The sequence below is a fragment of the Variovorax sp. 278MFTsu5.1 genome (genome assembly GCF_048305045.1).
Taxonomy (GTDB): Bacteria; Pseudomonadota; Gammaproteobacteria; order Burkholderiales; family Burkholderiaceae_C; genus Variovorax; species Variovorax guangxiensis.
Genome location: NZ_CP157622.1, coordinates 4702718 through 4757828, shown reverse-complemented (window position 1 = coordinate 4757828; position 55111 = coordinate 4702718). Strand labels below are relative to the sequence as shown.

54 protein-coding genes (2 of these 54 cut by a window edge) are annotated in these 55111 nt (G+C 68.1%); 29 read left to right on the top strand and 25 right to left on the bottom strand.

Going from position 1 to position 55111, the window contains the following annotated elements:
* On the top strand, positions 1-233 hold the final stretch of the coding sequence (locus tag ABL844_RS22165) for an amino acid adenylation domain-containing protein (RefSeq protein WP_418128932.1). The gene continues 9322 nt to the left of window position 1, outside the view; 233 of the gene's 9555 nt are visible here — the last part of the coding sequence; the start codon falls outside the window, past its left edge; the stop codon is at positions 231-233.
* A 99-nt stretch (positions 234-332) separates the two neighbouring features.
* Here the strand turns inward: ABL844_RS22165 and ABL844_RS22160 are convergent, their stop codons facing one another.
* From ABL844_RS22160 to fhuF, 3 genes are all read right to left on the bottom strand, one after another.
* Positions 333-2471, bottom strand: a complete 2139-nt coding sequence (locus ABL844_RS22160) for a TonB-dependent siderophore receptor (RefSeq protein ID WP_418128931.1) — start codon at positions 2469-2471, stop codon at positions 333-335.
* A gap of 115 nt (positions 2472-2586) precedes the next feature.
* Positions 2587-3414, bottom strand: a complete 828-nt coding sequence (locus tag ABL844_RS22155; protein WP_418128930.1) for a N(5)-hydroxyornithine transformylase PvdF — start codon at positions 3412-3414, stop codon at positions 2587-2589.
* Positions 3415-3486: 72 nt separating this feature from the next.
* Positions 3487-4311 carry a siderophore-iron reductase FhuF gene (gene fhuF, locus ABL844_RS22150; RefSeq protein ID WP_418128929.1) on the bottom strand — a complete coding sequence of 275 codons (825 nt, stop codon included), beginning with the start codon at positions 4309-4311 and terminating at the stop codon, positions 3487-3489.
* Positions 4312-4514: 203 nt separating this feature from the next.
* Between fhuF and ABL844_RS22145 the strand changes: the two genes are divergently transcribed.
* Genes ABL844_RS22145 through ABL844_RS22130 form a run of 4 tightly spaced genes read left to right on the top strand, consistent with a single transcriptional unit; the run spans position 4515 to position 10316 of the window.
* Positions 4515-6206 carry a cyclic peptide export ABC transporter gene (locus ABL844_RS22145; protein WP_418128928.1) on the top strand — a complete coding sequence of 564 codons (1692 nt, stop codon included), beginning with the start codon at positions 4515-4517 and terminating at the stop codon, positions 6204-6206.
* Positions 6207-6259: 53 nt separating this feature from the next.
* The gene (locus tag ABL844_RS22140; RefSeq protein ID WP_418128927.1) at positions 6260-7561 is read left to right on the top strand and encodes a lysine N(6)-hydroxylase/L-ornithine N(5)-oxygenase family protein; all 1302 of its coding nucleotides are present in this window, start codon (positions 6260-6262) and stop codon (positions 7559-7561) included.
* A gap of 31 nt (positions 7562-7592) precedes the next feature.
* Positions 7593-7832: a DUF4880 domain-containing protein gene (locus tag ABL844_RS22135; RefSeq protein WP_418128926.1), complete on the top strand. Its 240-nt coding sequence runs from the start codon at positions 7593-7595 to the stop codon at positions 7830-7832.
* A gap of 33 nt (positions 7833-7865) precedes the next feature.
* Positions 7866-10316 carry a penicillin acylase family protein gene (locus ABL844_RS22130; RefSeq protein WP_418128925.1) on the top strand — a complete coding sequence of 817 codons (2451 nt, stop codon included), beginning with the start codon at positions 7866-7868 and terminating at the stop codon, positions 10314-10316.
* Between the two features lie 28 nt (positions 10317-10344).
* Here the strand turns inward: ABL844_RS22130 and ABL844_RS22125 are convergent, their stop codons facing one another.
* Both ABL844_RS22125 and ABL844_RS22120 read right to left on the bottom strand, forming a co-directional pair.
* Complete coding sequence (locus ABL844_RS22125; RefSeq protein ID WP_418128924.1) at positions 10345-11772, bottom strand: FAD-binding oxidoreductase; 1428 nt, start codon at positions 11770-11772, stop codon at positions 10345-10347.
* Entirely contained in the window at positions 11769-12176 is a 408-nt protein-coding gene (locus ABL844_RS22120) for a DUF2069 domain-containing protein (protein ID WP_418128923.1), read from the bottom strand. The genes ABL844_RS22125 and ABL844_RS22120 overlap by 4 nt, the downstream gene beginning before the upstream one ends.
* Before the next feature lie 35 nt (positions 12177-12211).
* Here ABL844_RS22120 and ABL844_RS22115 point away from each other — a divergent pair, with 35 nt between their 5' ends.
* Positions 12212-13423 carry a YihY family inner membrane protein gene (locus ABL844_RS22115; protein WP_369661487.1) on the top strand — a complete coding sequence of 404 codons (1212 nt, stop codon included), beginning with the start codon at positions 12212-12214 and terminating at the stop codon, positions 13421-13423.
* Here ABL844_RS22115 and ABL844_RS22110 read toward each other — a convergent pair.
* Positions 13420-13758 carry an Mpo1-like protein gene (locus tag ABL844_RS22110; protein ID WP_126024817.1) on the bottom strand — a complete coding sequence of 113 codons (339 nt, stop codon included), beginning with the start codon at positions 13756-13758 and terminating at the stop codon, positions 13420-13422. The two genes, ABL844_RS22115 and ABL844_RS22110, sit on opposite strands and share 4 nt — an antisense overlap.
* 102 nt (positions 13759-13860) lie before the next feature.
* Here ABL844_RS22110 and ABL844_RS22105 point away from each other — a divergent pair, with 102 nt between their 5' ends.
* Both ABL844_RS22105 and ABL844_RS22100 read left to right on the top strand, forming a co-directional pair.
* Positions 13861-14256, top strand: coding sequence for a thioredoxin family protein (locus ABL844_RS22105; RefSeq protein WP_418128922.1), 396 nt, complete (start codon positions 13861-13863; stop codon positions 14254-14256).
* 17 nt (positions 14257-14273) lie between these two features.
* The gene (locus ABL844_RS22100) at positions 14274-14936 is read left to right on the top strand and encodes an NmrA family NAD(P)-binding protein (protein WP_418117193.1); all 663 of its coding nucleotides are present in this window, start codon (positions 14274-14276) and stop codon (positions 14934-14936) included.
* On the opposite strand, the gene ABL844_RS22095 is transcribed toward ABL844_RS22100, so the two are convergent.
* Positions 14920-15888, bottom strand: coding sequence for a LysR family transcriptional regulator (locus tag ABL844_RS22095; protein ID WP_418128921.1), 969 nt, complete (start codon positions 15886-15888; stop codon positions 14920-14922). The two genes, ABL844_RS22100 and ABL844_RS22095, sit on opposite strands and share 17 nt — an antisense overlap.
* 129 nt (positions 15889-16017) lie before the next feature.
* On the opposite strand from ABL844_RS22095, the gene ABL844_RS22090 reads away from it, so the two are divergent.
* Both ABL844_RS22090 and ABL844_RS22085 read left to right on the top strand, forming a co-directional pair.
* Positions 16018-17445 carry a M20 family metallopeptidase gene (locus tag ABL844_RS22090; RefSeq protein WP_418128919.1) on the top strand — a complete coding sequence of 476 codons (1428 nt, stop codon included), beginning with the start codon at positions 16018-16020 and terminating at the stop codon, positions 17443-17445.
* An 11-nt stretch (positions 17446-17456) separates the two neighbouring features.
* Entirely contained in the window at positions 17457-18446 is a 990-nt protein-coding gene (locus ABL844_RS22085; protein ID WP_418128917.1) for a Bug family tripartite tricarboxylate transporter substrate binding protein, read from the top strand.
* A 4-nt stretch (positions 18447-18450) separates the two neighbouring features.
* On the opposite strand, the gene ABL844_RS22080 is transcribed toward ABL844_RS22085, so the two are convergent.
* Positions 18451-19257 carry an alpha/beta fold hydrolase gene (locus ABL844_RS22080; protein ID WP_418128916.1) on the bottom strand — a complete coding sequence of 269 codons (807 nt, stop codon included), beginning with the start codon at positions 19255-19257 and terminating at the stop codon, positions 18451-18453.
* A gap of 1 nt (position 19258) precedes the next feature.
* Positions 19259-20569: an O-acetylhomoserine aminocarboxypropyltransferase gene (locus ABL844_RS22075; RefSeq protein WP_093209576.1), complete on the bottom strand. Its 1311-nt coding sequence runs from the start codon at positions 20567-20569 to the stop codon at positions 19259-19261.
* A 167-nt stretch (positions 20570-20736) separates the two neighbouring features.
* Here ABL844_RS22075 and ABL844_RS22070 point away from each other — a divergent pair, with 167 nt between their 5' ends.
* Positions 20737-21192, top strand: coding sequence for a CBS domain-containing protein (locus ABL844_RS22070; RefSeq protein ID WP_184641444.1), 456 nt, complete (start codon positions 20737-20739; stop codon positions 21190-21192).
* A gap of 136 nt (positions 21193-21328) precedes the next feature.
* Here ABL844_RS22070 and ABL844_RS22065 read toward each other — a convergent pair whose 3' ends face one another.
* Entirely contained in the window at positions 21329-22309 is a 981-nt protein-coding gene (locus ABL844_RS22065) for a Bug family tripartite tricarboxylate transporter substrate binding protein (protein WP_418128915.1), read from the bottom strand.
* Positions 22310-22317: 8 nt separating this feature from the next.
* Positions 22318-23427: an adenosine deaminase gene (add, locus tag ABL844_RS22060; protein ID WP_418128913.1), complete on the bottom strand. Its 1110-nt coding sequence runs from the start codon at positions 23425-23427 to the stop codon at positions 22318-22320.
* 85 nt (positions 23428-23512) lie between these two features.
* Here add and ABL844_RS22055 point away from each other — a divergent pair, with 85 nt between their 5' ends.
* Positions 23513-24472, top strand: a complete 960-nt coding sequence (locus tag ABL844_RS22055) for a LysR family transcriptional regulator (protein ID WP_418128912.1) — start codon at positions 23513-23515, stop codon at positions 24470-24472.
* Here ABL844_RS22055 and ABL844_RS22050 read toward each other — a convergent pair.
* From ABL844_RS22050 to ABL844_RS22040, 3 genes are all read right to left on the bottom strand, one after another.
* A complete protein-coding gene (locus tag ABL844_RS22050) occupies positions 24469-25095 on the bottom strand; it encodes an N-acetyltransferase (RefSeq protein WP_418128911.1) in 627 nt (208 codons plus the stop codon). The two genes, ABL844_RS22055 and ABL844_RS22050, sit on opposite strands and share 4 nt — an antisense overlap.
* Positions 25092-25979, bottom strand: a complete 888-nt coding sequence (locus tag ABL844_RS22045) for a universal stress protein (RefSeq protein ID WP_418128910.1) — start codon at positions 25977-25979, stop codon at positions 25092-25094. Before ABL844_RS22045 ends, ABL844_RS22050 begins: the two co-directional genes overlap by 4 nt.
* 357 nt (positions 25980-26336) lie before the next feature.
* On the bottom strand, positions 26337-27557 hold the full coding sequence (locus ABL844_RS22040) for a polyhydroxyalkanoate depolymerase (protein ID WP_418131935.1): 1221 nt from the start codon (positions 27555-27557) through the stop codon (positions 26337-26339).
* Between the two features lie 92 nt (positions 27558-27649).
* Here ABL844_RS22040 and ABL844_RS22035 point away from each other — a divergent pair, with 92 nt between their 5' ends.
* Positions 27650-28306 (top strand): glutathione S-transferase, encoded by a 657-nt coding sequence (locus ABL844_RS22035; protein WP_418128909.1) that lies wholly within the window; start codon positions 27650-27652, stop codon positions 28304-28306.
* Positions 28307-28327: 21 nt separating this feature from the next.
* Here the strand turns inward: ABL844_RS22035 and ABL844_RS22030 are convergent, their stop codons facing one another.
* The gene (locus ABL844_RS22030; RefSeq protein WP_418128908.1) at positions 28328-29158 is read right to left on the bottom strand and encodes a helix-turn-helix domain-containing protein; all 831 of its coding nucleotides are present in this window, start codon (positions 29156-29158) and stop codon (positions 28328-28330) included.
* 111 nt (positions 29159-29269) lie between these two features.
* On the opposite strand from ABL844_RS22030, the gene ABL844_RS22025 reads away from it, so the two are divergent.
* Positions 29270-30256, top strand: coding sequence for a Bug family tripartite tricarboxylate transporter substrate binding protein (locus tag ABL844_RS22025; RefSeq protein WP_418128907.1), 987 nt, complete (start codon positions 29270-29272; stop codon positions 30254-30256).
* Positions 30257-30281: 25 nt separating this feature from the next.
* Positions 30282-31610, top strand: a complete 1329-nt coding sequence (locus ABL844_RS22020; protein WP_418128905.1) for a Rieske 2Fe-2S domain-containing protein — start codon at positions 30282-30284, stop codon at positions 31608-31610.
* On the opposite strand, the gene ABL844_RS22015 is transcribed toward ABL844_RS22020, so the two are convergent.
* The 6 genes from ABL844_RS22015 to ABL844_RS21990 form a co-directional block, all read right to left on the bottom strand.
* Positions 31607-31954, bottom strand: coding sequence for a DOPA 4,5-dioxygenase family protein (locus ABL844_RS22015; protein WP_418128904.1), 348 nt, complete (start codon positions 31952-31954; stop codon positions 31607-31609). The two genes, ABL844_RS22020 and ABL844_RS22015, sit on opposite strands and share 4 nt — an antisense overlap.
* Positions 31955-31961: 7 nt before the next feature.
* Positions 31962-32510 (bottom strand): DUF4166 domain-containing protein, encoded by a 549-nt coding sequence (locus ABL844_RS22010; protein ID WP_418128902.1) that lies wholly within the window; start codon positions 32508-32510, stop codon positions 31962-31964.
* Positions 32511-32590: 80 nt separating this feature from the next.
* Positions 32591-33640: an SRPBCC family protein gene (locus ABL844_RS22005; RefSeq protein WP_418128900.1), complete on the bottom strand. Its 1050-nt coding sequence runs from the start codon at positions 33638-33640 to the stop codon at positions 32591-32593.
* A 42-nt stretch (positions 33641-33682) separates the two neighbouring features.
* A complete protein-coding gene (locus ABL844_RS22000) occupies positions 33683-34609 on the bottom strand; it encodes an SAM-dependent methyltransferase (protein ID WP_418128899.1) in 927 nt (308 codons plus the stop codon).
* 29 nt (positions 34610-34638) lie between these two features.
* Positions 34639-35061, bottom strand: a complete 423-nt coding sequence (locus tag ABL844_RS21995) for a thiol-disulfide oxidoreductase DCC family protein (RefSeq protein ID WP_126024838.1) — start codon at positions 35059-35061, stop codon at positions 34639-34641.
* A 59-nt stretch (positions 35062-35120) separates the two neighbouring features.
* A complete protein-coding gene (locus ABL844_RS21990; protein ID WP_369661506.1) occupies positions 35121-35714 on the bottom strand; it encodes a GbsR/MarR family transcriptional regulator in 594 nt (197 codons plus the stop codon).
* Between the two features lie 124 nt (positions 35715-35838).
* On the opposite strand from ABL844_RS21990, the gene ABL844_RS21985 reads away from it, so the two are divergent.
* The gene (locus tag ABL844_RS21985) at positions 35839-36927 is read left to right on the top strand and encodes a PA0069 family radical SAM protein (protein WP_418128898.1); all 1089 of its coding nucleotides are present in this window, start codon (positions 35839-35841) and stop codon (positions 36925-36927) included.
* 174 nt (positions 36928-37101) lie between these two features.
* On the opposite strand, the gene ABL844_RS21980 is transcribed toward ABL844_RS21985, so the two are convergent.
* A complete protein-coding gene (locus ABL844_RS21980; protein ID WP_418128897.1) occupies positions 37102-38001 on the bottom strand; it encodes a LysR family transcriptional regulator in 900 nt (299 codons plus the stop codon).
* 111 nt (positions 38002-38112) lie between these two features.
* Between ABL844_RS21980 and ABL844_RS21975 the strand changes: the two genes are divergently transcribed.
* The 4 genes from ABL844_RS21975 (at position 38113) to ABL844_RS21960 (ending at position 43169) form a co-directional block, all read left to right on the top strand.
* Positions 38113-39522 (top strand): amidase, encoded by a 1410-nt coding sequence (locus ABL844_RS21975; protein WP_418128895.1) that lies wholly within the window; start codon positions 38113-38115, stop codon positions 39520-39522.
* Between the two features lie 42 nt (positions 39523-39564).
* Positions 39565-40536: a tripartite tricarboxylate transporter substrate-binding protein gene (locus tag ABL844_RS21970; protein WP_126024843.1), complete on the top strand. Its 972-nt coding sequence runs from the start codon at positions 39565-39567 to the stop codon at positions 40534-40536.
* Positions 40537-40542: 6 nt separating this feature from the next.
* The gene (locus tag ABL844_RS21965; protein WP_418128894.1) at positions 40543-42006 is read left to right on the top strand and encodes an MFS transporter; all 1464 of its coding nucleotides are present in this window, start codon (positions 40543-40545) and stop codon (positions 42004-42006) included.
* A 113-nt stretch (positions 42007-42119) separates the two neighbouring features.
* A complete protein-coding gene (locus ABL844_RS21960; protein WP_418128893.1) occupies positions 42120-43169 on the top strand; it encodes an RNA methyltransferase in 1050 nt (349 codons plus the stop codon).
* Here ABL844_RS21960 and ABL844_RS21955 read toward each other — a convergent pair.
* The 3 genes from ABL844_RS21955 to ABL844_RS21945 all read right to left on the bottom strand — a co-directional run bounded on the left by ABL844_RS21955 (position 43162) and on the right by ABL844_RS21945 (position 45288).
* A complete protein-coding gene (locus tag ABL844_RS21955; RefSeq protein ID WP_418128892.1) occupies positions 43162-43914 on the bottom strand; it encodes an alpha/beta fold hydrolase in 753 nt (250 codons plus the stop codon). The genes ABL844_RS21960 and ABL844_RS21955 overlap by 8 nt on opposite strands.
* A 166-nt stretch (positions 43915-44080) precedes the next feature.
* Positions 44081-44668, bottom strand: coding sequence for a DUF1569 domain-containing protein (locus tag ABL844_RS21950; RefSeq protein ID WP_418128891.1), 588 nt, complete (start codon positions 44666-44668; stop codon positions 44081-44083).
* Between the two features lie 74 nt (positions 44669-44742).
* The gene (locus tag ABL844_RS21945; RefSeq protein ID WP_418128889.1) at positions 44743-45288 is read right to left on the bottom strand and encodes a MarR family winged helix-turn-helix transcriptional regulator; all 546 of its coding nucleotides are present in this window, start codon (positions 45286-45288) and stop codon (positions 44743-44745) included.
* 340 nt (positions 45289-45628) lie between these two features.
* Here ABL844_RS21945 and ABL844_RS21940 point away from each other — a divergent pair, with 340 nt between their 5' ends.
* The 9 genes from ABL844_RS21940 to ABL844_RS21900 all read left to right on the top strand — a co-directional run.
* Positions 45629-46555: a LysR substrate-binding domain-containing protein gene (locus tag ABL844_RS21940; protein ID WP_418128887.1), complete on the top strand. Its 927-nt coding sequence runs from the start codon at positions 45629-45631 to the stop codon at positions 46553-46555.
* Positions 46556-46967: 412 nt separating this feature from the next.
* Positions 46968-47402, top strand: a complete 435-nt coding sequence (locus ABL844_RS21935) for a type IV pilin protein (RefSeq protein WP_418128886.1) — start codon at positions 46968-46970, stop codon at positions 47400-47402.
* A complete protein-coding gene (locus tag ABL844_RS21930; protein ID WP_418128885.1) occupies positions 47399-47992 on the top strand; it encodes a pilus assembly FimT family protein in 594 nt (197 codons plus the stop codon). The genes ABL844_RS21935 and ABL844_RS21930 overlap by 4 nt, the downstream gene beginning before the upstream one ends.
* Positions 47989-48417, top strand: coding sequence for a type IV pilus modification protein PilV (gene pilV, locus ABL844_RS21925; RefSeq protein WP_418128883.1), 429 nt, complete (start codon positions 47989-47991; stop codon positions 48415-48417). Before ABL844_RS21930 ends, pilV begins: the two co-directional genes overlap by 4 nt.
* Positions 48414-49565 (top strand): PilW family protein, encoded by a 1152-nt coding sequence (locus ABL844_RS21920; RefSeq protein WP_418128882.1) that lies wholly within the window; start codon positions 48414-48416, stop codon positions 49563-49565. The genes pilV and ABL844_RS21920 overlap by 4 nt, the downstream gene beginning before the upstream one ends.
* Complete coding sequence (locus ABL844_RS21915; protein WP_418128881.1) at positions 49562-50161, top strand: pilus assembly PilX family protein; 600 nt, start codon at positions 49562-49564, stop codon at positions 50159-50161. The genes ABL844_RS21920 and ABL844_RS21915 overlap by 4 nt, the downstream gene beginning before the upstream one ends.
* Positions 50162-50181: 20 nt before the next feature.
* Positions 50182-53943, top strand: coding sequence for a pilus assembly protein (locus tag ABL844_RS21910; RefSeq protein WP_418128880.1), 3762 nt, complete (start codon positions 50182-50184; stop codon positions 53941-53943).
* Between the two features lie 27 nt (positions 53944-53970).
* A complete protein-coding gene (locus ABL844_RS21905) occupies positions 53971-54648 on the top strand; it encodes a hypothetical protein (protein ID WP_418121679.1) in 678 nt (225 codons plus the stop codon).
* Positions 54645-55111: the 5' portion of a GTP-binding protein gene (locus tag ABL844_RS21900; protein ID WP_418128879.1), read on the top strand. 76 nt of this gene lie beyond the right edge of the window; 467 of the gene's 543 nt are visible here — the first part of the coding sequence; the start codon lies at positions 54645-54647; its stop codon lies off the right edge, out of view. Before ABL844_RS21905 ends, ABL844_RS21900 begins: the two co-directional genes overlap by 4 nt.

The window sequence follows — 55111 nt, the reverse complement described above, 5'->3', positions numbered from 1 at the left end:
GTGAGCTTTGGCAAGGCCTGCTCGCGGCGGCTGGCCAAGGGGGTATCGCCGCGTCGTTGCCGCGCGAAGTGAACTTCTTCGAACTGGGTGGCGATTCACTGCTCGCTGCGCGGCTCGTGCTGCAATGGAACGAGCATGCGGCGCGGACGGCGCTTCCTGTGCGGAAGATGCGGCTGGCCGACGTGTTCGAGCATCCCGCGATGGGAGAGCTGGTAGCGGCGCTTCACGCCTGAACGCCGGGGCGCGGATGAAAAAGCGCCCGTTGTCGAGATGGCAACGGGCGCTTTTCCTTTACTCCGACGCCGGAGAAGCTGAAGTCGGATCCGGCGAGATCAGAACTGGTACTTGGCGGTGGCGACCAGCGTCCGCTCGTTGCCGGCGTAGTAGTTGTTGTACGCGCGCGAAGCGGTGTACTTGCGGTTGGCCAGGTTGGTCGCGGTCAGCGCAAAGCGCCATGGGCCGGTCTTGTAGTGCACCGTGGCGTCGAGCAGCGCAACGCCGCCTTCCGACGACGTGTTGGTCACGTCGTTCCAGCGCTTGCCGATATAGCGCACGCCGCCGCCGAAGCCGAAGCCGTTGTTCATGGTGTAGTCGAGCCACACCGAGGCCGAGTGCTTCGGCACCTGGATCGGCATATTGCCGATTTCGCTCGTGTTGGCGCTGGCCAGCACCTTCATGTCGAGAAAGGTGTAGGCGGCCGTGAGATTCAGGTTGCGCGCCAACTCGGCCTTGGCTTCGAGCTCGAGGCCGCGTGAACGGATGCGACCGATCTGGCGGGCCTCGAACGTGCTCTGGTCGTAGGTGACGACGTTCGATTTGCGCAGATCGAACACAGCCGCCGTGAGCATGGTGCGCGAGCCTTCGGGCTGGTACTTGAGGCCGGCTTCGACCTGCTTGCCGCGGCTCGGCTGGAAGGGCTGGCTGTTGGCATCGACGCCGCTGTTCGGCACGAACGACTCCGCATAGCTGATGTACGGCGCCAGGCCGTTGCCGATCAGGTAGCTCAGGCCCGCGCGGCCGCTGAACTTGTCGTCGGTCTGCGCTGTGCGGCTGCTGTCCAGGCGGTTGAAGCTGCGCGACTTGACATGGTCCTGGCGGCCGCTCAGCGTGATGACCCAGCGGTTGTCGATCTTGATCTGGTCTTGCGCATAGACGCCGATCTGCTCGCTGGTCTGCGTGGAGTTGGAGTCGGGGTTGTAGGGCTCAGCCACCGGCAGGCCGTTGACGGGGAAGCGCAGGTCGAGGCTCGGCGCAGGGCCTGAGAACTGCTTGGCCGTGTAGCGCGAACGGGTCCAGTCGACGCCGAACAGCAGTGTCTGCTCGACGATGCCCGAGCGCACGCGGCCCTGCAGCTGTGCGTCGGAGGTCCATTGGTTGACGCGCTCCGGTGCAAAGCGGGCCGTGCGCGAAAGCGTGTAGTTGTCCGGCTGGAGCGTCGTGACCATGTGGTGCTTGTCGGTGTCGAAACCGAAATAGCGCATGTTCTGGCGCACAGTCCAGTCGTCGTTGATGTGGTGTTCGAAGAGGTAGCCGACTGAGGCCTGCCGCTGCTTGATGCGGCTGTACTTCGGCTCGCCCTGCAGGATGCCGGTGTTGCGGCCTTGCAGGTCGGTCACGTAGAAGATGTCGTCGCCTGCCTTGCTGTCGAGGAATTCTCCGAGCAGCGTGAACGACGTGGAGGCCGAGGGTTGCCAGCGAAGGGAGGGCGCCAGGTAGTGGCGTTTCGCTTCCACCGGTGCGCCATTCGCGTAGCGCTGCTGCGAGTTGCTGTCGAGTTCGACGCCCACCAGGCGGTAGCTCAGCGTGTCGCTGATGGCGCCGCCCAGGTCGACCGCCACCTGCTTGCGCTGGAAGCTGCCGTACTGGACTTCGATTTCGCGGACCGGCGTATTGCTCGGCATCTTGCTCACCCGGTTGACGATGCCGCCGGCGTCGCCCTGGCCGAAGGTCACGGATGAGGGGCCGCGCAGTACTTCGACGCGCTCGACGCCGTAGGGCTCGGTCAGCGAATAGGCTGGCAGTACGAGCCCGTCGCGGTACATGGCGTTGCCCGCCGTCGCGTCGAAGCCGCGGATCAGCAGCCAGTCGACGCCGCGCGGGTCATAGCCCCAGTTGCTGACGGTCACGCCCGGCGTGTAGCGCACCGCTTCCATGATGTTCTGCGCACCGCGCGCCTCGAGTTCCTCGCGCCCGATCACGGAGATGGACTGGGGCGTTTCGACCAGCGGCGTGTCTGTCTTCGTTGCCGTGGCGCTGCGCCGCGCCACATAGCCCTGGACCGGGCCGGTGGCGGTTTCGGGCTGTTCGCCGCTCACCGTGACCACCGGCAGCGTGTTGGCTGCGGCCGCAGCTTCCGGCGTGCGGGCGGTCTGGGCTGGTGCCGCAAGGCTCCAGAAGGCGGCGGCGGTGCCGAAGGCTGTCGCGAGCGATGAACTGAGCAGGCGTTGCCGCGGCAAAGAAAGAGGACGCATGAAGGAATATCTCCCAAGGATTGGTTGCTGATCCGCTTTCATTTTAATGAGAATGGTTCTTATTCGCTGAATAAATGAAGCATTTTGTTGCAGGGCGGCAACGGGACCGTTGTGCTCAGAGGTGAGGGGCCAGCAGGGCCAGGCCCTGGTGCATGGCGGGGAAGAGGCTGCGGTTGAAGTTGTTCCAGCGCAGTTCAAGAATCGAATCGTCCGGCCCGATGTCGGTGCCGAGCACGTCGAAGATGACTTCGCCCGAGTCGATGCCGTTGTCGACGTAGTGCAGCGACGCGCCGGTTTTGACGACTGGTTTCGTGGCCACTTTGACCATGTTCCGCCAGTCGACCACCTTCTCGCCCCGCGCGCCGTGCAGGGCATCGAGCGTGGCGTAGGCGCCGCGGCGCTGGAACGGCGACTCGAGGCGCGTGATGCCCGGGTGGATGTTGACGATCCTGCGGTGGAAGCGGGCACCGGGCCGCACCAATTCGTTGAGGATGACCAGCAGTCCGTCGAGCAGCACCGCGTCGGCGCGCAACGTGAGCAGCTTGTCGAGCAGCGCGCGTTCGAACGCGCTCTTGCCCGCCGCGCGCCCGGCCGAATCCATCGGCAGGCGCCGGTACGACGAGGGCACCGAGTGCAGCATGTCCTTCAGCAGCCGGCCTTGCGCGCGCAGTTCGCCGGGAAAGATCCACTTGCGCTCGGGGTGCCATGCAAAGCCGTAGTCGGCCAGCGCCGCCTGGTCGCGTGGCGATTGAGGGTCGTCGTCGTAGACGATGCCTTCGAGCGAGTACGCGTCGCCCAGCGGCGTGGTGTCGAGTGCCTCGGCGAGGTACTCGAGCGGCGACTTCATGTAGCGCGGTTCTCCCTTGTAGTCGATGTTCTGGCCCGCCTTGTCGGCGGCGGCATTTCTCAGCGAGAGGACGTAGACAAGCTTGGCTTTGGGCATGGAAGTGCGGTGGTGTTGGCGTGGGTTGGATGGTTCGGGTCTCAGAGGGAGACGAACTACCCGGCAATCTGTTCACCCGCCGCTGGCCTTGCCGACATCGGCGGCGTCCTCGTCTTCACCGTTGCCGTCGTCACCTCGGCTGTTGCCTTGGCGATGCAGTGGCGCCAGCGGGCAGGCGCCGCAATAGTCCTCGCCCGGCAGCAGGTGGTACAGGCAGCATTGCCGATGCAGCTTCATCGCGACGGTGCGCCCCTCGTGTTGCCGAGGTACTTCGCGCCGGCGCCCGTGCAGCGGGTTGATGCCGCCGGGCGCATCCGGCCAGGCGGTGGCATGCAGCAGGTGGGCCTGGTCTTGCGCGACGGTGGCCGAGCCGCCGGTCAGCAGCAGGCCGTGTTCGAGGATGGGTTCGAGGCGGCGCGCCAGATTGCCCCAGAGGATCTTTGGGGCCAGGCGCGTGAGCCGTGTTAGTTCGGCAAAAAGCGGTGCGAGGTGATGCCACAGCAATGGCGCATAGCGCTGCGATGTTGTTGCGCCGTGCCGTGGCTCACCGATCTCGATGAGGTGGAAGCCGACCGCGTCGCCGTTGCCGTCGAACCGCACCCAGACCTGTTCGGCCGACACTGGAAACACATGCTGCAGCACGCTTGCCCCCGCCACCACGGGCGGCAGCAGCACGTCGAGGTACCGGAGGCTCCATACGGAAGCGACGGCCCGCGGGTCGGCATCGGCGTCGCCCCGGAACCGCGCGTGCCGGTGCAGCATCTCGCCGAGGCGCGAGCCGGGCTGCAGCAGGTCTGCCAGGCGCACGGCGCTGGCGGGAGGGGTGTGCGCGCACTGGAGCCCTTCGCCGAGCGGTGCCAGTTCGCCCCGGAAAATCGGCGCCAGCAGCGGGATCATGGGCCGGCTCGCAAGAGCGCAGCCAGGCGTCGCTCGGGGTGCATGCCATCGAGACGCGCGAGCGGTCCGCATGTTCACCGGGCACGCATCGGAGCGCCTGCTCGGGCCTCGCCATGAACATCGGCAGGGCCCCGTCGTCTATGCAGGGAGCGGTGTCGCACCGCGTGAACGCAATCGCCCGGACGGGCGGAAAGATTCCTTGCATGACATCTCCAAGTGGCAGCGGTAGCGGCAATGGCGCGGAAGTCGCGCGCCTGCTGAAACCCTTTCTTCCCTGGATCGTGCTGTCCATGGTCACGGGCGTCGGTGCGGGCGTGGCGACCGTCGCGCTGTTGCGCACCATCAACCAGGTACTCAACCAGCAGGGCAGCATGGCCGGCGGACTGCTGCTGACCTTCGTTGCGCTGTGCCTGATCGCGCTGTTCGGGCGCATGGCTTCCGACGTGTCGACCAACTTCGTAGGCCAGAAGCTGGTGGCCCAGGTGCGCAAGAGCCTGGCGCAGAAGATTCTTTCGGCCCCCATCGATGCCCTGGAGCGCTACCGCACGCATCGGCTCATGCCGGTGCTGTCGCAAGACGTGGACATGATCAGCGACGCTGCATTCGCGTTGTCGACCACGCTCATCGCGGTGGCTGTCGCGCTAGGCTGCTTGGCCTACCTGGCCTGGCTTTCGCTGCCGCTGTTCTGCCTGTTGCTGGTGGCGCTCATCATCGGTGCCTCCTTCCAGATGGTGGCGCAGAACCGCGCCAACATCGGCTTCTGGAAGGCACGCGAGCATGAAGACCAGCTGCACAAGGCCTACCGGGCCATCAGCGAGGGCGCAAAGGAGTTGCGCATGCACCGCGAGCGCCGGGTCGGCATGTTCGACGGGCAGATCGAACGCATCGTCGACACCATCCGTACCGTGAACAGCCGCGCCATCAACACCTTCGTGATGGCCACGTCTTTCGGTTCGGCACTGTTCTTCCTGTTGATCGCGCTGATCCTTGGTTGGGCCGCATTCCGCACCACCGAGCCCGCGGTGCTGAGCGGCTTCGTGCTGGTGCTGCTGTTCCTGCGCGGTCCCATCGACCAGATTGCCGGGACTCTGCCTCACATGGCGCGTGCCAAGGTGGCTTTCCTGCGCATTGCCGACCTCTCGGCGCGTTTTGCCAGCCCCGAGCCCCACCTGCACCTGGAGCGCGCGGGCGGCCCGCAGACGCTGTCCGATGGCATCGGCATGCAGGGCGTGCGCTACGCCTTCGAGGCGCCCGACGGTGGCGAGCCCTTCGTGCTCGGGCCCATCGACCTGCAACTGCGCCGCGGCGAGATGGTGTTCGTGGTGGGCGACAACGGCTCTGGCAAGACGACGCTCATCAAGCTACTGTTGGGCCTGTACGCGCCGCAGCATGGCGAGATGCTGCGCGACGGCGTCATCGTCACGCCCGAACTTCGCGATGACTACCGGCAGCTGTTCACCACGGTGTTCTCCGACTTCTACCTGTTCGAGAACCTCGTCGCGAACAAGAAAGGCGAGGAGGGCACGCACGCATTGCCGCAAGCCGCGATGCCTTACCTGCAGCGCCTGGAGATCGCCCACAAGGTGAGCATCAGGGACGGCTCGTTCAGCACGGTCGACCTGTCGACAGGTCAGCGCAAGCGCCTGGCGCTGGTGCATGCCTACCTCGAGGGCCGACCGGTGCTGGTGTTCGACGAATGGGCCGCAGACCAGGATCCGACCTTCCGCCATCTCTTCTACACCGAACTGCTTCCCGAGTTGCGTGCCCGAGGTCACCTGCTGGTGGTGATCTCGCATGACGACCGCTACTTCCACCTGGCCGACCGCGTGATCACCATGAAGGCCGGACGCATCGAGGAAGACCGGGCACGCACATCGCACGGCCTGGCCGCCTGAGGGGCGCCTGCCCGCCCGCATCCAACACACAGAGCACAGAGGACTTGACATCCATGCAGCACATCCATGACCTGATCGGGATCGGATTCGGCCCGTCGAACGTCGCGCTGGCCATCGCACTCGACGAGAAGCGCCACGGCACCAAGCCGCTGGACGCCCTGTTTATCGAGCGGCAGGCCGGCTTTGCCTGGCATCCGCACATGCTGCTGGACCAGGCTCACATGCAGATATCGTTCCTGAAGGACCTGGCGACGCTGCGCAACCCGACCAGCCGCTTCACCTTCGTGAACTACCTGTACGAGAAGGGGCGGCTGACGGACTTCATCAATCTCAAGAGCTTCTTCCCGAGCCGCCACGAGTTCAACGACTATCTGGGCTGGGCAGCGGGCCAGTTCGAGGACGCCTGCCGCTACGGCGAGGAGGTGTTCGAGGTGCTGCCCGAGAAGCAGGGCGGCGAGGTGTCGCTGCTGCGCGTGCGCTCGCGCGACGGAAGCGGCCGGGTGCAGGAGCGTCTCGCGCGCAACCTGGTGGTCGGCATCGGTGGCGTGCCCAACATTCCAGAGTGCTTCCGCGCGCTTCGCGACGACCCGCGCGTCTTCCATTCGAGCAGCTACCTGAAGGACATGGCGGAGCACCCGCAGATCCGCAGGGTGGCCGTCGTGGGCGCAGGCCAGAGCGCGGCGGAGATCTTCATGGACCTGCAGGGCCGCCCGGGTGCGCCGCAGGTCGACCTGATCATGCGCGCGCGTTCCATCCGGCCTTCGGACGACAGCCCGTTCGTGAACGAGGTGTTCAACGCCGACTACACCGACTACATGTTCAGCCGCGACAGCGACGAACGCGCCGCGTTGCTCGACGAGTTCTCGCAGACCAACTACGCGGTGGCGGACCTCGACCTGATCCAGCAGATCTACAAGGTCTTCTACGACCAGAAGGTGGCGCGCGGAACCCGCCTGCGCATGCTGCGCCAGCACGAGGTGCGCTCGGTGCGCGCCGCTACCGATGGGGTTCACCTGACGCTGTTCGACCGCGACGTGCAGCGAGAAAGCTCGGTGCGCTACGACGCCGTGGTGCTGGCCACCGGCTATGCACGCGACCAGCACAGAGACCTGTTGTTACCGCTCGCGCCGTACCTTGGCGACTACGACGTCGACCGCTACTACCGCCTGAAGGCATCGCCCGACTTCCATCCGGGCATTTACCTGCAGGGCGCGTGCGAAGACAGCCACGGCCTGAGCGACACACTGCTTTCGGTCACTTCCGTGCGTACCGGGGAAATCGGCAACGCGCTGCTTGCTGCCCAATCGCGCACGCGCAATACCGCGCGGGACGACGCCCAGGCGGTCCGGGTCTAGCCGGCCGCGGGCGAGGCGGCCGACGATGGCGATGGTCGAGAGGACCCCGGCTTGCACGAAGACGGCCGTCGACACCGCATGGGCGCTTTTTTGCCGGCTGCACGACACGCCCTCGCGCGACCACGCCGACCAGCTCATCCACTGGCTGGGCGAAGACCCCCGCCATGTGCGTGCCTTCGACGAGGCGCTCACGCTGTGGGCGCTGGCGGGCGCTGCCCTGGTCAAGCCCGTGCTCGAAGAGGGGCAGCGCTGCGGCCCTGACCTGCAATAGACGGCCGTCGAGCCATTGGAGCCACTGAACGACATGAACGACTTTTTCTTGTTTCGCGCCCTCACGTGGAATCGCCTTGTGGCCGCCGTCGCGCTCGCATGTGCAGTCTTCGGGGCCGCTCCTGCGTGGGCACGGCGCGACACGCCAGCCGCCGCGATCGAGATCCGCCGCACCGCCGACGGCATTCCCCATGTGCGCGCCAGCAGCTGGCGCGGGCTGGGCATCGGCTATGGCCAGGCGCAGGCCGAAGACGCGCTGTGCACGCTGGCCGATGCCTTCGTCACCTACAGCGGGCAGCGCTCCCTGTATTTCGGTGCCGAAGGGAAGCCGCAGACGCGCTCCACCTTCGGCGAGCCCGCCAATCTCGATCTGGATTTCTTCTTCAGGGCATTTGCGGGCGCCGAAGCAGTCGAGGCCCTGAGGCGCGAGCAGCCGGCCGAACTCAACGAATTCATTGCCGGCTATGCGGAAGGCTACAACCGCCAGGTGCGGGCACTGCAGGCGCAGCACGACAAGCCTGGCCATGGCGCGGCGCACGCGTGTGCCGGCGCGCCGTGGTTGCGAACCATCGGGCCTGAAGACATCTACCGGCGGATGATCGCCGCCGGGCTGGCGGGCGGGTACACGCGCTTCGTCTCCGAGATCGTGAACGCAAAGCCCGCGGCGGCTGCGCCGCCCGCACCGGCGGACAAGCTCTCGCTGTCGTCGCGGCTCGAGATCCCGGTGGGCGACGCAAGGGGCATCGGCAGCAACGTGCTGGCGTTCGGCCAGGCGGCCACCGGCGAGCGCGGCACCAGCGTGCTGTTCGGCAACCCGCACTGGTACTGGGGCGGCCCCGACCGCTTCTACCAGGCGCATCTCACACTGCCGGGAAAGCTCGACGTAGCGGGCGTGTCCTTCCTGGGCATCCCGGTCATCATGATCGGCTTCAACAACGACGTGGCCTGGAGCCACACGGTGTCCACCGCGCGGCGTTTCGGGCTGTTCGACCTGACGCTAGATCCGGCCGACGCCACGCGCTACCTGGTCGACGGCCGTTCCGAGCCCATGCAGGCTCAGGTGATGGCCGTGGCGGTGCGCCGGCCCGATGGCACGGTGGACCTGGCACGCCGCACGCTCTACCGCACGCGCTTCGGGCCGGTGGTCGACCTCGGCGCGCGAAACCCTGCGCTGGGGTGGAGCGCTCACAAGGCGCTGGCGATGCGCGACATCAACGCCGACAACCTGCGCATCTTCCGCAACTTCTTTCGCTGGGACCAGGCACGTTCGCTCGACGAGTTCATCGGCATCCAGCGGGAGGAGACGGCGATGCCGTGGGTCAACACCGTGGCCATCGGGCGCGGCGACGGTCGGGCCTGGTATGCGGACATCGGCGCGGTGCCCGGCGTGCCCGACGACCTGCGTTCGGCCTGCGCAACGCCGTTGTCGAAGGCCTTTGCCGCATTCGATGCGGACACGCCCGTGCTCGACGGCAGTCGTTCGGCCTGCGAATGGCAGTCCGCGAAGAACGCGGTGCAGTCCGGTGCGCTGGCCGCGCAGCGCATGCCCAGCCTGCTGCGCGAGGACTATGTCGCCAACATGAACGACAGCCACTGGCTGGCAAACCCGGCGCAGCCCTTGACGGGCTTCGCGTCGGTCCTCGGCAGCGAGGGCAAGGCACTGTCGATGCGCGGACGCGAGGGGCATCGCATCGCGGGCGAACTCGCCGCGGCGGGCTCGACTTCCGCCGGGGAACTGGCCAGCCGGGTGATGCGGAAGACGCTGGAAGCACGCTCCTACACCGCCGACAGGTTCAAGCCCGCGTTGCTCGATGGCGCCTGCGCGGCAGGCCAGGTCGAACTGGCCGCCGAAAACGCCGCGGCAAGGATGCGAACGGTCGACATCCGCCAGGCCTGCGAAGTGCTGCGGCGCTGGCCGAACCGCGCCAGCGCCGGCGCCGGCGATCGGGGCGCGCTGCTCTGGGACGCCTTCTGGACCCGGGTGCTGGAGATCCCCGCCAAGGAGCTCTACGCGCAACCGTTCTCGGCAGCGCAGCCCTTGCAGACACCCTCGGGCATCAATGCCGCGGACCCGCGCGTGGCGCGGGCGCTGGCGGGGGCTGTGGAAGACATGGCGCGCAAGGGATGGCCACTGGACACGCCGCTGGGCGAACGCCGCTTCGTCCGCAGCGAGGGCCGCGAGGTGCCGCTCTTCGGCGGCTGCGATGCTGAAGGCTATTTCACGGTGGCCTGTGCCAACGGAGGCGACTACACCATGGGCAATCGCTCGCACGGCAATACCTATCTGCAGGTCGTGTACTTCGATCGGCGCGGGGTGCAGGCGCACACGCTGCTTGCCCACGGCGAGCGCGAAACCGCGGTGACCGGCGGCGAAGGCCTTGCCTCCGTGGCGCGCTACGCGAAAAAGGACTGGCTGCGCTTTCCGTTCCGGGAGGAGGACATCGCACGCGATCCGCAATTGCGGCGCGTGATCGTTCGTCCCTGAGCCCGTCGTTTGGCGGCGGGCCTACACCCTAAACCCGGATCACCCGCCCCGGATTCAGTATGTTCTTCGGATCAAGCCCCCGCTTGATCGCCCGCATCATCTCCAGCGCCACCGGCGACTTGTGCTTCTCGAGCTTGTCGACCTTGAGCGAGCCGACGCCGTGCTCGGCCGAGAACGAGCCGCCGAACTTCTCGACCGCGTCGTACACCAGCGTGTTGATGCGCTCTTCCTCGTTCTTCAGGAACGCCTTGGCGTCGATGTTCTCCGGCGCCTGCACGTTGTAGTGCAGGTTGCCGTCGCCCAGGTGGCCGAAGTTGACCAACCGCACGCCGGCGATCTCGCGGGCCAGCAGCGCGTCGGTCTCCTGCACGAAGGCCGGGATGCGCGACACCGGAATGGAGATGTCGTGCTTGATGTTCAGCCCTTCTTCGGCCTGCGCGAGCGGAATGCTCTCGCGGATGTGCCAGAGCTGGTGCGCCTGCGTGAGGTTCTCGGCCACCACCGCGTCGCTCACGCAGCCGTCCTCGAAGGCGGTTTCGAGCAGCGCCTCGAAGCGCGCGCGGGCGTGGTCTTCGGATTCGCTGTCGGAGTTCTCCAGCAGCACGCAATAAGGGACGGCCTCTTCGGAGATGAAGGGCACGCGCAGCTGGGGCATGTGCTTGTCGACCAGGCTCAGCGCGAACTTGCCCATCACCTCGAAGCCGGTGAGGCCCGAGCCCAGGTGCTTGTGGGCAAGGCCCAGCAGGGTCACCGCGTGGTCCAGTGACGGCACCGCGGCCCAGGCCGTGAGCTGCGCCGCCGGCAGCGGATAGAGCTTCATGGTGGCGGCGGTGATGATGCCCAGCGTGCCCTCGCTGCCGACGAAGAGGTCGCGCAGGTCGTAGCCGGTGTTGTCCTTGCGCAGGCCGCTGGTGCCTTCCCAGATCTCGCCCTGCGGCGTGACGACCTCCAGGCCCAGGCACAGCTCGCGCGTGTTGCCGTAGCGCACGACCTGCGTGCCGCCCGCGTTGGTGGCGAGGTTGCCGCCGATGGTGCAGCTGCCCTCGGCCGCGAGGCTCAGCGGGAACAGGTAGCCGGCCTTCTCGGCGGTTTCCTGCAGCGTCTGCAGGATGCAGCCGGCCTCCACTGTCATGGTGAGATTGGCGGCATCGACCGTGCGGATCGCGTTCATGCGCTGCAGGCTCAGCACCACCTGCGTACCGCTGTCGTCGGGAATGGAGCCGACCGCGAGGCCGGTGTTGCCGCCCTGCGGAATCACCGCCGTGCCGGCCGCGGCGCAGGCCTTGATCACGTCGGCCACCTGCTGGGTGTTGGCCGGGCGCACCACGGCCAGCGACTTGCCGCGCGAGCGCTTGCGCCAGTCCTGCTCGTAGGCGGTGAGGTCGCCCTCGTTGAGCACATGCGATGCGCCAACGATGGCGCGCAGTTGTTCGATCAGGTCGGTGGAAGAAGTCATTGGGCGGAAGCCTCCAGTTGGCGGGCAGCGTTCTTGGCGTGGCGCAGGCGAAGCCGCACATGCCAGGCACAGGCGACGAAGAGCACGAGGCACAGCAGTACCTCGACGAGCGCGAGCACCTGGCTCACGCCGCTGGTGTCGCTCCAGGCGCGCACCACGCCCTCGGTGAAATAGAGCCAGATCATCAGGCTGACCCAGCGGTAGGTGTACATGCGGTTCTTCCAGAGCCCCGCGAGCGGAATGACCAGCGGCAGCACCTTCAGTGCCATCAGCGAGCCGCCGGGCCGCAAGGGCGCGAGCCACAGTTCCCAGGCCAGGCCGAGCACGATGAGGCCGACGACGCTGCCCACGGCGGTCCAGCGGGTGGCGCGAACGGAAGATGGAGGAAGCGGGGTGTCGGACACGGGTGGCGGGGGGCGCTGCGAAAAGAGCGGATGGCATGATACCGGCCATGAATCGTCGGCAACTCTGGAGGGATCTTTCGCGCTTTCCGTGGCGCAACACCGCGGCGGTGCTGGGCGAGCGCTTCCGCGAAGACCGGCTCGGCCTCACGGCCAGCAGCCTGACCTTCACCACCACCATCGCGATGGTGCCCTTCTTCACGGTGGCGCTGGCCCTGTTCACCGTGTTCCCGATGTTCGCGAAGATGCAGGGCCGGCTGCAGCGCTGGCTCATCGAAAGCCTGATTCCAGACAACATCGCGCGGCAGGTGCTGGGCTACCTGAACCAGTTCGCGAGCAAGGCCAGCGGGCTGGGCATCGCGGGCCTGATCGTGCTGCTGATCACCGCCATCGCACTGATCCTCACCATCGACAAGACGCTCAACAACATCTGGCGTGTGCGCACGCCGCGGCCGTTCGCGCAGCGGGTGCTCATCTATTGGGCGGCCATCACGCTGGGGCCGATCATCCTCGCGGTGAGCCTCTCCACCACTTCCTACGTGGTCGCGGCCACCAGCGACGTGGTGGGGCGCGGCATCGTGAAGCTGTTCTTCGACACCTTCGAGTTCATGCTGCTCGCGGTCGGCATGGCGTCGCTCTACCACTACGTGCCTAACACCAACGTGCGCTGGTCGCATGCGTGGGCCGGAGGCATCTTCGTGGCGGCGGCCATCGAGATCGCCAAGCGCGTGCTGGGTTATTACCTGAGCCTGGTGCCGACGTACTCGGTGCTGTACGGCGCCTTCGCGACGGTGCCGATCCTGCTGGTGTGGATCTACGTGGCCTGGGTGATCGTGCTTCTGGGCGCGGTCATCGCCGCCTACCTGCCCAGCCTGCTGACGGGCGTCGCGCGGCGCGGCGGCACCGCCGGCTGGCCCATGCAGCTGGCCATGGAAACGCTGCAGCACCTGGCCCGAGCGCAGGCCACGCCTGCCAAGGGCATGGGCGCGACCGAACTGGTGACGCGCATGCGCGTGGATGCGCTGCAGCTGGCGCCGGTGCTCGAGACGCTGGTGGCGCTCGACTGGATCGCGCCGCTGGCGGAAGAGCCCGCCAACGAGGACCCGCGCTACGTGCTGCTGGCCGACCCGTCGACGCCCATCGAGCCGCTGCTGAAGGAACTGCTGATGCCCCGGGCCGAGCCGCTCGAAGACCTCTGGCAGAAAGGTCCGCTGCGCTCCCTGAGGCTGGGCGACGTGCTCCTGATCTAGATCTTCACGCGTCCCAGCCAGATGTCCCGGTACATCGCCCAGTCGCCCATGAAGGAATAGAGCGGCCGCTTGAACGAGGCCGGCTTGTTCTTCTCGAAGCCGAAGTGCCCGACCCACGCGAAGCCGTAGCCCGCCACGAGGCCCGCCAGCAGCCACAACGGATTGAGCGTGACTATCAGCGCCACCAGGCACAGCAGCGAGATGGTCGAACCGGCGAAATGCAGCCGCCGGCAGGTGATGTTGGCGTGCTCGGTCAGGTAGAAGGGGTAGAACTCCGCGAAGCTCTTGAACTGGCGCGGATCGACGGCAGATGCGGGGGCAGTCGTGGTGTTCATCGTGCGAGTCTCCTGTACCCTGCGGGAGGGCTTTGTCCATAATAGCCACGACCTCCCGGCCGTACCACCCGGTCTTCCGATCACACCACCGACGCATCAGCCTTGAGCGCTCTTCCAAGCCTTCCAAGCCCCCCTGAATCCGCCGGCTCGGCAGGCAGCGATGCGCCCTGGGTCGTCTGCCTCTGCGCCGAGTGGTGCGGCACCTGCCGCGACTACCGGCCGCTGCTCGAGGAAGTGGCGCGCGCGCATCCGCAGTTCCGCTTCGCCTGGGTCGACATCGAAGACCACGCCGACATCGCCGATGCTTTCGACGTCGAGACCTTCCCGACCCTGCTGGTCGCCGGCTCCGACGGCACGCGCTTCCTGGGCCCGCTCCTGCCGCATGCCGAGACGCTCTCGCGCATGCTCTCGGCGCTTCAGCCGCCGCAGCCTTCCAGCCTCGACGTCGACCTGCTGCTGGCGGTGCTGAACAAGAAGCCCGCCGTCTTCACGGTCTAACTGACCGGAGCCTTCCGATGAAAGTCCTGATCTTCGGCGCCACCGGCATGGTGGGGCAGGGCGTGCTGCGCGAGTGCCTGCTGGCGCCCGACGTGGAAAGCGTCGTCGCGGTCGGCCGCAACCCAACAGGGCAGCAGAACCCGAAGCTGCGCGACCTGGTCCACAAGGACATGTACGACTACGGCGACATCGAATCGCAGCTGCAGGGCTTAGACGCCTGCTTCTTCTGCCTCGGCGTGTCGTCGGTAGGCATGAAGGAGCCTGAGTACAAGCGCATCACCTACGACCTCACGCTGGCGGCAGCCACCGTGCTCGCGCGGCTCAACCCGGGCATGACCTTCACCTACGTGACGGGCGCGGGCACCGACAGCAGCGAGCGCGGCAGCAGCATGTGGGCGCGCGTGAAGGGCGCGACCGAGAATGCCCTGCTGCGCCTGCCGTTCAAGGCGGCCTACATGTTCCGTCCCGGCATGATCCAGCCGCTGCACGGCATCCGCTCCAAAACGCCGGTCTACGACGCGGCCATCGTCGTGCTCAAGCCCGTGCTCGGGCTGGCCTTCCGCCTCTGGCCGAACCGGGTGACCACCACCGAGAAGCTGGGCCGCGCGATGCTGGCCGTGGCGCGCAAGGGCGCGGCCAAGCCGATCCTCGACCCGGCGGATATCAACGCCCTGGGCTGACCTCTTTCTTCGTTGCGCCGGAAGCCTGCGCGCGCCCCAGCTTGCGGCGCCCCGCGCTGGCGATGGCCGCGACCAGATGCCGCACGAAGTCCTGCGCCAGTGACGGCAGCGTGCGGCCTTCGAGCGCCAGCACCTGCAGCTGGCGCTGCTGCAGCGGTGCCTCCGCGAAGGGCCGCGCCACCACCGTGCCTTCGTCGATCAGGTGCATCACCGTGAGCAGGCCCGAGAGCATCACGTCGGGCGTGCGCAGCAGCGGCAGCAGCACCGAGGAGAAATTGCTCACGAAGAGCGCGTGGTACTGCAGCCCTTGCAGGCTGCAGGCCTGGTCGAAGAGCTGGCGCGCGGTCACGCCCTTGTCGCCCACGGCCAGCGGGTAGCGCACCGCGTCGGCCACCGACACCACGCGCTGCCGTGCCAGCGGATGGTCGGGCCGCAGCACCGCGTACACCGGCGCGTTGGCCGAGTGCTCGATCTTCAGGCCGGGCTCGGGCGCGACCACGTACTTGAGCGCGATGTCGGTCTCGCCGCGTGCCAGCAGCGCGCTCACGCCATCGGGCGAGCCCACGTGCAGCTCCAGCTGGCAGCCGGGGTTGGCCGACTCGAAGCTGCGCATCACCAGCGGCATGAAGTGCCCTGCGAAGCCTTCCGTGCAGGCCATGCGGATGCGCCGCGCGCTCTGCCCGCCGAGGTCGCGCACCTGTTCGACCACCTGTTCGATATCGAGCTGCGCATTGCGCAGGTGTGCCGCCAGCCGCTCGCCCGCGGCCGTGAGCGCCATGCCGCGCGCATGCCGTTCGAAGAGAGGCGTGCCCAGGCTGTCCTCGAGCTTGGCAATCTGCCGGCTGACCGCCGACGAGGCCACGAAGAGGCGAGCGGCCGCCTGGTTGACCGAGCCGCTGCGCGCCACTTCGAGGAAGTGCCGCATCGGGATGCTGAGCAGGGGGAGCGTCATGGCAGGGCCTTGGGTGTTGCCTTCAAGGCAATGGTAGCTTGCCAAAACGATGCTGGAAGCATCGGCCTTCAGGCCTTGTACTTGCTCTACCGTCACACGGGAAGACACAGAGAGACAAGGACCCCTTTCATGCCACGTTCAGACAGCCTCGTCGCCGCAGCCGCCTATTTCGACGCAGGCGGCTTCTTCGCCGACCTCCAGCGCCGCGTCGCCTTCCGCACCGAGAGCGACACCGGCGCCGCCACGCCCGCGCTGGAGGCCTACCTGCGCGAGGAGATGATCCCGCCCCTCGCCGCACTCGGCTTCGCCTGCGAGGTGGTCGCCAACCCGGTGCCCGGCGGAGGCCCCTTCCTCATCGCGCGCCGCGTCGAGGATACGTCCCTGCCCACGGTGATGACGTACGGCCACGGCGACGTGGTCAGCGGGCAGGACGCGCACTGGGAAGAGGGCCTGGCCCCCTGGGCGCTGACGGCACGCGGCGAACGCTGGTACGGGCGCGGTACGGCCGACAACAAGGGCCAGCACAGCATCAACCTGGGCGGCCTCGCGGCGGCGCTGGAAGCCCGTGGTGGCCGCCTGGGCTACAACGTGACCTGGCTCATCGAAATGGGCGAGGAAGCCGCCTCGCCCGGCCTGCACGCGGTGTGCGAGCAGCAGCGCGACAAGCTGCGCGCCGACCTGTTCATCGCCAGCGACGGCCCGCGGGTGAGCGCCGCGCGGCCCACGCTCTTCCTCGGCTCGCGCGGCGCGGTCAACTTCAGCCTGCGGCTGCGCGCCCGGCCGCGCGGCTATCACTCGGGCAACTGGGGCGGCGTCCTGGTCAATCCGGGCACGGTCGTCAGCCATGCGGTGGCCTCGCTGGTCGATGCGCGCGGGCGCATCCTCGTCGAGGCGCTGCGCCCGCCGCCGGTGACCCAGGCGGTGCGGGATGCGCTGGCCAGCATCGCCATCGGTGGCGGCGCGGACGACCCCGAGGTCGACGAGGGCTGGGGCGAGCCCGGTTTGAGCCCGGCCGAACGGCTGGTGGCCTGGAACACCATCGAGGTGCTGGCGCTCGGCGCGGGCTCGCCGCAGCGGCCCGTCAACGCGATTCCCTCCGAGGCCGTGGCGCACTGCCAACTGCGCTTCGTGGTGGGCACGCCGTGGCAGGACCTGCAGAAGATCGTGCGCGCGCACCTCGACGCGCACGGCTTCGGCCAGGTCGAGGTGCAGGTCACGCTGACCGGCGCGGCCACGCGGCTAGACGTCGAGAACCCCTGGGTGGGCTGGGCGCGCAAATCCATCGAGGAAAGCAGCGGCCAGCGCCTGGACCTGCTGCCCAACCTCGCCGGCTCGCTGCCCAATGACGTCTTCGCCGACCTGCTCGGGCTGCCCACGCTGTGGGTGCCGCATTCGTACCCCGCCTGCGCGCAGCACGCGCCCAACGAACACCTGCTCGCGCCGCTGGCGCGCGAGGGCCTGCAGATCATGGCCGGCCTGTACTGGGACCTGGGCGAGCCGGGCCTCGCGCCCTGGGCTGCCGGCCGGCTTTCGCAATCCGCTTCCACTCTCTCCTGACACCACGCACCATGGACATCGACATCTCCCGTCGCCGCTTCGGCCTGCTGCTTTCCGCTTCCGCCGTCCTGGGCGCACATTCGCCCGTCTTCGCCCAGGGGGGCTGGCCCGAACGTCCGATCAAGCTGGTCGTGCCATTCCCGCCGGGCGGCGGCACCGACCTGGTGGCGCGGGCCATGGGGCAGACGCTGTCGGAGCAGCTCGGCCAGCCCATCGTGATCGACAACAAGCCCGGCGCGTCCACCATCATCGGCACCGACGCGGTCGCCAAGGCCGCGGCCGACGGCTACACGCTGCTGCTGTCGGGCTCGACCAGCTTCAGCGTGAACCCGGCCCTGCGCGCCAGGCTGCCCTACGACACGGTGCGCGACCTCGCGCCCATCGCCATCGTGGCGCGCACGCCCCTGGTGCTGGTGGTGGGCAAGGGCCAGCCCTGGCAATCGCTGCCCGAACTCGTCGCGGCGGCCAAGGCCAAGCCGAAGAGCATCCGCTACGCCACTTTCGGCTCGGGCTCGGGGCCGCACCTGTCGGGCGAACTGTTCGCGCTGGCCGCGGGCATCCAGCTGCAGGACATTCCGTACAAGGGCAGCAGCCAGAGCTCGCTGGCGGTGATCGGCGGCGAGGTCGAGATCGCCATCGATACCGTGGCCGCCGTGGCGCCGCACGTGCGCGCGGGCAAGCTGCGCGCGCTGGGCATCGTGGGGGCGACGCGCTCCAGCATGCTGCCCGAGGTGCGCACGCTGGCCGAGCAGGGACTGCCCGAGGCTACCTTCGACGCCTGGTACGGCTTCGCCGCCCCTGCGCGCACGCCGGCGCCGGTGATCGACAAGCTCGCCCGCACGGTCGTCGCGACCATGGGCCACCCGGCGCTGCAGGCCCAGCTGCGCGCGCAGGGCATGGAGCCGGTGGCCATCGGCGCGGCGGCCTTCCGCACGCAGATGGAAGGCGAGATCTCGCGCTACCGCGCGCTCGCCCACCGGGCGGGCATCGCGGCGGAATAGACGCTCAGGCGTTCAGGAAGTCGCGCAGCGCGAACAGCACCTCGTCGGGCGCCTCGCTCATCAGCGCGTGGCCCGCGTGCATCGTCACCACTTTCGCGTTGCGCGCCTTGCCGACCAGCGCCTTGGTGGCGCGCGGCGGCGTCATCTGGTCGGCGTCGCCAAGCAGGAAGAGCACCGGGCACTGCACCTTCTCGATGGCGGCCTCGCCGTTGGCGTAGTCGTTGCAGGCCTTGAAACCGATGTGGAACACGTTCGCCTCGCGGTTGCTTGCGAGCACGCGGCGCATCAGCGCGCGCGAGCTGCCGTAGAGCCAGGTGCCCGGGCCGAGCGAGGAGGGCGGCGGCGCCAGCAGCGAGTGCGAAAAGGTGTTGACCATGGCGATGGCGCGCTGCGGGTCGCTCACCGAGCTTTCGAGCAGCGCGGGCGACACCACCATCGGGTAGGCTGTGCCCACCATCGCGAGTTGCGTGATGCGCTGCGGCGCGCGCGAGGCCGCCTCCAGAGCGATCAGCGAGCCGAAGCTGTGGCCGACCAGCGCGGCCTTCTGCACGCCGGCCGCGTCGAGCAGCGCGATCACGAACTGCGCAGCCTCCTCCACGCTGGCCGGCGGCGGGCCTTCGCTCTTGCAGTGGCCGGGCAGGTCCACCGCGAGCACGTTCCAGCCGTGGTTGGCGAACCAGCGGCTCTGCAGGATCCACACGCTGTGGTCGTTGAGCACGCCGTGGATGAAGACGACGGTGGGCTTTGCCGCATCGAAGGGCTTGCCGCCGGTGTAGCAGTAGGTGGTGTGGCCGTTGACGGTGTAGTTCATCTCAGGCACCTGCCTTTTCCGCGGCCTTCAGGGCGCGCTTGAGGTCGTCGATCAGGTCGGCCGGGTCTTCCAGGCCGATCGACAGGCGGATCGTGCCCTGAGAAATGCCCGCGCCCGCCAGCGCCTCGTCGGTCATGCGGAAGTGCGTGGTGCTCGCGGGGTGGATCACCAGGCTGCGGCAGTCGCCCACGTTGGCCAGGTGGCTGAAGATCTTCAGCGTCTCGATGAAGGCCTTGCCCTGCGCGCGGCTGCCCTTGATGTCGAAGCTGAACACCGCGCCCGCGCCGCGCGCGCCGTGGCGCAGCAGCTTCTGCGCGAGCGCGTGGCTCGGGTGCGATTCGATCAGCGGGTGTCCCACGCGCGACACGAAGGGGTGGCTCGCGAGGAATTCGACCACCTTCTGCGTGCTGTCGATGTGGCGCTCCATGCGCAGCGGTAGCGTCTCGATGCCCTGCAGGATCAGCCATGCCGTGTGCGGGCTCATCGAGGCGCCGAAGTCGCGCAGGCCCTCGCGGCGGGCGCGCAGCAGGAAGGCGCCCACCGTGCTCTCCTCGCTGAAGACCATGTTGTGGAAGCCGTCGTAGGCCTGCGTCAGCTCGGCGAATTTGCCGGATTTCTCCCAGTCGAAGCTGCCGCCGTCGACCACCACGCCGCCGATCACCGTGCCGTGGCCCGACAGGAACTTGGTCGCCGAGTGATAGACCAGGTCGGCGCCCCAGTCGAAGGGCTTGATCAGGTAGGGCGAGGTGAGCGTGGAATCGACCAGCAGCGGCACGCCCGCCTCGTGGGCGATGTCGGCCACGGCGGGGATGTCGAGCACGTCCAGCCCCGGGTTGCCCACCGTCTCGCCGAAGAAGAGCTTGGTCTCGGGGCGCACCGCGGCGCGCCAGCCGTCGAGGTCGCCGGGTTTCACGAAGGTGGTCTCGATGCCGAAGCGGCGCATCGTGTAGTGCAGCAGGTTCTGCGAGCCGCCGTACAGGGCCGTGCTGGCCACGATGTGCGAGCCCGCGCCCATCAGCGTGGCCACCGACAGGTGCAGCGCGGCCTGCCCGCTGGCGGTGGCGATGGCGCCGATGCCGCCTTCGAGCGCCGACACGCGCTGCTCCAGCACCGCGTTGGTCGGGTTGCTGATGCGCGAATACACGTGGCCGGCGCGCTCCAGGTTGAAGAGGGCGGCGGCGTGGTCGCTGGATTCGAAGACGAAGGAGGTGGTCAGGTGGATCGGCACCGCCCGCGCGCCGGTGGCGGGGTCGGGCGCGGCGCCGGCGTGCAGCGCGAGGGTGTCGAAACCGGGGTCGGAATATCCGGGCATGAGGGCCTTTCTCGTGTCTGAGCTGTTGTCTCCTGGCAATGCCCCGTTACGTCTGCAATTCATGCGTGCGCGACAGGGGCGCTCAGGTCGGCGTCGATTGTGGGCTATATTCAAAAACGGCACGCCCGCCGAGATAGCCGAGATTGAGTTCCCAGAGGAGCAAAACGATGAAAGTCAGCGACATCCTTCGCGTCAAGGGCAATACGCTCTTCACCATCACGCCAGACGACCTGCTGGCAGAAGCCGCCAAGACGATGGCGGAAAAGGACATCGGTTCGCTGGTGGTCATGGAGCACGGCGACCTGGTCGGCATGCTCACCTTCCGCGAGGTGATCGTGGCCATCGTCGGCAACGGAGGCCAGGTCGGCACCATGCAGGTCCGCAAGGTCATGGACGACGCCCCCGTCACCTGCACGCTCGAAACCGACCTCGACGAGATCCGCCGCATCATGCTGGAGCGCCACGCGCGCTACATGCCCGTGATGGACAAGCGCATGTTGATGGGCGTGATCAGCTTCTACGACGTGGCCAAGGCCGTGGTGGACAGCCAGAACTTCGAGAACAAGATGCTCAAGGCCTATATCCGCGACTGGCCCGAAGAGGACGAGAGCAAGGCCGGTTGAGCCGAGACAGCCCGGCGCAACGCCCGGCTTGATGCGAGAACACCGAGGAACCGGCTTCGCCGGGCCTCAGGTGTTGCCCCCGGTAGGGGGTTGGCGAAGCGGACACGAAGTGCCGCGCAGCCTGGGGGCGAGTCCTCTATTCCTTGATGTTGGCGGTCTGCACGATCTTCTGGTTGCGCGCGTACTCGGCCTGCACGAACTTCGCGAACGATTCCGGCGTGCCGCTGCCCGGCAGCGCGCCTTGCTCCACCAGCTTGCTGCGCACGCCTTCTTCCTGCAGCACCGCGTTGAGCTCCTGGTTGATGTGCGCGACCACGGCCGGCGGCGTCTTGGCGGGTGCGAAGATGCCGGTCCAGCTCACCATGTCGAAGCCCTTGAGGCCGGGCATCTCGTCGAAGGTGGGCACGTTGGGCAGCGCGGCCAGCCGCTTGGTGCCGGTGATGCCCAGCGCCTTCAGCCGCTTGCCGTTCACATGCGGAATCGCGCTGGTGCTCACCAGCATCGCCAGGTCGACCTGCTCGCCGATCACGTCGGTGGCGATCTGCGCGCCGCCGCGGTAGGGCACGTGGGTGACGAAGATGCCGCTGCGCTCCTTCAGCAGTTCCATCGCCAGCTGCAACACCGTGCCCACGCCCGAGGTCGCGTAGTTGTACTTGCCGGGCTTGGCCTTCGCGAGCTTCACGAAGTCGGAGAAGGTCTGGGCCTCGAGGCCGGGCCGCGCTACCAGCACCATCGGCGCGGTGTTGAGCATGCCCACCGGGGCGAGGTCTTTCAGCGGATCGAAGCGGAAGGCCGAGGGGTTCACCAGCTTGCCGATGGCGATGGCACTGTCGGGGCCCGCCACCAGCGTGTAGCCGTCGGGCGCCGCGTTCACCGCCTTGGCCACGCCGATGGCGCCGCCCGCGCCGGCCACGTTCTCGACCACCACCGACTGCTTGAGCCGTTCGCCGAGGCGCTGCGCCACGAGGCGCGCGTTCACGTCCACGCTGCCGCCGGCCGTGAAGGGCACGATCAGCGTGATGGGCTTGGCGGCGGGCCATGCCGCCTGTGCGAGGGCGGCGGTGGGAAGGGCGGCGCAGAGCGCAGCGGCGAGGAGCAGGCGGCGGGGCGTGTTCATGGCGTGGGTCATTCGTGGTTGGTGGGGGCGGGTTCGGTGTCGAGCCGGGCGCGCAGGGCGTCGAACCCGGCGCTCCATTGCGTGCGCCATTCGCGGCGCTGCGCCTCGTCGATCCATGCGCCGTCGAGGCCATTGAGCATGAAGCCGCGCAGGTCGTCCAGGCCGAAGCCGAAGTCGCGCACCATCATCAGCCAGGCCTGCGTGGGCGTGACCTTGTGCAGCGTCGGGTCGTCGGTGTTGGGGTGGATGCGCAGGCCCAGGCCGGGCATGCGGCGGATGGGGTGGTCCAGCGCCCAGCGCTCGGGCGGCAGCGTGCGCAGGTAGTAGGAGTTGGTGGGCACCACGGTGAAGATCACGCCGCGCTCGGCGCAGCGGCGCGCGTAGTCGGGCTGGTCGATCACCGTGTAGCCGTGGTCGATGCGGTCGACCTGCAGTTCGTCGAGCGCGGTGCGCACGTTGGTCCAGGGCATGCCGAACTCGCCGGCGTGCGCGGTGGTCTTCAGGCCGGCCTTCTTCGCCTCGGCATAGGCCCGGGCGAACAATTCCGGCGGACGGTCGTTCTCGCGGTAATCGATGCCGATGCCGATCACCTCATCGCACCGGTTGGCCTTCACCCACTCGACCATCTCCACGGCCGCCTCGGGGCTGGCCTCGCGGTCGATGGCGGCGATGAGCCGGCCCGAGATGCCGAATTCCGTCTTCGCATCGTGGATGGCACGCACGATGGCGCCCTGCGCGAGCGGATAGGCGATGCCCGACTCATGCATCGTGCCGGTCGGGTTCCAGAAGAACTCCGCATGGCGCACGTTGTGGGCGGCCGCGTCCTGCAGGTATTCGAACGTGAGCTGATAGAGGTCGCCGGGGCTGCGCACCAGCTGGGCGTCGAGCGCGCGCAGCACCCGCAGCACGCCGACGGGCTTCTCGCCGCGCGTGTAGAAGCCCTCGATCTCGTCGTCAGCCAGCGGCGAGCCGGCGCGGCGGTTGAGCTGCTTGAAGGTCTCGTGGCGCACCGTGCCGAACAGGTGGCAGTGCAGCTCGGCCTTGGGCATCGCGTGCAGCATCTGTTCCAGCGTGAGGGGCGCTGCAGAGGCAACGGGCGCGGACGTGGGGCTGGTCATGGCGGCAGTCTAGTAATGGCGTCCTCATAAGGAAAATTTTGAATTTCTATAATTTGATTCACTGAATCAATAACCGAGGTTCGCCATGGCCGCCTTGCCCCTGCGCGCGCTCACGCTGCGCCAGCTGCAGTTCTTCTCGGTGCTGGTGGAAGAGGGCCAGTTCGGCCGGGCGGCGCGGCGGCTGGCCATCACGCAGCCGGCCCTGAGCAACGCCATCAAGCAGATGGAAAAGCTGCTCGGCGCAGAGCTGCTCACCCGCTCGACCCATCGCCTGGAACTCACGCCCGTGGGCGCCGAAGTGCTGGCGCGTACCGACTTCCTGGTCAACACCTTCGAGGTGGCGCTGCGCGACATCGAAAGCACCGTGCAGCGCGGCCGGGCCTATGTGCGCGTCGGCGTGATCCCCTCGGCCAGCGCGCGCGTGGCGGCCGCCGCCAGCGAGTTCCTGCAGACGGAAGGCCGGCGCGAGGTGGAGCTGTCCTGGCGCGACGCCCCATCGAACACGCTGCTGTCCGAACTGCGCAGCGGCCAGATCGACATGGCCGTGGCCGCCATTACCGAGCCGCCGGGCGGGCTGACCTGCATCGACCTGTTCCGCGATCCGCTGGTGCTGGTGGTGCGGCGCGACCACCCGCTGGCGGCGGCCGGCGACGCGAGCTGGGAGGCCATCGGCAAGGAGCGGCTGGTGCTCTTCGAGAGCGGCAGCATGCCCGCGCTGGGCAACCCGGCGCGTGCGCAGTTTGCCCAGGGGCCGCAGCCGTACCGCGTGAGCTACTCCGAGACGCTCTATGCGCTGGTGCGCGGCGGGCAGGCGCTGGGGCTGATGCCGCGCCTGTACACCTCGTCGCTGCGCGACCCCGAACTGGCTGTGGTGCCGCTGCTGAAGCCGCGCGTCGAGCGCCGCCTGGTGCTGGCCTATCTGCCGGGGCCGATGCGCAACGTGGTAGCGCAGGAGCTCATCGCATTCCTGCGCGAGCGGCTGCCGCAGGCCGGCGAAGCGGCGGTGCGGCGCGTGAGCGGCAAGGGCGCGCGGGCGCGGCGCTAAGCCATCTGCGTCTCGAGGCGGAAGCGCTCCAGCGTCCAGCCTTCGCCGAGCAGGAACATGCGCGTGTGCAGCCCGGCGAGCGTTTCACCCTCGACCTCGCGGCCCAGGTAGCTCAGCTGCTTGTTCCGCAGGTCGGCGAAGCCCGCCTCGTAGCGGCTCGACAGGCTCTGCCAGAGCGCATGCGCGCCCGGCGACTGCCGCGCGCCGCTCATGAGGCAGAGGCCCCGGTCCAGCGCCCAGCGGTAGACGGCGGAAGCCAGCCCGCGCCGCTGCCAGGCCGGGTCATATTGCGAATGCGGTGCGCGGATGTGGCGCTCCGCTCTGCGGCTCAGTTCGATCAGCCGGTTGAACACGGTGTAGCCGACCAGCCTGTCTCGGCTCAGGTCCTCGATGTAGACGTACAGCTCGCCGTCGGCTTCGCGAAAGCGTGCGCGCAAGCCGGGGTCATCGAACACGAGGCCCGGCATGTCCTGCAGGCGGTCTCGCAGGGCGCGCATGCGTTCGTGGACGGGCGCGAGCGTGGCCTTGCCCGGGTCGACGTCGATGCGCAGCTCGGCCGGCCTGGGGCGCCAGTCCGGCAGCGAGGGGAAGGAGAACATGAATGACGGTGCCAGCGATGTCATGCCGCACTCCGCCGGACCGCCGGCGTGGAACTCGGTGCCTGCAAGCCATGAGGCACCACGAGCACGTCGCCCGTGGACCACCGCAGCACGCGCAGCGCCACGCTGCCGAGCAGGAAATCCGTCAGCGCCGAACGTCTGCGCTTGCCGACCACCAGCAGGTCGGCTCCGCTGTACTGTTGCTGGACGGCCGCCTGCCGCGCCGGGTCGCCGCGGCCGACCGACGAGACCACGCGGTTGCGGCGCGCGCTCGACGCATCCGACAGCCACAGCATGCGTTCGCGCGCATGGCGGGCGCAGGTGTGGCGGTAGGCATCGATCACGTGCGCGGACACGTCCGCGTAGCGCAGCCTGCCTTCGTGCATGGGCGTGAAGGCGTGGAAAAGTTCGACGTCGGCCTGCGCGTCGAAGGCGCAGGCCAGGTCGACCAGCGGGCGCGATTCCTCCATCAGGTCGACGGCCACGAGCATGCGCCGGTAGCTGCCGGCCTGCGCGTCGAGCCGCACGACCAGCACCGGCCGCTGCGCTGCCCGCAGCAGCCGCTCGGCCGGCTGGCCCCGGAAGAAGGCTGCGAGCGAGCGGCCGGGCTCGTCGCCGATCACCACGAGATCGCACCAGCGCGCCTCGAGCGCGGCGTCCTCGAGCCGCCCGCGCGTGCCGTCGATCTCCTTGACTAGCACGCCGAAGCGCTCGGCCACCTCAAGGCACACCGCGCCAAGGCCGCCTGCCGCATCGGCATCGGCTGGGCCCGCGAAGGCCGCGGGCGCGTACATGATCTTCAGCAGCGCGCCGTGCACCGCCGCGATGGAGGCCGCGCGCACCACCGTGCGCAGTCCGTGCGCCGACAGGTCGGTGACCGCCAGGATCGATTGGATGTTGTTGTTCATCGTCCGTGTTCTTTCCGCATGACGAGGCCCATCGCCGGCCGTGGCGAAGCGGCTGGCGACAGGCGAATGAATCAGCGAGGGAAAGCGCGGCGCGCCCTCACGGGCGCGCTACCGCGCGGGGCTTGGGCCCGGCGGTCGATGAAGATGTGCTGAAGAAGGGGAAGGAAGAGGCTGACCGCCGGGCTCAGAGATCTGCGAGGGTCTGGTGCGACCCCGCGGCGGTCCGCGCAGTGAAGACTGCGCGCGGCGTGCTGCGGATCAAGGGCTGGCGTTGCATGGCGGCCGAGTGTAGGAAGACCGGCGCACAAGGGCAAACAAAGGCCTCACGGCCCTTGCCAGATTGTTTTCTTGTTTCTCTCAGCCGTTCAGCTCGGCTGCCGCATGGATCGTCTCGCGCACGCGCGGATAGATCTGCGCATTCCACTTGCTGCCGCTGAACACGCCGTAGTGTCCGACGCCGGCCTGCAGGTGATGCGCCTTCATGTAGGGCCGGATGCCGGTGCACAGGTCTTGCGCCGCCACCGTCTGCCCCACGGAGCAGATGTCGTCACGCTCGCCTTCCACAGTGAGCAGCGCCGTGCGGCGGATGGCGGCCGGGTTCACGGTGCGCTCGCCCACGGTGAGTCTGCCCAGCGGCAGGTCATAGGTCTGGAACACGCGCTCCACGGTCTCCAGGTAGAACTCGGCCGGCAGGTCGTTCACGGCCAGGTACTCGTCGTAGAAGGTGCCGATGGTGCGGGCCTTCTCGATGTCGCCCTCGACCAGGTGGCTGTACATGTCCTCGAACTGCTTCTTGTGCCGCTCGGGGTTCATGCTCATGAAGGCCGACAGCTGCAGGAAGCCCGGGTACACGCGCCGCATCATGCCGGCGTGCGGCCACGGCACGTGGCTGATGAGGTTGCGCCGGAACCAGTCGATGGGCCGGTCGGTCGCGAGCTTGTTCACCGCGGTTGGGTTGATGCGGCAGTCGACCGGGCCCGCCATCAGCGTCAGGCTGCGCGGCGTGGCGGGGTTGCCGTCCTCGGCCATCAGCGCGGTGGCGGCCAGGGCGGCCACGCAGGGCTGGCACACCGCCACCATGTGCACGCCCGGACCCACGGCCTCCAGGAAGCGGATGAGCTGCAGCGTGTAGTCGTCGAGGCCGAAGCCGCCATGCCACAGCGGCACGTCGCGCGCGTTGTGCCAGTCGGTCAGGTACACGTCGTGGTCGCGCAGCAGGGTGCGCACCGTTTCGCGCAGCAGCGTGGCGAAATGGCCCGACAACGGTGCGGCCAGCAGCACGGGCGGATGCACCGCATCGGTGTCCTTGCGGAAGTGCAGCAGGGTGCCGAAGGGGGAGATGAGGGTTTTCTCCTCGTGCACGGCCACCTCGGTGCCGTCGGAAACCACGCTGTGGATGCGGTAGTCGGGTCGGGTGTGGGTCAGCCGCATGCGCGAGAACACCTCGAACTGGGCGGCCATGCGCCGCATCATGGTGCGCTCGGTGCCTTCCTTCCACAGCGCCTTGGCCATGTACTGCGCCGCGAGCCGCGCCGGGGAGAGCAGGTCGGCTTGGTTCTGGTAGGCCCGGTACAGCATGGGCATCGCGCAGGCAAGTTGCGGGCCAGCCGCATGGCATGGGGCTTGCACGCGGCACGGGCAAAGGCGCAACGCCCAAGGAGAGCTCCGAGATGGCCAAACCCGTACTCACCATCAGCAGCAAGAACTACGGCGCCTGGGCGCTGCGCGGCTGGCTGATGTGCAGGCTGGCGGGGCTGGACTTCAGCGAGAAGGTGATCCCGCCCGACGACCCGGCCATGAAGGCCGAGATGCTGCTGTTGTCGTCCTCGATGCTGGTGCCCTCGCTGCAGCATGGCAGCGTGAAGGTGTGGGACACGCTGGCCATCGGCGAGTACCTCAACGAGATCAAGCCCAAGGCCGGCCTGCTGCCGGCCGACATCGCGGCCCGTGCCCACTGCAGGGCCATCTGCGGCGAGATGCACTCGGGCTTCGCCTCGATGCGCGGCGCGCTGCCGATGAACATCAAGGCCCATTTCAAGAACTTCAAGGTGTGGTCGCGCGCGCAGGCCGACATCGACCGCATCGTCGCCATCTGGCGCGAGTGCCTCAAGGCCTACGGCGGCCCGTTCCTCTTCGGCAGCCAGCCGGGCATGGCCGACGCGATGTACGCGCCGGTGGTCACGCGCTTCCTGAGCTACGACGTGGCGCTCGACAGCGTCTGCGCTGCCTACTGCAAGCGAGTGATGGAACTGCCCGCCATGAAGGAATGGGTGACGGCCGCGAAGCAGGAGCCCGACGAGATCGACGAACTCGACGCGGAGTTCTGAGCGCCGGCCCGGCTTCGCGCTTCATGCATTCGTTGGAGGCGGCGGCCCGAAGCCGGCCTGCGCCAGCTTGCGTTCGATGCTCTGCGCGGCTTGCTGCATGTCGGCCAGGTGCGCGGATACGATCTCGCGCTCGCTCTTCACCGCGGGCAGCCACGCGCAGCTGAGGCAGCCCACCACCCGGTCTTCTTGCCGCAGCGGCACCGACACCGCGCCGAAGCGGTCGGGCGAATCCAGGCTGGTCGAGGTCGGGTCGCGCGCCACGTATCCCAGGTCGCGCGCATGCGCCACCATGCGGCGGATGTTCTCGGGGCGCCGCGCGCTGCGGTCGAAATCGTTCGGCGAGCGCGCCAGTGCGGCGAGGATTTCGCGCCGCTCTTCCTCGGGGCAGAACGACAGGTAGCAGCGGCCGAGCGACGACAGCAGCATCGGCGGCCGGAAGCCCAGCGCGCGGTAGTTGACCGCAAGGCCGTTGCGCGGCCGGTCGGTGTCGAGGATGAGCATCGCCGTGCCGTCGCGCACGCCCAGGTCAATGGGCCACGGCACCAGCCGCTGCAGCGTGGCGCGTGCAGGGACAGCAAGCGCCGAGAGCCGCGTGCGCCATGCCGCCACGGGCCCCGACTGGCCGGTGGCCGACGCGGGCACGTAGCGCTTGTCGTGCTCGCTGCGTTCCACCCAGCCCGCCTGCTGCAGCGTCTTGAGGATGCGCAGCAGCGTGGCCTTCGACACGCCGGTCTGCCGGTGCAGCTCCTGCAGCGTCACGGCCGACGAGCGCTGGATGGCCAGCATCACGTCGAGCCCGCGGCGCAGCGCGTCGATCGACTTCACGCTCTGCGTGCCCATGGTGTCGGACATGCCGGTCTCCAGAAAAAAGGTTCACTCAGTGAAACTATATCTTCTGGCCGCGCAGCCTCGTTCCTACAGTGCGTTCGACCCCAACGTCGTCCCTCCGAGAAGGAAAAGAGCATGTTGTTTCACCACCGAAACGCGGCCCGTGCCGCTGCTGCAGCCGTTCTTTCGCTATGTGCCGTCACCGCGGCCGTGGCGCAGGCATGGCCCTCCAAGCCCATCACCATCGTCGTGGCCTACCCGGCGGGCGGCGACACCGACGCCATCGCGCGCACCTATGCCGAGAAGCTCTCGCAGCGCACCGGGCAGCCGGTGCTGGTCGACAACCGGCCCGGCGCGAGCGGCATGATCGGCAACGTATGGGTCGCGAAGGCGCCCGCCGATGGCTACACGCTGCTCTTCACGCCCAGCACCTTTCCCATCGCGCAGCATGTGCTGAAGGCCGGCCCCGGCGTGGCGCACGACGTGGTGAAGGACTTCACCCCCATCGTGAAGACCGGCAACATCCCGCTGCTGCTGGTGACCTCGCCCGCGAGCGGCATCCAGAGCGTCGCGCAGCTCGTGGCCGGGGCGAAGGCTGGCAAGACCGTCACCTACGGCACGCCGGGCGCGGGCTCGCCGATGCACATCGCGGGCGAATTGCTCAACAAGGACGCGGGCATCTCGGCCACGCACGCGCCGTATCGCGGCGTGGCGCCGGTGGTGAACGACACGCTGGGCGGCCACGTCAGCGTGGGCTGGATCACACCCGGCGCGGTGGCGGGCCACATCGCGACCGGCAAGCTGCTTCCGCTCGCCGTCGCGGAACGCCAGCGCACGAAGCTGATGCCCGAGGTGCCCACCTTCATCGAGCTGGGCTTCAAGGACGTGGATGTGAGCGCTTGGATGGGCCTGCTCGGCCCGAAGGCGATGCCCGACGACGTGGTGCAGGCGCTCAACAAACACTTCAACGAGATCCTGAAGATGCCCGACGTGCAGGCAAGGATGGCCGCGCTAGGCATCGAACCCGTGGGCGGAGCGCCGGCCGTGCTGGCCAAGCAGATATCGGACGACGACCAGCGCTTCGGCAGGCTGGTGCGCGAGTTCGGCATCCGCGCCGATTGAAGACAAGCGACAAGGAGACCATTCGATGTTGAGCGAAGAGAAGAACCGCCTGCTGACCGAAGTAGGCCCTGGCAAGCCGATGGGCGATTACCTGCGCCGCTACTGGCATCCGATCGCGGGCGCCAGCGAGTTCGACGGCAAGGCGGTGAAGCCGCTACGCATCCTCGGCGAGGATCTGGTGCTCTACAAGGACCTGAGCGGCAACTACGGCCTGGTCGATCGCCGCTGCCCGCACCGCAACGCCGACATGTCCTACGGCTACGTCGAGCAATGCGGCCTGCGCTGCAGCTACCACGGCTGGCAGTACGACCAGAGCGGCCAGTGCGTGCACCAACCCTTCGAGGAAACGCTGGACCCCGGCGCGCGCATGCGCAGGAACACGAAGATCAAGGCCTACCCGGTGCAGGAGAAGGCCGGGCTGCTCTGGGCCTACATGGGCCCGCAGCCCGCGCCGCTGCTGCCCGACTGGGAACTCTTCAACTGCGCGAACGGCTTCGCGCAGGCGGTGTTCGCCGAGATTCCGTGCAACTGGTTCCAGTGCCAGGAGAACTCCATCGACCCGGTGCACTTCGAGTGGACCCACAACAACTGGACCACGCGCCTGCAGGGCGACGAGGGGCCGTACGTGCCCACGCACCTGAAGCTGGCCTTCGAGGAGTTCGAGCACGGCTTCGTCTACAAGCGCCTGCGCGGCGGCGAGCGCGAGGACAACGTGATGTGGACCACCGGCCGCGTCACGCTGTGGCCCAACGGCTTCTTCCTGGGCCACCACTTCGAATGGCGCGTGCCCATCGACGACCACAACACGCTGAGCGTGTTGTGGGTGCTGAGCCGCGTGCCGAACGAGCAGGAGCCTTATGTGCAGGAGCGCATTCCCTCCTGGTACGGGCCCATCAAGGACCCGGCGACGGGCCGCTGGATCACCAGCCACGTCGCCAACCAGGACTTCGTGGTGTGGGTGGGGCAGGGCGCCATCACCGACCGCACGCGCGAGAAGCTGGGCCAGAGCGACAAAGGCATCGTGATGATGCGGCGCCGCTTCTTCGAGGAGCTGGAGGCGATGCAGGCCGACCCGGCCCACGAGCCCAAGGGGCTGATCCGTGATCCGGAGAAGAACCGCGACGTGTTCCTGCCCTCGGCGTGCCGTGACGAGATGATCAACGGCCTGCCGCGCAGGGAGCTGGCGGCGCATCCGCTGCTGGGGCCGTACCTGAGGGACTTCTTCGGCCAGGCAGGGCAGCCCGACGAGGTGCGCACGGCCTACGAGAAGGCCATCGGGCAGAAGGTGGAGGGCGCCACCTTCTTCAAGGTGCACGGGGCGGGCGTCGAGGAAGACGCCCGGGAAGAGGTCTAGCGGCGGAACATCCGCAGGTCGAGCTCGCTTTCCTCGCCCAGCCACATGGCGTGCGTCGTGTGGTCGGCGAGGTCGTCGCCCGTCACGCCGTGCACGAACACGTCGAGCCCGTCGCGGTTGGCTTCGAGCCAGCCGATGACCTGGTCGAACTCGGCGGCGTCGAAGGCGAGCTGGCAGCTCCAGTGCGGATGCGGGCCCACCAGCCGCTCGTGCACGCGGCCGACCACCACCATCAGCTCACGGCTCGCGCGTTCGCAGAGGGCCTTGGCCTGCGCGAGCGTGTCGGGGCCGAAATAGACGTGGGCGTGGTACTGGGCGTAGAGGTTTTCTGGGCGGCGAGGCATGGTGCGCTCATTGTGATCCTGTTCGCGGGCCGAGGTGGAAGCGCCCGCTGTAGCGGAACACGTCGCCGAACCAGCGGTGGCGCAGCAGCATCTTCATGGTGAAGCGGTCGGCGTCGGCCGGATCGGGCCGTTCCTCCACATAGGCCGTACCCATGAACAGGCCGAGCGGCAGCGGAATGCGCAGCCCCGCGACGCGCCAGACGTAGCCCAGGTCGCGGAACACCACCGCGCCTTCTTCCGCGCTCACCGCGAGGCGCATGCCGATGCCGAAGCGCACGTACTCGGTCACCTCGCTGCCCCGGGCCGCGTCGTGCTCCATGTGCGAGCGGAAGTGGAAGGGCGGCCTGCCGGGAAAGTGGAAGACGCGGTCCCAGTGGAGCGTGGCGTTGTCGGGGCGGCAGCGGTAGTGCACCTCGATGGGCACCTCCTTGCCCTGGTGCGGCACCAGCGCGCCGAACAGCCCACCGAAGGGCATCAGCAGCGCGGCCCACGGCGCGTGCCAGACCTCGTCCATGGTGCCGCGCACGCAGACATGGTCGTCGGAGAATGGCCTCATCGTGTAGTGGCGGCGGATGACCTCGCCTAGTCGGTCCCATGTGGGGCCGAGTGCCCGCTGGAAGACCGGCTGCATCGTTGTCATCCGGCTGAGGCAGCAGTTGCCGTGGCCTCGCTGCGCGCCTTGTAGAAGCGCAGGATGTTCTCCGAGGCGTCGTTCAGCAGCAGGTGCATGACGCGGTCGGCATACCAGTTGAAGCTGGTGCTCAGCCGCCACGACACCGCCACGCGCAGCTCGGTGCCGCCGTCGCGCGGCGTCAGCGTGTAGGTGGCGTCGCGCAGGTCGAAGTACTGGCCGCCGATCATCACGTGGTCGTCGAGCGCGCCGGCCGGGAAGGAGTCGGGCGAGAAGCGGAAGCGCCACTTCAGCAGGCGGTTGGGCTCCCACTCAGTGATGACCTCCTCGAAGTGCACGTTCTTCTGCCACTGCACCTGGCGCACGCGGCCCTCGGGCGTGTCGACCGTCACGCCCGACACCGGCATCGGCACGCCGATGCGGTAGGCCCATGCGTCGCCGACCTCGGCGGGGCGGATGTCGCTCGCGGCGTTGAGCTCGTGCCAAACGCGTTCGGCCGGCGCGGCGATGAAGAGCGTGCGCGAGGTGCTGGAGAACTGGTCGGGGTTGGGCAACTGGGGCTCGATGGCGCCGAGCACCAGCGGCAGCATCGCGAAGCTGTAAACGGCCTGCTTCGGCCAGTTGGTGACGCGGCACACGATGCCCATCGCCAGCCCGCCGACGCTGCCCATGGTGGCGAACAGCGGCACGATGACGATCGCGCAGATCAGCCCCTCGATGAACACCAGCAGCGTGCCACCGACGAAGAGCGAGGTCGCCACCCACGGCGCCCAGATGTAGTAGCCCCAGCTGCGGCGCTCGATGCGCTCGGCCATGTACACCGTGACCGCGCCGCACACCGCGGGCACGAAGTAGACGAACGAAGCCAGCATGGCCGAGTAGGGCTTGCCGGGCGCGCTGCTGAAGAACAGGCGCAGCACCAGCGCGACCGCGGCGCCGATGGCCATCGGCCAGAACCAGCCGAAGGGCATGCCGCGAACGGGCTTGGGCTGTGCTTCCTGCGGTTCGACGGGGGCCAGCTCGGCGAGCCTGCTTTCTTCGGGGACGTTTTGCATGAAAAGCCTCTTCTCCTCTTTCTGTCCGTATTCGTGTCGTGCTCAGTCGGCGCGGCGCGTGGCGGTGACCATGCAGTAGTCGAAGTCGCGCCAGAACATGCCCAGCGCCAGCGCGCAGTAGCTGGCCACGATGTGCTTGCGCCGCCACGGGCTCAGCCTGCCGCGCGCCTTCCAGAGTTCGGCCAGCGTGAAGCGGGTGGCCAGAACGGGGATGTGCAGCGCGCTGGGCGCGACGCGCCAGCGCAGCGACTTCACTTCGACGTCTTCGAAGCCGTTCTCGTGCAATGCGGCGACGAAGTCTTCGCGCACGGCCAGCGTGGGCACGGCCCAGCTGTCGGCCCACAGGCGGTGCAGCCAGCTTGCGAGCCGGCCGGGGTTGCGGCGCAGCAGGAAGCCGTCGACCACCGCGAGGCGCGCACCGGGCTTGAGCAGCCGCGCGGCCTCGCGGATGAAGTCGGCCTTGTCGGTGCCGCCGGCATAGCAGGCGCTTTCTACAGCCCACGCGCCATCGGCCTGCGCGGCGGGCAGGCCGGTGCGGGTGTAGTCGGCATCGATGTGCGCCATGCGGTCCGCCACGCCCGCGGCGGCGTCGAGCTTCGCGGCGATGCGGTTCTGCACGGCTACGTTGGTCACGGTGATGGCATAGAGCGATGCGTGGTCGCCAACCAGCGTGCGCGCGGTGGCGCCGGCGCCGCAGCCCATGTCGATCACGCAGCGGCGGGGTGCATCGTCGAGGCGCAGCGCACGGCCGACCACGCGGTTCATCTCGACCAGCATGCCCTCGCGCCGCAGCGGGTTCAGCCCCGCGCGCCAGAAGCCGAAGTGCATGTTGTAGCTGGGGCTCCAGGCGCTGTAGTCGGTCGCGACCTCGGTGAAGTAGTCCTGCGTGTCCTCGGCGGTGATGGGGGCGCCGGTGTGCTCGACAGTTCCGCGCGGCATGCGGAAGTCGGGCTGGAAGACGGTGGGCATGGTGGGTTCCCCGTGTGGTTGTTTCTTCTTCAGATGCGGCAGTTGCCGTCATCGCATGAAGGGGCGACGCGTCCCGCCAGCCTGGCGGCCAGCCAGCGCGGAATGCGGTAGCGGTTGCGTGCCAGAAGCGCATAGGCGCGATCGGCCAGCGGCGCGACCAGCGGCAGGTCGAGCAGCAGGCCGCCGCTGGACAGGCCCACCGCCGCGCGGCAGATGCGGATGGCCGGCACGCCGACGTGCACCTTGCCGTCGGCGCTGGAGACGTGGATGGCCGCCATCAGCGCCTCGCGCGGTGCCGGGCCGCCGGTGAAGCCGATGGGCGAGCAGTCGACCAGTTGAAGCCGGCCGGCAGCGTCGCGTGCCTTGAGGGCGCCCATTTCGGCGGAGCAGATCGCGCAGCTTGCATCGAAATAGATCGTGAGCGGATAGGTGGGTGTCACGGTATGGCTCATGGCGTTCTTTGTTATCGATATTTCTGTCAAAACAGAAATTGTTGGGCAAAAAAAGAGACTCAAATCATGGGCAGGCTGGCGTGGTGCGCGTCCGGGTCTTCGCCCTTGTCGCCCTTGCCGCCTTGCGACGAATCGCCGCGAACGAACTTCTGCACGCTGGCACCCAGCGTCATCACCTTGTCGAGCGTGCCGGGCGACAGCCGCAGCATCTCGTCGGCCCAGGTGGCCAGTTTCTCCATGAGCTCCATCGTGGAGCGGATGCGGTCCTGCGCGTCGGCGGGCTCCTTCTGAAAGTCGGGGCTGGACACCAGCTCGCGCAGCACGCGCACCGTGGGGTCGAACTCGCGCTCCTTGCGCTCGCGCACCACGGTGCGGAACAGCTCCCACACGTCGACGCTGGTCTCGAAGTAGTCGCGCCGGTCGCCCAGCGTGTGGGTGATGCGGACCAGGTTCCAGGCCTGCAGTTCCTTCAGGCTGTTGCTGATGTTGGAGCGGGCCACGCCGAGCGTGTCGCACAACTCCTCGGCGTTCATGGGCTTGCCGTAGGCGAAGAGCAGGGCGTGGATCTGCGAGACGGTGCGGTTGACGCCCCACAGCGAGCCCATTTCGCCCCAGTGCAGGACGAACTTGCGTTGGATGTCGGTGAGTTCCATGGCGCCGAGTTTAGGATTCTCGAAATTTCTGTCAAGAAAGAAATTAAAAAATCGGCAATGACGGTGAATCGGTGGAATACTGTATGAATAAACAGTAAATCGAGTTGCCAAGGAGTCGCCGACCATGCCAGCCGCCTTCATTCCCATCCACGCCATCAAGGGCCGCGGCGCGGCCACGCACATCGCACACCGTTTCTCCAAGGACGAGCGCGACGCCTTCGACGACGGCTGGGGCACGCTGGAAGAAGGCGCGGCCGAGGCCGAGACGCCCCTGGCCACCGAGGTGCGCTTCGAGGACGTGAAGTCGGCCCTCAACGAGAACGACTCGCCCGACATCTACTTCGACCGCTCGCTCAACCCCTACCGGGGCTGCGAACACGGCTGCATCTACTGCTTCGCGCGGCCCACGCACAGCTACCTCAACCTGTCGCCCGGCCTCGACTTCGAGACCAAGCTGATCGCCAAGCGCAACATCGCCGAGGTGCTGCGCACCGAGCTAGGGCGCAAGAGCTACCGGCCCAGCTACATCGCCATCGGCACCGCCACCGACTGCTACCAGCCCATCGAGCGCGAACTGCGGCTGACGCGCTCGGTGATCGAGCTGCTGGGCGAGGCGCGGCACCCGTTCGCGCTGGTCACCAAGTCGAGCGCCGTCGAGCGCGACCTCGACCTGATCGCGCCCATGGCCGCCGACCACCTGGCGGCCGTCTACATCACCGTGACCACGCTCGACGGCGACCTCGCCCGCAAGCTGGAGCCCCGCGCCGCGGCGCCGCACCGGCGGCTGCGCACCATCCGCACGCTCACCGAGGCCGGCGTGCCGGTGGGCGTGAGCGTGGCGCCGCAGATCCCCTTCGTGACCGAAGACATGGAACAGGTGCTCGAAGCCGCATGGGAGGCCGGCGCGCGCAGCGCCTTCTACACGGTGGTGCGGCTGCCGTGGGAAGTGGCGCCACTCTTCAAGGAATGGCTGGCGCTGCACTACCCGCAGCGCGCCGACCGCATCATGGCGCGCATCCACGAAATGCGCGGCGGCAAGGACTACGACGCCGACTTCGCCACGCGCATGAAGGGCTCGGGCCTGTGGGCCGACCTGATCCACCAGCGCTTCCAGAAGGCCGCGAACCGCCTGGGCTACAACCGCGAGCGCATTCCGCTCGAGATTTCCGCGTTCCGCCCGCCGGGCGCGGCGGGGCAGGGCAGCCTGTTCTAGGGCCTGTTCACACTATTTCCGGGGTCGCGAAGGGCAGCCAGGGTTGGTGCTCCAAGGGGCCGTCTGCGGCGTTGCCCGCGCTTGCAAGGCTTCAGCCTTGCTGCGCACGGGCGCCTTGCAGCCAGCCCCTTGGAGCACCAACGCGACCCCGGAAATAGTGTGAACAGGCCCTAGCTAGGCCGCCTGTCGCACGGAGGCCCGCGCGCACGCCAGGAAGGGCTGGATCAGCGGGCTGTCCCAGTCGCTGCGCCAGCAGGCGGCGATCTCCATCTTCGCGTCGACGTTGCGCAGCGGCCTGAACACCACGCCCGGCGGCCGGCCGATCCGCGCGCATGCGGGCAGGATGGCCACGCCCTTGCCCGCGAGCACCAGCGCCAGCGCCGACACCATGGTCTCGACCCGCTGCGCGACGGGCATGCCGACGCCGTGCCGCCGCAGCATCGAGGCCACCACCGACTTGTCGAGATCGCCCTCGGGCACTGGCAGCCCGATGAGCGGCACGCCCTCGAGCCGCTGCAGCGGAACGCTGGCCATGCGCGCCAGCGGCGAATCCGCGCGCACCGCCAGCATCAGCGGCTGGGTGCCGATGCGCTCGACCGAGATGCCGGCATGCGCGATGGGCGGAATGCAGATCGCCACCGACACGTCGGAATCGGTGACGGCCGAGATGTTGTTCACCGCGTTGAGCTCCACATACTGGATCTCCACGTCGGGCAGCTTCGCGCGCAGCGCATTCTCCAGGCGGGGCAGCACCAAGTAAGAGAGCACCACCATGGTTCCGACAGTGAGCCGGCCCCTGCTGCCCGAGCCTATGGCCCGCGCGGCGTCGAAGCCCTCGTTGGCCAGCAGCAGGGCTTCCTTCGCGCGCCTGAAGAGCGCATTGCCGGCATCGGTGATCTCCATGCCGCGCGCCGTGCGCTGGAACAGCGGCGTTCCCACCGAGGCTTCCAGGTTTCGGATGTGCACCGACAGCGGTGGCTGTGCCATGTTGAGCCGCCGTGCGGCCTTGCCCACGCTGCGTTCCTCGGCAACGGCCACGAAGTAGCGGAGCGTTCTGAAGTCTGGTGCTGCCATACGCTGGTCATATGCCTTTTCGAGAAAACAGTATTGGACTGGCTTTGGGGGCGCATCAATCATTTGCGCATGCAAAAGTATCCCCGTCTTCCGAAGTCCGAGATCTGCGAAATGTCCGCCGTGACGCTGCGCTCCCTCGTCGCGCAACGCAAGCTCTCGCCGGTGGAGATCGTCGCCGAGGTGCTGCGCCGCGCCGATGCGGTGCAGCCGCTGCTGAACTGCTTCGTCACCCTCTGCCACGAGCAGGCCATGGAAGAGGCCAGGAAGGCGGAGGCGGCCCTGATGAAGGGCGAGGCGCAGGGCCTGCTGCACGGCCTGCCCTTCACGGCGAAGGACATCGTCGACACCGCGGACGTCAGGACCACCTACGGCTCGGTGCTGCACCGCGACCATGTTCCCGCGCAGGACGCGCTCGCCGTGGCGCGCATTCGCCAGGCCGGCGGCATCCTGATCGGCAAGACCACCTCGTCCGAGTTCGGTGCCAAGTGCATGACCGATGCGCCTCTCTTCGGCAGCACCCGCAACGCATGGGACGCCAGGCGCACCAGCGGCGGCTCCAGCGGAGGCGCGGCCGCCTCCATGGCGGCTGGCGTCGCGCCCCTGGCCATCGCCACCGACGGCGGCGGCTCCACCCGCATTCCCGCCGCCTGCAACGGCGTTGTGGGCCTGAAGCAGAGCCTGGGCGTGGTGCCGCACAGCCAGGTGCAGGACGCCTTCGGCAACTACACCTACGTGACGCCCACCACGCGCGACGTGGCCGACACCGCGCTCATGCTGCAGGCCATGACCGGCGCGCACGGCTGCGACCCGTGGTCGCTGGGCGTGCCCGCGCAGCCTTACTTCGACGCGCTGCGGCCCGCCTCCGACCTGCGCGGAAAGCGCGTCCTGTACCGTGCGACGCTGGAAGGGCGCCCGATCTCCGCCGACGTCGCCGCCGCCTTCGAGGCCGCGCTCGCCACGCTGCGCTCGATGGGGGCGCAACTGGAGGAGATGCCCGACGAGGGCTATGACGTCGAGCCGGTGTGGCGCGTGATCAACCACACCAGCTGGCGTGGCCGCTTCGCTCCGCTGGCCGAGGCGCACGGCGAGAAGCTCAGCCCCTCGCTGCTGCAGCAGCTCGCGCTGGCGCAGCATGTCGACGGCGTTGCCTTCCAGCAGGCCATGTTCGCCAGGACCGCGCTCTTTCGCCGGGTGCAGGCCCAGCTGGAGACGCACGACTTCATCTTCACGCCGACCCTTTCGCGCACGGCGCTGCCTATCGACCAGGACCTGTTCGGAAGCATCGAGATCGACGGCCAGTCCTATGCCGACCTGAGGCCGAACTGGTTCCCGTGGACGATGCCTTTCAACCTCACGGGCCATCCCGCCATCAGCCTGCCCTGCGGCGCCGGACGCGACGGCCTGCCCATCGGCATGCAGCTGGTCGGCCGCTTCCGCGAAGACCAGCAGCTGCTGCAGGCCGCGGCCGGCTTCGAGGCCGCGCACAGGCCGGCGAACGCATTGCCCGTGCTGGCCTTCTGAGCCGGCCCTCCACCCGTTCCCAACTCCGCAGGTACTCCCACCATGGCCTCGTTCCTCAAGACACTTCTGCTGGGCGCCTCGATCGCCCTGGCCGGCGCGGCCGCGCATGCCGACAGCGCCACGCCCATCCGGCTGATCATCGGCTTTCCGCCGGGCGGCGCGCTCGACAGCCTCGCGCGTTCGCTGGCCGAGGACCTGCGCACTACGCTGAAGGAGCCCGTGCTGGTGGAGAACCGCCCCGGCGCTTCCACCCGCATCTCCATCGAGGCGGTGAAGGCGGCGAAGCCCGACGGCCGAACCATCCTGCTCGGGGCTACGCCGCCCTTCGTGCTCTTTCCGATGACCTACGCGCGGCTGAACTACGACGTCGACAAGGACTTCGTTCCCCTCGCGCACCTGGCGAACGTGCCCAGCGTGATCTCCGCGGGCGCGAACCAGCCGTTCAAAACGCTCGCGGAATACGTCGCGTGGGTCCGCAAGAATCCTTCCGGCGGCAGCGTGGGCCTCACCAACCTCGGCGGCGGCCTGCACTTCAGCCTGCTTCAGTTGTCGAAGGCCATCGGCGTGCCGCTCACGCCCGTCACCTACCGGGGCGGCGCGCCGCTGGCCACCGACATCGTCGGCGACCACGTGCCGCTGGGCGCCGACGCGCTGGCCAGCCAGCTCGAACTGCATCGCGCGGGCAAGCTGCGCATCCTGGGCGTGGCGGGCACGAAACGGCTGAGCTGGCTGCCCGATGTTCCGACGATCAAGGAGTCGGGCTACGACGCCTTCGACCGCGCCAATGCCGCGTACGCCGCGTTCGTGCCAGCGGGCACGCCGAAGGACGTGGTCGCGAAGCTGGAGTCGGCCTTTCTCTCCGCGATGCGCAGCCCGCAGGTGCGCGGGCAGGTCGACCGCATGGGCCTCGAGCCCACGGGGCTGCCCGGCGCGGAAGTGAAGCGGATCATGGCCTCGGACCGCGCGTACTGGCGCCCCATCGTCGAGGCCTCGGGCTTCAAGAGCGAAGACTGAACGCAAGTGACTACCGGCAGTGTGGGCAGCGAGGGTGCGGACGACAGGGCTGGCTGGGCGGTGCTCGCAGCCGCCAGCGCCGGGGCGTTGCTGTGCTTTCTCAACCTCAGCGCGCTCAACGTCGCGCTGCCGGCAGTGGCGCGCAGCCTGCATGCCTCGCCCACGCAGGCGAGCTGGATCCTGCTGTCGTACATGCTGGTCAGCACCGTCTGCATCCTCAGCTTCGGGCGGCTGGCAGACCTGTGGGGGCGGCGCAGGCTCTTCCTCGCGGGGCTGTGCCTCTTCGTGGCCGCCTGCGCGGCATGCGCCTTCGCGCCCGACGCCGGGCTGATGCTGGCGGCACGCATCTGCCAGGCGGTGGGCGCGGCCGGCGTCATGGCCAATGCCAGCGCGCTGGTTGGAGACGCCTTCGGCCGCCGCAGGATGGGGCTGGCGCTCGGCGTGCTCGCCATGGTCGCGGCGCTGGCGCAGGTCGTGGGCCCGCTGGCCGGCGGCTTCGTCGTGTCGTGGTGGGGCTGGCGTGTGCTCTTCATCCTCAACGTGCCGCTGGGGCTGTGCGTGCTGGCCCTGTCGTGGAAGGTGCTGCCAGCGGGCGCAGCCGCGCGGTCGGAGCGCTTCGACCTTGCGGGCGCAGCGCTTTCCTTCGTCGGCATCGGATGCGTGACCTACGCGCTCTCGATGGCGGGCATGCGCGGCTGGACGAGCACGCCGGTGTGGGCGTTCATGTTCGCGGGGCTTGGCGCCATCGCGCTCTTCTACAGGGTCCAGGTGCGCGCATCGAGCCCACTGGTCGATCCCTCGCTGTTCGGTGACCCGGTGCGCCGCACCGCCTACGCAGGCATCCTGCTGCTGTCGATGGCGCAGGCAGCGCCGCTGGTGCTGGTGGCGCTGTATCTGCAGGCCTGCGCAGGGCTGGAGCCCTCGCAGGCGGGCCTGCGCGTGGCCCCGGTCGCATTCGGCATGCTGATGGCCGCACCCGTGGCGGGCATGCTGATCCGGCGCTTCAGTCCCGAGTCGGTCTGCGTGGGCGGCATGCTGCTCGCGGCAGGCGCGCTGGCGATGCTGGCCACGCTGCTGCGGCCGGAGATCGGCGCGGTGCCGCTGTCGCTGTGCTTCTGGGGGCTGGGCCTCGGCATCGGCAGCTTCGTGACGCCGAACAACGCGTCGATCCTGCAGACAGTGACGCCGCAGCGCAGGGGCATCGCCAACGCGGTGCGCTCGACACTGCAGAACACCGGAATCATGGTGGGCACCGCGCTGGCGCTCAGCGTGGCGCTCGCGCGGCTTTCGCCAGGCTCGCAGCGCATCGTTCTAGGCAACGCAGGCGCGGGGCTTTCCGGCCTCGACGTGGCCATCTTCACTCGCGGCACCAGCGCCGCGCTGGCCCTGCTCGCGGTGCTGTGCCTTGCGGGCTCGGCCATGATCGCCAGCAGCCGCCGCCGGGCCATGAGGCTGCAGTCGCAGGGCTGAGGCGGCCGGCGCCGTGCACAATCCGGGGCTTGTCGACCATCCTCCCGTGCGTTCGGCGCTGCTCCGAAAAGTGCAGCCGGCAGGCACGAGAAGCTTCCAGCCCCAGAGGGCGCATGCGAATCCACGAACTGAAAGAGCGGCTGCGAAAAGCCGGAGCCGGTCCCAGCCATGAGCAGCGCATCCTGCGGCTGTGGTCCCACGCCCTGCCCAGGAACAGCGGCAGGCGCCTGCCCGCGAGCTTCTTTCCCGCGCCGTTGATGGAGGCCTTGCCAGCCATCGAAGCCGAGCTTGCGGGGCTGGCGCGCGTGGTCGCGGCGCATCCGGGCGCCGATGGTTCCGAGCGGCTGCTGGTCGCGCTCGCCGACGGCCAGACCGTCGAAAGCGTGCTGCTGCCGCGCGACGGCCTCTGCGTGTCGTCGCAGGTTGGCTGCGCCGTCGGCTGCCAGTTCTGCATGACGGGCCGCGACGGCCTGCTGCGGCAGGTGGGAAGCGCCGAGATCATTGCCCAGGTCGCGCTCGCGCGCATGCGCAGGCCGGTGCGCAAGGTGGTGTTCATGGGCATGGGCGAGCCCGCGCACAACATGGACAACGTGCTGGAAGCCATCGAGCTGCTCGGCACCGTGGGCAATGTCGGCCACAAGAACCTCGTGTTCTCCACCGTGGGCGATCCGCGCGTGTTCGAGAGACTGGCCGGGGAGCGCGTCAGGCCCGCGCTGGCGCTCTCTCTGCACACCACCAAGGCCGGGCTGCGCAGGAAGCTGCTTCCGCGCGCGCCCAACATGACGCCGGAAGAACTGGTCGCCGCGGGCGAACGCTACGCGCGGGCCACCGGCTACCCCATCCAGTACCAGTGGACGCTGCTGGAAGGCGTCAACGATGGGCGGGACGAGATCGACGGCATCGTCCGGCTGCTCACGGGCAAGTGGGGCGTGCTGAACATGATTCCGTTCAACGCGGTGGATGGCGTGGAGTTCAACCGCCCCTCATGGGAGCGCTGCAAGCAGATTGCCCGCACGCTGCACGAGCGCGGCATCCTGACGAAGCTGCGGCAGTCGGCGGGGCAGGACATCGACGGCGGGTGCGGCCAGCTGAGGGCGCGTGCCGCCGAAGTGGCCGAAGTGGCCATACCGATCCGCAGGATCGAAGAGCTGCGCGTCAGCTGAAGGAAGCCATCCAGTCCCAGACCTGCGCGGGCGCCTCGACCATCACGTTGTGCCCATGCGGCCCGAGGTCGCGCGCTTCGGCGTCGAGCGAGCGGGTCTGCTCCAGCGTCACCATCGCATCGTTGCCTCCGCGCGCGAGATGAACGGGGCAGCGCGCGAGCGCCATCAGCTCCGATAGCGGCGGCTTGCCCACCGCGTTGGCGCGCGGGTCCATCGCAAGGCGCCAGCCGCCGTCGCCGTGCGCGATGCCTCGCGCTGACACCGATGCCGGCGCACCGGCAACCGCGGCGAGGCCCGACACCTTCAGGTAACGCTCGCGCGCTTCCTCTTCGGTGGCGAACAGCTTCGCGGGCTGCAGCGCCAGCGAGTCCATGCGGCGCACTTCCTCGTCGCTCCAAGCGATCTTGATGCCGGCCGCGAAGACGCGATGCGGCAGGAGGCCGAACCAGCCCGTGGCGAGCGCGAGGCCGATCACGCCGCCCAGCGAATGCCCGAGCACCACGAGGCGCCCTTCTGGCTGCAGATGCGGCAGCACGGCGCGCGCGACGCTCGCCGCGTGCTGGCCGATGGCGTAGGAGTCCTGCGTGCCGGAGCCGCCATGGCCGGGCAGGTCGAGTGCGAGCCAGCGGCCTTTCCAGCGGGTGCCGGCATCGGCGCACAGGGGCGACCACACGGCGCCCGTCGCGCCCATTCCGTGCAGCAAGAGAAGCAGGTCCGCGCCTTCGCCGCCTTGTTCCGTGTACATGTCCGCCGTCTCCTTCGGTTCTTCGATGGCCGAAGAATACCTGCCGGTGCATGCATGACCGTGCACTGTCGAGCCAGTCGCCACCCCCGCCGCCGCGACGAGGCCGACGAGCAGGACGTCGCCGGAACGCGAACCCGCATCGGGCGCGAAGCCCTCGAAGCGCGCGTCAGCCGGCGTCCACCAGCTCCCAGTGATTCGCCAGGTGCATGAGATGCGCCCGGGTGTACTCCGACTTGCTCAGCGCGCCGTAGGCGAAGTGCGGCGCGAGCGCGTTGCCGTTGCGTTCGAAGCGGCCCAGCGCGCTCATCAGGTGCTCCACCGCGGCATCGAGCGGCTGGCCTGACGCGATCGCCGGTGCGCCGGGAATGGGCTCTTCGAGCCCGTGGCTCATTCGGCCGCGCGCCGAGAACACCGCGAATGCCATGCTGCCCAGCGAGCCGCGGAACCACGCGGGCTTGAGCTGGGGGAAGCCGTCGAGCGAGTATTCGACGCTCTGTGCGTTGTGGTGCAGCACCTGCGCCAGGTCCCAGCCCGAGCGGGTGCGCAGCGGTGCGGTGCGCAAGCGTTCGAGGGTGCGCATGGCGCGGGGCAGGTCGGAGAAGTCGTCCATGGCGATGGGTTGGTCGGAGTGGGTGAGAACGTAGCCGGCGCCTGTGGCTGCAGCGCCGGCCAGCAGCGCGCCGCCGGTCAGCAGGGCGCGCCGGGGGCGCGAGATGCGGTAGCCGTTGCTGTTGTCCTGAAGGGCGGTATTCATGTGGTGCCGGATGGTAGGCACCGGTAGGCACAGGAACTGTCAAATTTCCGACAGTCTTTGTTGAAGAAGCGTTGTCAGGCGCTGCACTCCGGCCACTTGTGGCGCGTGCCGCCCGAGCGGCGGTCGGCTTTCTCCGGCACCACGCCCATCGCGCTCAGCTCCCTGCCACGCAGCTCGAGCCGGCGCAGGCACTTGAGGAAGATGTCAAGGTGCTCCGCGTCGATGGCCTCGAGCAGGTCCATGTTGAGGCGGGCGATTCTCGGGAACACCGCCTCGCACAGCTGGCGGCCGGCGGCGCTCAGGCTCACGTGCACCTCGCGTCCGTCCTCGGCATCGCGCCTGCGCTCCACCAGCTTCTTCTCGGCGAGGCTGCGCAGGCCGCGCGAAGTTCGCACGCGGTCGAGCTGCAGGCGCTCAGCGAATGCCGAGGAGGTGATCTCGCCGATCTGCGCGAGCATGCCGATCATTCCCCACTCGCGGTGCGTGATGCCGAAGCCGCCTTCGACGAGGCGGGTTGCCATGCCGCTGCCCGGTCGCGTGGCCCGGGAGAGTCGGTACAGGAGCAGGTCGTCCAGGGTGCGCGGCGAGCGCAACGCATTCGCATCGGGAAAAGCTTGCATGGGAGTCGGACCGGAAGTCAAGGCAGAGAGGAGAGAGTCGATTCAACCGACCTTGCTGGTGGGTAATGGATTAGATTAATTGTTGGTTGCTACCTATAACCAACTGAGTTAACAAGTATTGCCGCAATGGCCGTTCGGGCAGCGAATTTGTTTGTGAGATTTCTGTCAATTGCAATAAGTCAGCTACTGCTCAGTATTGGCTGGCTGCTTTTCATTTGATTCGGCGGTGCGCATTCGTATTTGGGTTGGATTGATTGCATTTTTATGATCAATCGATAGCAATTGCGGAATTGATAGGGTCGCCACCGCATAGCAGCAGTCATTCAAGGAAAGATTCCCCGTGCTCGATCTGAACGAAGTCGCCATGTTTGTCCAGGTGGCGCGCCTGGGCAGCTTCGCGGAGGCCGCGCGGCACCTGCGCGTGCCCTCGGCCACAGTGAGCCGGCGCATCCAGCAGCTCGAGACGCGGCTGGGCACCCGCCTGATGCAGCGCTCCACCCGCAAGCTCACGCTGACGAGCGCGGGCCAGACCTTCCACGAGCGCTGCGGACCTGCGGTGGAAGAACTGATCGAGGCAGGGCAGTCGCATGTCGCAGGCAACAAGGAGCCCAGCGGCGCGATACGGGTAGCAGCCTCTGCCAACTTCTTCGAATACTTCGACATGGGCTGGGTGTCGGCCTTCATGGCCGCGTATCCGCTGGTGCAACTCGACTTCGTGCTCAGCGACCTGCCGGCGGACCTCATCGCCGACCGCATCGATGTCGCCTTCCACATCGGCGCGCTGGGAGATTCGAGCTACGTGGCGCGCAGAATCTTCACCAGCTACGGCGGCCTTCTCGCAAGCCCCTCTTATCTGGCGGCCAACGGCACGCCGGGCGATCTGCGCGAGCTGGCCGAGCACGAATGCGTGACCCAGCCGCCGGAAACCGGCAGCAGCGCCGTCTGGCGCCTGCAGGGGCCTGATGGCGCGGAAGAAGACGTGCGGGTGCGCGGGCGCTTCAGCAGCAACGTCCACGTGGCGCTGCGCGAGGCGGCTTGCGCCGGGCTGGGCATCGTCGCGCTGCCCGCGATCCTGACCGCGGCCGAAGTCGCCGCCGGCCGCCTCGTGCCGGTGCTGCCTCAGTACATGCGCGCGGGTCGCGGCATGAGCGTGGTCTACCCCAGCCGCCAGCAGCGCCCGCTGGCCGTCACCGCCTTCGTGGACATGGCGGTGGAGAAGCTCAGCCTGCAGGAGTGGACGCCGGCCTCCGGCGCGCGGATGCCCTAATTCGCGCGTCAATACACCGGCGCGCAATTCGGCACTGCGTTGTGAACCAGATTGGCGCAAATTGCCTTGTTTTGGTGCGCGCCGCGAAGCGCAATCCTGCTGATTGCGTCGAAAGTTGAGCAGCTGAATCTCATTTCGAGCGCTAGTAGAAAGCTACAAAGACGGTAAACAATTGTCACATGCCGCCCGTCGGCGGGCATGTGCGTAGAAATCCAAATTCGCCCGTTCAGGGGCGCATGCCTGGATTGCCTTGAATTGGACGAGTCTACGAGCGCAGGGCCAATTCATTCATTTTCATCGTCTTCCCGGTTTTTGGGAATGAGTGGATTTCTTGGTCAGGGAAGGAACGCGGATGCGGATACGGTCTTTGAGTGCGGCGAAACGGCCGGCAAGCGGGCGACGGGCGAGCCCCATGCACGGCGCCAGCGGCTTCACGCTGATCGAGGCCATGATCACGGTGGCCATCGTGGCCATCCTCGCGGCGATCGCCCTGCCGAGCTATCGCGACTACGTGCTGCGCGGCCAGCTCGTCGATGGCACCAATGGCCTCGCGGCATTGCGCGCCGACATGGAGCGCTACTACCAGGACAACCGGACCTACCTCAAGACCGGCACCTTCGTTCCTCCCTGCAGCAAGACCAGCGTCGCCGGCTCCTTCACGCTGTCGTGCGCCGCATCGGATGCAACCAGCTACACACTGCAGGCCTTGGGCAGCGGTCCGACGGGCGGCTTCACTTTCACCGTGAACCAGCTCGGCGTGCAGGGCACCACGATCACCAATGTGTCGGGCTGGACCGGATGCAGCACGGCCTGGGTGACCCGGCGAGGGCAGGCATGCCCGTCATGAGCCGCCGCACACGCTGTGCGCCCGCGGGCTTCACCCTCATCGAGCTGATGGTGACGATCGCGCTGATGAGCATCCTCGCGATGCTGGCCATGCCCGCGTTCACCACCTGGATCGCCAACAACAAGGTGCGCACCGTGAGCGACTCGCTGCAGAACGGGCTGCGCTTCGCCCAGTCGGAGGCGCTGCGCCGCAGCCGGCCGATGGTGTTCTCGCTGACCAACAGCGCCGCGCCGCAGACCAGCCTCACGGCGGTCGCCAACGGCAGCGGCTGGTCGATCAATGTTTCCAAGTCGAGCCTGGACGCCAAGAGCGCGTTCGTGCAGTCCGGCGTGCTCTCGGACGTCGCCTCCGGCGTGCAGATCGCAGGCCCCGCCGCAGTCTGCTTCAACGCCATGGGCCGCGTGGTGGCGAACACCGACACCGGCGTGGACGGTGCGAGCTGCGACACCGGCTCCACGGTGCAGACCTACGACGTTTCCCTGTCCCCGGGCGCCGACCGCCCCCTGCGTGTGCTGCTGACCCTCGGCGGCCAGATCCGCATGTGCGACCCGGCCCGCAAGCTCAGCGATTCCCCCGACGGTTGCCCATGAAGAAAAGACTTCCCGCTTCCTTGCGCTCCTCCAGTGGCGCCCCGCGGCAACAGGGCTTCGCGCTGCTCGAAGTGCTGGTCTCCATCTTGATCTTCTCGTTCGGCGTGCTCGGCCTCGTCGGGCTGCAGGCGCGCGCCATCTCGCTGTCGGTCGATGCCGAAGACCGCAATCGCGCCGCTCTGCTGGCCAACGACATCGCCAGCGCGATGTGGCTGGCCAAGTCGGTCTCCGCGGTGGACACCAGCGCAGGCTCGGCCTGGCAGAAGCGTGCGAGCGCGCAGGACCAGGGCGGTTTGCCGAACGGCGCCATCACCGTGACTTCGGAGGGCTCCAACAGCGTCGACATCGTCATTACCTGGAAGGCGCCTTCGCGCGCGAGCACCGATCAGAGCAGTACCTTCACCACGCGGGTGACGCTGCCATGAGGCCCGCTTTCCACGGAGCGCTGCCGGCGCGGCAGCGCGGCCTCTCGCTGATCGAACTGCTCGTGGCCATGGTCATCGGGCTGATCGTGACGCTGGCCGTCACCAGCGTCATCACGGTCGGGGAAGGAAAAAGGCGCACGACCACCTCGACCAACGACATGGACCAGGCCGGCGCCTACGCCGCCTACCTGCTCGATCGCGCGGTGCGCAGCGCCGGCTCCAGCCTGATCCAGTCAACGCAGCCAACCGATCGGGGCGTGTTCGGCTGCAAGCTCAACGCGGCATCGCTGCTGCCGGCCAGCGCCTTTCCCGCGCCCTTCGCGAAGAACTTCAAGTCCGCAAGCAACCTGCGCGTTGCGCCGGTGCTCATTGCCAAGAACCAGTCAGACACCGGCTCCGACGTGTTAGTCGTCATGGGCGGCGACGCGGTGGCCGGCGGCGTGCCGCGCGGCCTCACCGACCCCGGCAGCGCCACAACGCTCTCCATGGACAACACCGTCGGCATCTCCATCGGCGACCTCGTGCTGGTCAGCCAGAACGGCATCGCCGACTGCCTGCTCGAACAGGTCTCGGGGACCTCGACCAAGGTGTTGACGCTCGGCGGCACCTACTACACCGCCGGCAAGAGCACCTCCCTGGAGACTCTGGCGGGCAGCACCTCGACCTACGTCACTCCGCTGGGTAACCCGGCGAACGGCAACATCCAGTTCCAGCTTTTCGGCGTGGGCGACAACCGCACGCTCTACGGCTACGACCTGCTGCAGGCCGGCGGCACCACCACCGCGCAGGCGCTGGCCGACAGCGTGATCGAGATGCACGCCCTCTACGGCCTGGACACCAACGGCGACGGCATTCTCGACGCCTGGGCCGACCCGGGCTCGACGGGTTACGACATCGCCACCGTCATGGCCACCACGGCCACCATCAAGCAGATCGTGGCGGTGCGCATCGCGCTGGTCATGCGCAGCGCGAGCAAGGAACGCGATGTCGTCTCGGCCAACTCGCTCTCGCTGTTTTCCGACGCCGTGGACGCATCGAAGAAGTCGCTCGCGCAGACCGTCAAGCTGACCGGCGCGGACGACACGTACTACCGCTACCGGGTCGTCGACTTCACCGTCCCGCTGCGAAACATGCTGCTGCTGCCATGAAGAAGTTGACCATGTCCGGAAGGCTGGCGAAGCGGGAGCGCGGCGTCGTGCTGCTGTTCTGCCTGATTGTCCTCGTGATCCTGCTGGCGGGTGGCGTCGCGGTGGTGCGCTCCATGCACAGCTCGCTGACTTCCGCCGGCAACCTGGCCTTCAGGCGCGATCTCGTGAACCAGGGGGAGAGGGCGGTGTCCGCGGTGCTCGCCAAGTTCGCCACCGGCGGCGCGCTGGCCACCGCGACGGCCGACGTGCCGGGCGAGAACTTCAAGGCGAGCAAGCTCGACACCAACGCGCAGGGCATGCCCACCGCGCTGCTCGACGACACTGCATTCGCCTCGGTGGGCAAGACGAGCAACGATATCGTGGACAACACCGCACAGGTGAGCATCCGATACGTGATCGACCGCCTCTGCACCGCCAGCGGCGCTGCCACCAGCACCGGCTGCGTGCAGTCTTCCGCGGCACCGAGCGGCGGCACTGCGGGCCCCGTGCCGCCGCCGCCCCCGCCGACGGCCACCGTCTACCGACTGAGCATGCGGGTCAGCGGCCCGCGCGACACGCAGGTGTTCCTGCAATCGACCTTCACCAAGCCAGATTGAGAAAGAAGCACCGCATCGCCATGACACGCGTTCTTCACCGCTCTCCGCTCGCCGCAATCGCAGTCTTCCTTGCCTCGCTTGCCCTGCATGGGACGGGCACAGCGGCCACTTCTTCCAAGCTCGCAGACCAGCCGGTGTTCGCCACGTCCGACGTGCCGGGCAACCTGGCGCTTGCGCTGTCTGTGGAATACCCCACCGCCATCAGCGTGGCCAACCTCGGCGACTACGCCGACGCCTCCGAGTACCTCGGCTACTTCGATCCGAAGAAGTGCTACACGTACCAGTACGTGGCGCCGGCCGTGTCGGGCGGTGCGGCGTCCGACAGCTACTTCCAGCCGGCGGGCGCATCGACCGGCACCAACAAGCACAGCTGCTCGGGCCAGTGGAGCGGCAATTTCATGAACTGGGCCACGATGCAGACCATCGACCCGTTCCGCTGGGCGCTGTCGGGCGGCTATCGCAGCGTCGACACCACCACGCTGACCATTCTCGAAAAAGCCTGGGGTTCCGCACAGGGCGGGCTGGGCAACTTCCCGCTGCGCGGCACCGACCAGGGCTCCGGGCACAAGCTGCCCACGTCGCTGGTTTCGTCCGTCACGCCGTTCGGCAACTGGAGCAAGTTCAATTCGAGCATCTGGTCGCGCGGCAACACCATGGCGTTCACCAGCACGGGTGACTCCACCAGCACCGCTTCCGACCTGAGCGATCTCGACAGCGCCAACAAGAACAATGGCGGGAAGTCCGTCTACCAGGTCTACGTGCGCGTGAAGGTTTGCGACTCGTCCTCGTCCGCCGGCGGCGTGGAGGCCAACTGCGTCAAGTACGGCACCAATTACAAACCCGAAGGCCTGCTGCAGCAGAACGCCAACAAGATCCGCTACGGTGCTTTCTCCTACCTGAATGCGGGCGGCAACACGCAGCAGGGCGGTGTGATGCGCGCGCCGATGGGCTTCATCGGGCCGACGTACCCGCAGCCGCTTTCCACCTCGGTGGTCACCAACACGCGCGGCGAGTGGGACGCCACCACCGGCGTCATGAACACCAACCCCGACGCCGTTTCCGCCACCGCCAGCGGTGTTTCGCAGAGTGGGGTGATGAACTACCTGAACAAGTTCGGGCAAGCCGCCAAGACCTACATGACGTACGACAACGTCAGCGAGCTCTACTACGCGACGGTGCGCTACTTCGAGAACCTGGGCAACGTGTCCGAGTGGACCAACTCGGTGGCCATCGGCGCGGCCGGCAGGGACGCCAAGCTCGACGGCTTTCCCGCCGTGATCGACTGGAGCGGCAAGGACCCCATCGCCTACTCGTGCCAGAAGAACTTCATCCTGGGCATTGGCGACGACCACACCCACTACGACTACAACGTGGGCGGCAGCTCGATCACCAAGAGCGGGCGCGCCGCGCCCTCGGCCGTCACCTCGGACACTTTCAACAAGGCCGACACCTGGACGAAGAACCTGCAGACGCTGGAAGGCTTCACCACGCCCACGCCGTGGTGGAAGACCGGCGGCACCGACTCGACCTACTACATCGCAGGCCTTGCCTACGGCGTGCACGTCAATGACATCCGCCCCGACCTGACCGGAGTCCAGAACATCTCCACCTACTGGATGGACGTCATGGAATACCAGCGGGCCGAAGACCTGAACCCGTACTACCTCGCGGCCAAGTACGGCGGCTTCAGCGTTCCATCGAGCTACGACCCCGCCAACACCAAGACTGCGCTGACGCAGAGCTGGTGGAACACCTCGGGCGACAGCATCAACATGAACGGAACCACCCGCCTGCGGCCCGACAACTACTTCCTCGCGGGCAACGCGGGGCAGATGGTGAGCGGCCTGAAGGCCGCCTTCATCGACATCGCCAACGCCATCCAGGCCTTCACCACCTCGTTCTCGCTCTCCAGCGCACAGGTGTCCTCCACCGGCAGTGCCTCGTACGCGTCGCAGTACGACTCCAAGGGATGGACCGGCGTGCTCACGGCCAGCACCATCAGCTTCGCGAGCGACGGCACGCCGTCCACCGCGACCGTATGGACCAGCAGCACCACGCTCGAGGCGCAGCTCGCCAGCGGCGGCTGGGATACCGCGCGCCGCGTTGCCACCTGGAACGGAACCCAGGGCGTGGCCTTCCGCGCCTCCAGCGTGACCAGCGCGCAGCTGGCGGCACTGGCGCCTTCCTACGCGAAGAGCAACACCGCCACCGACTATCTCAACTACTTGCGCGGCGACCGCACCAACGAGAGCACCTCGACCGCCACCGGCAGCACCAAGGCGCTGCGCAGCCGCAACCTGCTGCTCGGCGACATCGTCGACGCCAAGGTGACGCCCGTGGGACCGCCCGGCTCGACCTACTCCGAGAACAGCAATCCGGGCTACGCCGCCTTCAAGACGAAGTGGAAAGCGCGTCCCGCCATGGTCTACGTCGGCGCCAACGACGGCATGCTGCACGCTTTCAACGGCGCGCTCACCGGAAGCACAGCCGGCACCGAGCAGTTCGCCTACGTGCCCAGCGCGCTCTTCCAGGGCCCCAACGGCACGCCGCAGGTCGACGGCCTGGCGCAGCTCGGCAACCCCAGCTACGTCCACCACTACTACGTGGACGCGACACCTCTGGCCTTCGACATCGACTTCGGCAGTGCCGGGGGCGTGTTCACCACCAAGAGCGACGGCACCGGTGCCGACTGGCGTTCGCTGCTCATCGGCGGGCTGGGCAAGGGCGGCAAGAGCTACTACGCCATCGACGTGACCGACCCTGCCAGCATGAGCACCGAGGCCGCCGTTGCCGCCAAGGTGAAGTGGGAGTTCACCGACACCACCATGGGCTACAGCTACGGCGCGCCCATCGTCGTGAAGACGAAGAAGTACGGCTGGGTCGTGATGCTCACCTCGGGCTACAACAACAGCGACGGCAAGGGCTACCTGTACATCGTCAACCCGAAGACCGGCGCGCTGCTGGAGAAGATCGCCACGCCCACTTCCTCCAACGGGCTGACCCAGGCCTCGGCCTATGTCGCCGACTTCGGCGACAACACCACCGACTCGGTGTACGCCGCCGACCTCGACGGCCAGCTCTGGCGCTTCGACCTCACGGCCGAGAAGGGCACCGCCGCCGCCTACCCGGCACCGACCCTGCTGGCCACGCTCACCGATGCTTCGAGCAACGCGCAGCCCGTCACCACCGCGCCGCTGATCGAGATCCACCCCGTATCGCGCAAGCGCTTCGTGCTGCTGGGCACCGGCAGGCTGCTCGACTCGTCCGACGTGAACTCGACGGCGGCGCAGACCTTCTACGCCATCCTCGACGGCACGGCCGGTGCCTTCAGCACCGTGAGCACGCCCGTCGTGCGCAGCCAGCTCACGCAGGTAAGCGACGTGACGGCGGGCATCACGCTGTCGAACACTTCCAAGGGCTGGTACCTCGACCTGGGTGCCACCGGCGGCGTGGGCTGGCGCATGGCGATCAACCCGGTCGCCTTCAACGGCATCGTGGGCTTCTCCAGCCTGCTGACCACGGGTGATGCCTGCAGCCCCTCGGGGCAGAGCCGGGTCTACGCCGTCAACTACGGAACTGGCAGGTCGGTGCTCCTGCCCGCTACCACCGGCTTCTTGAGTGTCTCCAACTCGGTCATCGACCTGCGCTTCGTCAGTGTGGACGGCACCACCCGCATCGTCGCCGGCACCACCAAGGGCGAGACGAAGAAGGTCGACGCGGACCTGTCCAGCGGCATCTCGCTGCGCCTGCTGAACTGGCGCGAAGTGCCGGCTATGAACTGAGATGAGCGTGGCGCAAGGAAGCTCGCCATGCTGAGGCTCGGCATCCACAAACTGCCCATGGCAGAGGCGGTCCTGATCCGCACGATCATGAGGCTCTCTGCGGGCCAGCCCGGCTTCGCCTGGCAGCTGGTCGACGCGCCGCCTTACGACGCGCTGCTGGTCGACGGCTCTTCTGCGGAGCATGAATATCCCGGGCTGGCCGGCAGCATGGCCGCCGCCGTGCTCAGGCTCACCAGCATGAACGCGGGGTGGCAGCCCGGCACCATGGAGCGGCCGATCCGCGCCGACAGGCTGCAGCAGTGGCTGCGCAGCATCGAGCACGCGCTGCGCGAGGCGCAGCCCGGCGGCCTCACGCTGCACGAGCAGACGGCGCTGGAAGTCGAGGTGTCCGACGCGGAGCATTTCATGCTGCGCCGCTGGCCGCCGGCCATGCTGCTGCGCAACGACCTCGACAACATCCGAATGGCGAGCCTGCTGTCGCGGCGCGCACTGAACGCGACCGAGCTGGCCGACCTCAGCCAGCTGCCTTTCTCCCAGTGCGTGGCCTTCCTGCACGAGCTGCGCAAGGCAGGCGTGCTGGAGCTGCGTGTGGCACAAGCGCTGCCGCCGGCCATATCCCGCAGCGACGGATCGCTGCGCGGCGGCGATTTCGCGCGCAGCTTCATCGAACGCATCCGCCGCCGGCTGGGCCTGCGCGCGCCATGAGGGAGCACAAGATCCTCGTCACGGGCTCCGTGGGCGCTGGCAAGACGACGGCCATCGGCCTCGTGAGCGAGGTCGCGCCGGTCGTGACCGACGTGCGCAGTTCCGACGCGTCCATCGACAAGGCCCGCACCACGGTCGGGCTGGACTACGGCCAGCTCACGCTGGACAACGGCGACATCGTTCGCCTGTTCGGTACGCCCGGGCAGGCCCGTTTCGACTTTCTCTGGAAGATCCTCGCGAGGAACGCGCTGGGCCTGATCGTGCTGATGGACAACTCGCGGCCCGATCCGCTGGCCGACCTGTGCGTGTACCTGGACGGATTCGCCGAGCATCTGCGGACACTGCCCTGCGTCGTGGGCGTGGGGCGGATGCAGTCCCACGCCGTGCCCACCCTCGACGACTATGCCGACCGGCTCGCATCCACCGGCCGGGTGTTTCCCGTTCTCGATGTGGACGTGCGCCG

Excerpts from the sequence above, each read along its gene's own strand:
- ABL844_RS22010 (WP_418128902.1), bottom strand. The coding sequence starts at position 32,510 with ATGAGGCCATTCTCCGACGACCATGTCTGCGTGCGCGGCACCATGGAC.
- ABL844_RS21905 (WP_418121679.1), top strand. The coding sequence starts at position 53,971 with ATGCTGAGGCTCGGCATCCACAAACTGCCCATGGCAGAGGCGGTCCTG.
- ABL844_RS22015 (WP_418128904.1), bottom strand. The coding sequence starts at position 31,954 with ATGCCTCGCCGCCCAGAAAACCTCTACGCCCAGTACCACGCCCACGTC.
- ABL844_RS22020 (WP_418128905.1), top strand. The coding sequence starts at position 30,282 with ATGTTGAGCGAAGAGAAGAACCGCCTGCTGACCGAAGTAGGCCCTGGC.
- ABL844_RS21910 (WP_418128880.1), top strand. The coding sequence starts at position 50,182 with ATGACACGCGTTCTTCACCGCTCTCCGCTCGCCGCAATCGCAGTCTTC.
- ABL844_RS21985 (WP_418128898.1), top strand. The coding sequence starts at position 35,839 with ATGCCAGCCGCCTTCATTCCCATCCACGCCATCAAGGGCCGCGGCGCG.
- ABL844_RS21955 (WP_418128892.1), bottom strand. The coding sequence starts at position 43,914 with ATGTACACGGAACAAGGCGGCGAAGGCGCGGACCTGCTTCTCTTGCTG.
- ABL844_RS22045 (WP_418128910.1), bottom strand. The coding sequence starts at position 25,979 with ATGAACAACAACATCCAATCGATCCTGGCGGTCACCGACCTGTCGGCG.
- ABL844_RS22125 (WP_418128924.1), bottom strand. The coding sequence starts at position 11,772 with ATGACTTCTTCCACCGACCTGATCGAACAACTGCGCGCCATCGTTGGC.
- ABL844_RS22000 (WP_418128899.1), bottom strand. The coding sequence starts at position 34,609 with ATGCCCACCGTCTTCCAGCCCGACTTCCGCATGCCGCGCGGAACTGTC.
- ABL844_RS22005 (WP_418128900.1), bottom strand. The coding sequence starts at position 33,640 with ATGCAAAACGTCCCCGAAGAAAGCAGGCTCGCCGAGCTGGCCCCCGTC.
- ABL844_RS22035 (WP_418128909.1), top strand. The coding sequence starts at position 27,650 with ATGGCCAAACCCGTACTCACCATCAGCAGCAAGAACTACGGCGCCTGG.
- ABL844_RS22145 (WP_418128928.1), top strand. The coding sequence starts at position 4,515 with ATGACATCTCCAAGTGGCAGCGGTAGCGGCAATGGCGCGGAAGTCGCG.
- ABL844_RS22050 (WP_418128911.1), bottom strand. The coding sequence starts at position 25,095 with ATGACATCGCTGGCACCGTCATTCATGTTCTCCTTCCCCTCGCTGCCG.
- ABL844_RS21915 (WP_418128881.1), top strand. The coding sequence starts at position 49,562 with ATGAAGAAGTTGACCATGTCCGGAAGGCTGGCGAAGCGGGAGCGCGGC.
- ABL844_RS22110 (WP_126024817.1), bottom strand. The coding sequence starts at position 13,758 with ATGAACACCACGACTGCCCCCGCATCTGCCGTCGATCCGCGCCAGTTC.
- ABL844_RS21950 (WP_418128891.1), bottom strand. The coding sequence starts at position 44,668 with ATGAATACCGCCCTTCAGGACAACAGCAACGGCTACCGCATCTCGCGC.
- ABL844_RS21920 (WP_418128882.1), top strand. The coding sequence starts at position 48,414 with ATGAGGCCCGCTTTCCACGGAGCGCTGCCGGCGCGGCAGCGCGGCCTC.
- ABL844_RS22080 (WP_418128916.1), bottom strand. The coding sequence starts at position 19,257 with ATGAACTACACCGTCAACGGCCACACCACCTACTGCTACACCGGCGGC.
- fhuF (WP_418128929.1), bottom strand. The coding sequence starts at position 4,311 with ATGATCCCGCTGCTGGCGCCGATTTTCCGGGGCGAACTGGCACCGCTC.
- ABL844_RS22075 (WP_093209576.1), bottom strand. The coding sequence starts at position 20,569 with ATGCCCGGATATTCCGACCCCGGTTTCGACACCCTCGCGCTGCACGCC.
- ABL844_RS22155 (WP_418128930.1), bottom strand. The coding sequence starts at position 3,414 with ATGCCCAAAGCCAAGCTTGTCTACGTCCTCTCGCTGAGAAATGCCGCC.
- ABL844_RS22140 (WP_418128927.1), top strand. The coding sequence starts at position 6,260 with ATGCAGCACATCCATGACCTGATCGGGATCGGATTCGGCCCGTCGAAC.
- ABL844_RS21980 (WP_418128897.1), bottom strand. The coding sequence starts at position 38,001 with ATGGCAGCACCAGACTTCAGAACGCTCCGCTACTTCGTGGCCGTTGCC.
- ABL844_RS21930 (WP_418128885.1), top strand. The coding sequence starts at position 47,399 with ATGAGCCGCCGCACACGCTGTGCGCCCGCGGGCTTCACCCTCATCGAG.
- ABL844_RS22085 (WP_418128917.1), top strand. The coding sequence starts at position 17,457 with ATGGACATCGACATCTCCCGTCGCCGCTTCGGCCTGCTGCTTTCCGCT.
- ABL844_RS22100 (WP_418117193.1), top strand. The coding sequence starts at position 14,274 with ATGAAAGTCCTGATCTTCGGCGCCACCGGCATGGTGGGGCAGGGCGTG.
- ABL844_RS21990 (WP_369661506.1), bottom strand. The coding sequence starts at position 35,714 with ATGGAACTCACCGACATCCAACGCAAGTTCGTCCTGCACTGGGGCGAA.
- ABL844_RS22095 (WP_418128921.1), bottom strand. The coding sequence starts at position 15,888 with ATGACGCTCCCCCTGCTCAGCATCCCGATGCGGCACTTCCTCGAAGTG.
- ABL844_RS22040 (WP_418131935.1), bottom strand. The coding sequence starts at position 27,557 with ATGCTGTACCGGGCCTACCAGAACCAAGCCGACCTGCTCTCCCCGGCG.
- ABL844_RS21975 (WP_418128895.1), top strand. The coding sequence starts at position 38,113 with ATGTCCGCCGTGACGCTGCGCTCCCTCGTCGCGCAACGCAAGCTCTCG.
- add (WP_418128913.1), bottom strand. The coding sequence starts at position 23,427 with ATGACCAGCCCCACGTCCGCGCCCGTTGCCTCTGCAGCGCCCCTCACG.
- ABL844_RS22160 (WP_418128931.1), bottom strand. The coding sequence starts at position 2,471 with ATGCGTCCTCTTTCTTTGCCGCGGCAACGCCTGCTCAGTTCATCGCTC.
- ABL844_RS22090 (WP_418128919.1), top strand. The coding sequence starts at position 16,018 with ATGCCACGTTCAGACAGCCTCGTCGCCGCAGCCGCCTATTTCGACGCA.
- ABL844_RS22025 (WP_418128907.1), top strand. The coding sequence starts at position 29,270 with ATGTTGTTTCACCACCGAAACGCGGCCCGTGCCGCTGCTGCAGCCGTT.
- ABL844_RS21960 (WP_418128893.1), top strand. The coding sequence starts at position 42,120 with ATGCGAATCCACGAACTGAAAGAGCGGCTGCGAAAAGCCGGAGCCGGT.
- ABL844_RS22065 (WP_418128915.1), bottom strand. The coding sequence starts at position 22,309 with ATGAACACGCCCCGCCGCCTGCTCCTCGCCGCTGCGCTCTGCGCCGCC.
- ABL844_RS21995 (WP_126024838.1), bottom strand. The coding sequence starts at position 35,061 with ATGAGCCATACCGTGACACCCACCTATCCGCTCACGATCTATTTCGAT.
- ABL844_RS22115 (WP_369661487.1), top strand. The coding sequence starts at position 12,212 with ATGATACCGGCCATGAATCGTCGGCAACTCTGGAGGGATCTTTCGCGC.
- ABL844_RS22130 (WP_418128925.1), top strand. The coding sequence starts at position 7,866 with ATGAACGACTTTTTCTTGTTTCGCGCCCTCACGTGGAATCGCCTTGTG.
- ABL844_RS21970 (WP_126024843.1), top strand. The coding sequence starts at position 39,565 with ATGGCCTCGTTCCTCAAGACACTTCTGCTGGGCGCCTCGATCGCCCTG.
- ABL844_RS21945 (WP_418128889.1), bottom strand. The coding sequence starts at position 45,288 with ATGCAAGCTTTTCCCGATGCGAATGCGTTGCGCTCGCCGCGCACCCTG.
- ABL844_RS21935 (WP_418128886.1), top strand. The coding sequence starts at position 46,968 with ATGCACGGCGCCAGCGGCTTCACGCTGATCGAGGCCATGATCACGGTG.
- ABL844_RS22070 (WP_184641444.1), top strand. The coding sequence starts at position 20,737 with ATGAAAGTCAGCGACATCCTTCGCGTCAAGGGCAATACGCTCTTCACC.
- ABL844_RS22135 (WP_418128926.1), top strand. The coding sequence starts at position 7,593 with ATGGTCGAGAGGACCCCGGCTTGCACGAAGACGGCCGTCGACACCGCA.
- pilV (WP_418128883.1), top strand. The coding sequence starts at position 47,989 with ATGAAGAAAAGACTTCCCGCTTCCTTGCGCTCCTCCAGTGGCGCCCCG.
- ABL844_RS22055 (WP_418128912.1), top strand. The coding sequence starts at position 23,513 with ATGGCCGCCTTGCCCCTGCGCGCGCTCACGCTGCGCCAGCTGCAGTTC.
- ABL844_RS22030 (WP_418128908.1), bottom strand. The coding sequence starts at position 29,158 with ATGTCCGACACCATGGGCACGCAGAGCGTGAAGTCGATCGACGCGCTG.